General features: G+C 32.2%; 34 protein-coding genes and 1 tRNA gene (2 of these 35 cut by a window edge). 16 read left to right on the top strand and 19 right to left on the bottom strand.

Features of this window, described 5'->3' with window-relative positions:
• The 4 genes from Q4Q47_RS09315 to Q4Q47_RS09300 all read right to left on the bottom strand — a co-directional run.
• A protein-coding gene (locus Q4Q47_RS09315; RefSeq protein WP_303306382.1) for a glycoside hydrolase family 130 protein crosses the window boundary here: on the bottom strand, positions 1–281 show its start. It extends 769 nt beyond the left edge of the window; only the first 281 of its 1,050 coding nucleotides appear in the window; the start codon lies at positions 279–281; the stop codon falls past the left edge of the window.
• A 274-nt stretch (positions 282–555) separates the two neighbouring features.
• Entirely contained in the window at positions 556–2,043 is a 1,488-nt protein-coding gene (locus tag Q4Q47_RS09310; protein WP_303306381.1) for a RagB/SusD family nutrient uptake outer membrane protein, read from the bottom strand.
• A gap of 17 nt (positions 2,044–2,060) precedes the next feature.
• The gene (locus Q4Q47_RS09305) at positions 2,061–5,105 is read right to left on the bottom strand and encodes a SusC/RagA family TonB-linked outer membrane protein (RefSeq protein ID WP_303306380.1); all 3,045 of its coding nucleotides are present in this window, start codon (positions 5,103–5,105) and stop codon (positions 2,061–2,063) included.
• 195 nt (positions 5,106–5,300) lie between these two features.
• Entirely contained in the window at positions 5,301–9,533 is a 4,233-nt protein-coding gene (locus Q4Q47_RS09300) for a hybrid sensor histidine kinase/response regulator transcription factor (RefSeq protein WP_303306379.1), read from the bottom strand.
• Positions 9,534–9,969: 436 nt separating this feature from the next.
• Between Q4Q47_RS09300 and Q4Q47_RS09295 the strand changes: the two genes are divergently transcribed.
• Positions 9,970–12,885 (top strand): glycoside hydrolase family 3 N-terminal domain-containing protein, encoded by a 2,916-nt coding sequence (locus Q4Q47_RS09295; protein ID WP_303306378.1) that lies wholly within the window; start codon positions 9,970–9,972, stop codon positions 12,883–12,885.
• Positions 12,886–13,109: 224 nt separating this feature from the next.
• Here the strand turns inward: Q4Q47_RS09295 and Q4Q47_RS09290 are convergent, their stop codons facing one another.
• Both Q4Q47_RS09290 and Q4Q47_RS09285 read right to left on the bottom strand, forming a co-directional pair.
• Positions 13,110–13,283: a hypothetical protein gene (locus Q4Q47_RS09290; protein ID WP_303306377.1), complete on the bottom strand. Its 174-nt coding sequence runs from the start codon at positions 13,281–13,283 to the stop codon at positions 13,110–13,112.
• A 226-nt stretch (positions 13,284–13,509) separates the two neighbouring features.
• Positions 13,510–14,097, bottom strand: coding sequence for an RNA polymerase sigma factor (locus tag Q4Q47_RS09285; RefSeq protein WP_303306376.1), 588 nt, complete (start codon positions 14,095–14,097; stop codon positions 13,510–13,512).
• A gap of 106 nt (positions 14,098–14,203) precedes the next feature.
• Here Q4Q47_RS09285 and Q4Q47_RS09280 point away from each other — a divergent pair, with 106 nt between their 5' ends.
• The 9 genes from Q4Q47_RS09280 to Q4Q47_RS09240 all read left to right on the top strand — a co-directional run bounded on the left by Q4Q47_RS09280 (position 14,204) and on the right by Q4Q47_RS09240 (position 28,796).
• Positions 14,204–15,355 (top strand): FecR family protein, encoded by a 1,152-nt coding sequence (locus Q4Q47_RS09280; protein ID WP_303306375.1) that lies wholly within the window; start codon positions 14,204–14,206, stop codon positions 15,353–15,355.
• Between the two features lie 155 nt (positions 15,356–15,510).
• Positions 15,511–19,041, top strand: a complete 3,531-nt coding sequence (locus tag Q4Q47_RS09275) for a SusC/RagA family TonB-linked outer membrane protein (RefSeq protein WP_303306374.1) — start codon at positions 15,511–15,513, stop codon at positions 19,039–19,041.
• A gap of 11 nt (positions 19,042–19,052) precedes the next feature.
• Complete coding sequence (locus tag Q4Q47_RS09270) at positions 19,053–20,450, top strand: SusD/RagB family nutrient-binding outer membrane lipoprotein (protein WP_303306373.1); 1,398 nt, start codon at positions 19,053–19,055, stop codon at positions 20,448–20,450.
• Between the two features lie 148 nt (positions 20,451–20,598).
• A complete protein-coding gene (locus tag Q4Q47_RS09265) occupies positions 20,599–21,744 on the top strand; it encodes a M14 family metallopeptidase (RefSeq protein ID WP_303306372.1) in 1,146 nt (381 codons plus the stop codon).
• A gap of 22 nt (positions 21,745–21,766) precedes the next feature.
• Positions 21,767–22,996 (top strand): M14 family metallopeptidase, encoded by a 1,230-nt coding sequence (locus Q4Q47_RS09260; RefSeq protein ID WP_303306371.1) that lies wholly within the window; start codon positions 21,767–21,769, stop codon positions 22,994–22,996.
• 4 nt (positions 22,997–23,000) lie between these two features.
• Complete coding sequence (locus Q4Q47_RS09255; RefSeq protein WP_303306370.1) at positions 23,001–24,575, top strand: N-acyl-D-amino-acid deacylase family protein; 1,575 nt, start codon at positions 23,001–23,003, stop codon at positions 24,573–24,575.
• 7 nt (positions 24,576–24,582) lie between these two features.
• Positions 24,583–26,112, top strand: coding sequence for a glutamate racemase (locus Q4Q47_RS09250; protein WP_303306369.1), 1,530 nt, complete (start codon positions 24,583–24,585; stop codon positions 26,110–26,112).
• A gap of 11 nt (positions 26,113–26,123) precedes the next feature.
• Positions 26,124–27,461 (top strand): fibronectin type III domain-containing protein, encoded by a 1,338-nt coding sequence (locus Q4Q47_RS09245; protein WP_303306368.1) that lies wholly within the window; start codon positions 26,124–26,126, stop codon positions 27,459–27,461.
• Positions 27,462–27,494: 33 nt separating this feature from the next.
• Positions 27,495–28,796, top strand: a complete 1,302-nt coding sequence (locus Q4Q47_RS09240; protein ID WP_303306367.1) for a dicarboxylate/amino acid:cation symporter — start codon at positions 27,495–27,497, stop codon at positions 28,794–28,796.
• Positions 28,797–29,070: 274 nt separating this feature from the next.
• On the opposite strand, the gene Q4Q47_RS09235 is transcribed toward Q4Q47_RS09240, so the two are convergent.
• The 7 genes from Q4Q47_RS09235 to Q4Q47_RS09205 form a co-directional block, all read right to left on the bottom strand.
• A complete protein-coding gene (locus tag Q4Q47_RS09235) occupies positions 29,071–31,674 on the bottom strand; it encodes a GH116 family glycosyl-hydrolase (protein ID WP_303306366.1) in 2,604 nt (867 codons plus the stop codon).
• Between the two features lie 105 nt (positions 31,675–31,779).
• Entirely contained in the window at positions 31,780–34,389 is a 2,610-nt protein-coding gene (locus tag Q4Q47_RS09230; protein WP_303306365.1) for a GH116 family glycosyl hydrolase, read from the bottom strand.
• Between the two features lie 320 nt (positions 34,390–34,709).
• The gene (locus Q4Q47_RS09225; RefSeq protein WP_303306364.1) at positions 34,710–36,425 is read right to left on the bottom strand and encodes a RagB/SusD family nutrient uptake outer membrane protein; all 1,716 of its coding nucleotides are present in this window, start codon (positions 36,423–36,425) and stop codon (positions 34,710–34,712) included.
• A gap of 11 nt (positions 36,426–36,436) precedes the next feature.
• Positions 36,437–39,829, bottom strand: coding sequence for a SusC/RagA family TonB-linked outer membrane protein (locus Q4Q47_RS09220; protein WP_303306363.1), 3,393 nt, complete (start codon positions 39,827–39,829; stop codon positions 36,437–36,439).
• A gap of 154 nt (positions 39,830–39,983) precedes the next feature.
• Complete coding sequence (locus Q4Q47_RS09215) at positions 39,984–41,147, bottom strand: FecR family protein (protein ID WP_303306362.1); 1,164 nt, start codon at positions 41,145–41,147, stop codon at positions 39,984–39,986.
• A 117-nt stretch (positions 41,148–41,264) separates the two neighbouring features.
• Positions 41,265–41,852, bottom strand: coding sequence for an RNA polymerase sigma factor (locus Q4Q47_RS09210; protein ID WP_303306361.1), 588 nt, complete (start codon positions 41,850–41,852; stop codon positions 41,265–41,267).
• 291 nt (positions 41,853–42,143) lie between these two features.
• Positions 42,144–42,220, bottom strand: a tRNA-Ala gene (locus Q4Q47_RS09205).
• Between the two features lie 352 nt (positions 42,221–42,572).
• Here Q4Q47_RS09205 and Q4Q47_RS09200 point away from each other — a divergent pair.
• From Q4Q47_RS09200 to Q4Q47_RS09180, 6 genes are all read left to right on the top strand, one after another.
• Positions 42,573–42,917 carry a PadR family transcriptional regulator gene (locus Q4Q47_RS09200; RefSeq protein WP_303306360.1) on the top strand — a complete coding sequence of 115 codons (345 nt, stop codon included), beginning with the start codon at positions 42,573–42,575 and terminating at the stop codon, positions 42,915–42,917.
• Positions 42,890–43,591: a hypothetical protein gene (locus tag Q4Q47_RS09195; protein ID WP_303306359.1), complete on the top strand. Its 702-nt coding sequence runs from the start codon at positions 42,890–42,892 to the stop codon at positions 43,589–43,591. The genes Q4Q47_RS09200 and Q4Q47_RS09195 overlap by 28 nt, the downstream gene beginning before the upstream one ends.
• 361 nt (positions 43,592–43,952) lie before the next feature.
• Positions 43,953–45,449: a TlpA family protein disulfide reductase gene (locus tag Q4Q47_RS09190; protein WP_303306358.1), complete on the top strand. Its 1,497-nt coding sequence runs from the start codon at positions 43,953–43,955 to the stop codon at positions 45,447–45,449.
• Between the two features lie 83 nt (positions 45,450–45,532).
• Positions 45,533–46,852 carry a peroxiredoxin family protein gene (locus Q4Q47_RS09185; protein ID WP_303306357.1) on the top strand — a complete coding sequence of 440 codons (1,320 nt, stop codon included), beginning with the start codon at positions 45,533–45,535 and terminating at the stop codon, positions 46,850–46,852.
• Positions 46,853–46,967: 115 nt separating this feature from the next.
• On the top strand, positions 46,968–47,207 hold the full coding sequence (locus Q4Q47_RS23825) for a LytTR family transcriptional regulator DNA-binding domain-containing protein (protein WP_408612131.1): 240 nt from the start codon (positions 46,968–46,970) through the stop codon (positions 47,205–47,207).
• A complete protein-coding gene (locus Q4Q47_RS09180; RefSeq protein WP_303306356.1) occupies positions 47,204–48,691 on the top strand; it encodes a TlpA family protein disulfide reductase in 1,488 nt (495 codons plus the stop codon). The genes Q4Q47_RS23825 and Q4Q47_RS09180 overlap by 4 nt, the downstream gene beginning before the upstream one ends.
• 361 nt (positions 48,692–49,052) lie before the next feature.
• On the opposite strand, the gene Q4Q47_RS09175 is transcribed toward Q4Q47_RS09180, so the two are convergent.
• The 6 genes from Q4Q47_RS09175 to Q4Q47_RS09150 all read right to left on the bottom strand — a co-directional run.
• Positions 49,053–51,245, bottom strand: coding sequence for a PepSY domain-containing protein (locus tag Q4Q47_RS09175; RefSeq protein ID WP_303306355.1), 2,193 nt, complete (start codon positions 51,243–51,245; stop codon positions 49,053–49,055).
• Between the two features lie 12 nt (positions 51,246–51,257).
• On the bottom strand, positions 51,258–51,761 hold the full coding sequence (locus Q4Q47_RS09170; protein ID WP_303306354.1) for a DUF2271 domain-containing protein: 504 nt from the start codon (positions 51,759–51,761) through the stop codon (positions 51,258–51,260).
• A 110-nt stretch (positions 51,762–51,871) separates the two neighbouring features.
• On the bottom strand, positions 51,872–53,353 hold the full coding sequence (locus Q4Q47_RS09165) for an ankyrin repeat domain-containing protein (protein ID WP_303306353.1): 1,482 nt from the start codon (positions 53,351–53,353) through the stop codon (positions 51,872–51,874).
• A gap of 5 nt (positions 53,354–53,358) precedes the next feature.
• A complete protein-coding gene (locus Q4Q47_RS09160) occupies positions 53,359–55,782 on the bottom strand; it encodes a TonB-dependent receptor (RefSeq protein ID WP_303306352.1) in 2,424 nt (807 codons plus the stop codon).
• 32 nt (positions 55,783–55,814) lie between these two features.
• Positions 55,815–56,720 carry a DUF6607 family protein gene (locus tag Q4Q47_RS09155; protein WP_303306351.1) on the bottom strand — a complete coding sequence of 302 codons (906 nt, stop codon included), beginning with the start codon at positions 56,718–56,720 and terminating at the stop codon, positions 55,815–55,817.
• A 552-nt stretch (positions 56,721–57,272) separates the two neighbouring features.
• On the bottom strand, positions 57,273–57,671 hold the 3' portion of the coding sequence (locus tag Q4Q47_RS09150; protein WP_303306350.1) for a universal stress protein. The gene runs 396 nt beyond the window's last position; the window shows 399 of its 795 coding nt (coding positions 397–795); its start codon lies beyond the right edge, outside the window — the gene reads right to left on this strand; it ends in the stop codon at positions 57,273–57,275.

The raw sequence follows: 57,671 nt of genomic DNA, 5'->3' as shown, positions 1-57,671 counted from the left end.
TCATAATTAATGACTCTAGAATCTGAAGCATCCAATTTCGAATCCTTTGGGTCAAAATTTAGAATTTTCACTTTTCCATCTTCATTGTATATGGGTACAGACAGTACATCTTCTTTTTGAAGGGTACGCTCTGCTACACGTACAAGTAGCCATGTCTTTCCTTTAAATTTAAACACACCCGGATTGAGTAAACACTCAATAATCATGCTTTCATCACTAGCATTTAAATCTTTGGGGGATAGTAAAGGGTTTTCTTTATATCTGGTTGCAATATCTCTCATTTCTTAATTGATTTTTTGTAGCATAAATGATTTTAATAAAAAGAGAAGCAGGCATTGATAAATTTCTACTTCTCTTGAAAAACCAACTCAAAAAAAACTGTTTTCACTTTTAAATGTTTACATTAAGTTATACTAATTTGAGTGCAAAATGTCGCATGTCGACTCGTTCATTAATTCCGTAACGATGCTATGCTATCTAATCGTAGCGTTGTTAGATTTTAAAGCAACATCGGCTTTAATACGACGTTATTTTACACTCAAAATGGGTATTAGGTTAATAACCCGGATTTTGTATAATGGTTCCTCCTGACTTATCAATATCTCTCTGGGGAATCGGAAATAAGGCATTATGGTCTTGAAAATTTCTTCCAAGTGCTGTTAAAACAGATTTAGCTGTCCCCCATCTTTTTAAGTCATTAAATCTTTGAGACTCAAAACCCAATTCAACGCGTCTTTCTGCCATCAACCAATCTTTTATTTGCGAAGCATCTGTTGAACTTGGTCTATCTATTAATGTTCCAACAGGAATGGAAGATCCATCTGCAGTAGTACTGGTTCTTGCTCTTGCTCTTATTTGATTGATTATACTAACAGCTCCAGCATAGTCGCCAGTTTCGTTGAGCGCTTCAGCTTTCCAAAGTAATACATCAGCATAACGTATAAAGACTTTGTTTCCGGGAGAATTATCATTACCTAAATAATCCGTCGTTGACCCTAAAATTTTGGATGATCTTTTATTGGGCACGTCGATAGTATATAATAATCTAGGATCATTAGCTTCAAAAGCACTTAAAAAATCATTTGTGGGAGCGAAGAAACCCCATCCAGAAACGGCAGCGAATCCATTTCCATTACCTGGATTTTCATCAGGTCGATGATCGTAGGTGAATATAACCTCGTTTTCTATAAATTCTTTACTTGCATCAAAACTATCAAAATATTCTGGGTTTAGGCTATAATTTCCTAATCCGTCTAGTTCTGTAATTAGAGTGAGTACCGTTGACCAATCTTCATCAAACAAAGCCACTTTCGCTTGTAAAGCAATAATCGCTCCTTTTGAAGCTCTCCATGGTTCTGCCAGATCTGGATATTTAGCATTTGATGCTAATGATTTTGCAGTTACTAAATCTGAATTTATCTGTTCAATGACTTCGCTTTTTGGTGCTCTTACTGCAACCTCTAAAGCTTCCTGAAATGTTGGGGGTGTTTCACTCAACAATGGAACATCTCCAAAATTATTAACCAGATCAAAATAATAAAAAGCTCTTAAAAAATAAACTTCAGATAATAATTGATTTTTACGAGCATCTGTCATTCCTGTGTTTTGAACAGTTTCTGTATCAGTTAAAAAGCTCAAGGCGAGATTTAACCTATTTATCCCTATATAATCATAGACCCATATTCCATTAAAAGCCTGGTTTTCTGATGTAAAAGTGAAATCTGATACTTTATCCATCCAAGGTTGGTCGCCATCTGGATTCCATTTTTTATTCATATCATTAGATGCGATATCTTGTAATACAATATCATTTCTAAATACGGTTCCTAAATCCCATCTCCAACCATCTACAACACCATTTAAGGTACTTTTAAGGGGTTGATATGAAGAACTCACTGAAGCCTCTAATGTCACCAATGCTATTTCTGTATCAAGCATATCTTCGGTTAGTAAACCAATAGGGTTGTTCTCTAAGCTATCTGTACAACCAACAAAAGCCATAAAGAAGCATAGTATAACAAAACTGTTAAATATATTTTTCATAATTAATTTTTTTAAGATTAAAACTTAACATTTACTCCAAATAAAAAGGCTGTTGATAATGGGTAGGTTCCTTTATCTACCAATCCCGACACTTCAGGGTCTAAACCCGTATAATTTGTTGATGTAAAAAGATTTTTACCAGAGATGTACAAGCGCATATCTTGAAATCCTTTCATTCCTTTTAAGGTATATCCAATCTCTATATTTCTGAGGCGGAAATAAGAAGCGTCTTCAACAAAAAGGCTAGAAACGTTACTACTACCGTTATCCTCAAATGCTACTCTTGGTATACTATTCGTGCTGCCTTCTCCATCCCAAGATCCTAAAATTGCTGTAGTATAATTGAATGGTCGTGTATCAAAATCTACAATTTTCTTTCCGTCATTGTACTTATCAACCCCTTCTACTCCTTGAAAAAGCATAGAAAAATCAAAGCCTTTATAGTCTGCAGAAAAAGATATACCATAAGTAAGATCTGGTATTGAAGACCCTATAAATTCTCTGTCATTATCAGCACTTATAATCCCATCGCCGTTTATATCTTTAAATTTAATATCACCTGGTTTTGTTGATGGGTTCACCGTACCACTTAAATGACTATCAATTTCAGCTTGGTTTTGGTAAATACCAATCATTTTATAGCCATAATAGGAATCTAGAGCCTGTCCCACAACGGTTCTATATTTATCCGCTGTAATGTTGGGTAAATTTGGATGCAATTTCTCAACATTGTTTGTTAGTGTAGACAGGTTTGCATTAATATTATATTTAAACGCGTTGTCTGAGTTTCTGTAATCTACAGAAAACTCAAAGCCTTTATTACTAACTTCTCCGGCATTTATAATAGTGGGTTCTAAATCTCCTAGAAAGCCCGGTAAGCCTACAGGCAAAAGAATATCCGTTGTGTTTTTTTGAAAATATTCGGCGCTAATGGCTACTTTATTGTTTAGAAGTCCCACATCAAAACCTATGTTTGTTTGTGTGGTTGTTTCCCATTTTAAATCAGCGTTACCGTAACGTACTAGTTCAACTATATCACCTTGTCTAAGTAATTCTAAATAGGCGTAATTATCAATATTTTGATTTCCTACTTGTCCCCAACTAGCACGTAACTTTAAATTAGATAACCAATCAACATCATTTAAAAAATCTTCATCGGATAACTTCCAACCCGCTGAAACGGATGGGAAATACCCCCAACGATTTGATTCAGAAAAACGGGAAGATGCGTCTGCTCTTAAATTAGCAGTAATCATATATTTATTATCAAAAACATAAGACGCAGATCCAAAATAAGAGAATAAATTCCATTCTGATGCCGAACCGCTATTCCAAACATCCAGGTCTGTACCTCCCTGATCTAAATATCTAAATTCATCTGTTGTATATGGAAAACGTGCCCTACTGGCACCGATACTAGATTCATAGTTTGTAACATACTCTGTACCAAACATTGCGCTAACAGCATGTTTCTCATTAAATGTTTTAACATAATTTAAAGTATTACTAAAGGTAAAGGTAAAAGCTTCCCCTCTTGATTCGCTCAAACTGTTTGGTCTATTTTGTCTTCCTAACCCTTGGTCAATTGAACTTCCGCCCCCATCATCATCACCAAAATTCTCATTAAACCTTTTGTCATGAAAAAATGATAAATCTATACCAATATTGGTTCTAAACGTCAGTGCTTTGTCTTTTAGAAACGCGTATTGACCAAATACATTCCCAAATGTTTTATACACTCTAGATTGATTGTCTGAAAAATGCGCCATGGCAATTGGGTTTCCAACCATTTCGTACATGGTTCTATTTAAACCTTGATCGTATCCTGTAGGTGTAAAAAATGGCATATCTGTAAAAGGATCTCTTTGTGAATATGTGGGATCATTTACATCCTTGTAAACTGGTATGACTGGAGCTCTTAATAAAGCAAACCTGATTAAACTTTCGCCAGTAGAAGGCACCTTATCTTGAGTTGAATATGACAATTGAAGATTGGTTCCTACCTTTAAACGGTCACTTATATTTGCATTAATATTTGTTCTAAAGTTTATTCTTTGAAATTTATCATTATCAAAGACCACGATGCCATCTTCATCATAATAACCTAAAGACATTAGGTATTGTAATTTATCACTTCCGCCACTAGCCGATAATTGCAAGTTTTGAGAATGTCCAGGGACAAAAAGTTCATCGAGCCAATCGGTATCTCCAAAATCTGCTCTACCTCTGTCTGCTGTGTAAGGGTTTGAACCTGTAAAAGTATTGTTCCAAGCTTTCTCTGCAGTATTGATATACTGTTCTGCATTTAGCATGTTTGGAAGATTTGTAGCATTCTGAATTCCGTAATAATAGTTCAAATCAAGGGTCATTTTTCCTTTCGATCCACTTTTGGTAGTAATTAGAACGACGCCAGCAGAACCTCTTGCCCCGTAAATGGCAGCTGCCGCAGCATCTTTTAAGACGGTCATTGTCTTAATATCTGCTTGGTTTAAAAAAGAAATATCTCTTGATGGCACGCCATCTACAACATATAAAGGATTATTATTACCAATAGTACCTACGCCTCTAATTCGGACTTGAATAGCACCGCCAGGAGCTCCACTGCTTGACGCTATTTGTACACCCGCAACCTGCCCCTGTAAAGCTTGTGCTACGTTTTGTGTTCTGGCTTTATTTAATCCTTCTACATTAACAACAGAAACCGCTCCAGTTAAAGTAGATTTTTTTCTTAGAGAATACCCAACAAGAACGATCTCATCCAATGCTTGCAAATCTTCAGACAATAAAACATTAATCTGGCTTTGTCCATTAACAGAAATTTCTTGAGTCGTATAGCCCATCATACTAAAAACTAAAATAGCATTAGAGTTTGTTATCTCTATATTATAGTTTCCATCAAAATCGGTTGTTGTTCCTATAAGTGTTCCTTTAATAATAATATTTACACCTGGTATAGCGCCATTATTATCAGAAACAGTTCCTGTAATGGTTTGTGCATTTAAAGCACTTCCTAATAATAAGGTACTTATTAAAAAACAGTAATAAATAATGTGCTTTCTCATAATAAAAAAGAATTAAATTGGTTAATAATTTGAGTAATTTTTTTCATGATAATAATTAGTTTAGCTGTTAATGTTTTAATAAAAAATGATCGAAGAATCAGTTAATAAAAGTAAACTGACAACAGGCTAATTAGTGTGCACTATTTAATCAAAAATGTACACTTAAATGCAATACACTGATTATTAATGTTTTAATTAAAGATTATTAAGAGGCTTATTTTGAAGTTGGTAATCTTTGGGCGTACTATTGTACATTTTTTTAAATTCTCGATAAAAGTAAGATCGATTATTAAATCCTGATTGGTAGCAAACTTCAGATACAGTAAGCGTACTTTTTCTAAGAAGTTCAGCAGCATGTTTTAATCGAATCGTCCGGATTAAATCTCCAGGAGAAAACCCGGATGTTTGCTTAATTTTTCGGTATAATTGAGAACTACTCATGCCTAAATGCTCTTCAATATATGAGTTTTGCAAATTTTCATTTTCAATATTATTCCTTATTAACCCAATAACTTTTAGTAAAAAATCTTTTTCGTTATCGTTTACAGGAAGATCAGTAATGTTTTCTGCAAAGTTATCTTGCGAAAAGTGTTCTAATATCTGTTCTTTAGCTTCAATAAGCTTTTTTATTCTTATTAATAAGTGACCTGGGTGAAATGGTTTAGGTATATATGAATTAGCCCCGCTTTCTATGCCTTCAATACGATGTAAAACATTGTTTTTTGCTGTAAGCATAATAAAAGGAATATGGCAGGTTTTAATATCATTCTTTATTTTTGAACAAAGCTCTATGCCATCCATTTTTGGCATCATAACATCACTTATAATAATGTCTGGATCTTCTTTTTCTAGAATTTTTAGAGCTTCTAATCCATTATAGGCCGTAAGAATTTTATATTCTTCTTTTAGCAACTCGTTTAAAAAACCATGAATCTCTTTTTCATCTTCTACAATTAAAACAACCTTTTTCTTATTTAAAAAACTTTCAATTGAGGAAATCTTATTGGGAACTTCTATTGAATCGGTAGATGTTTGCTCAAGTATATTCTGAAGATAATCCGAAATTAAAACTTGACTTTCTTCTTCATCTAATTTTATATCATTAAAATTTTCTTTATGGCAAGGAAGTAATACTGTAAACTTAGTAGACTTATTTTCTTCACTTGAAACTAAGATTTCGCCCTTTAATAGAGTCACTAATCTTTTTATATATGCTAAACCAATACCTGTTCTAAACATATTATTACCATGTTCTTTCCAGTTATCCGACAAGTAAAACCTATCAAAGATAGAATTTAACTTTTCTTTGGGGATGCCTTCGCCAGTATTTATAACCCTTATATGTAGTGTTTTTGGATTTTCTTCTTGAATGAAAAATTTTAAATTAATTTTTCCATTTTTTGGGGTGTATTTAAAAGCATTTGATAAAAGATTGAATATTATTTTTTCAACTTTATCTTTATCAAACCATCCCGTTAATTTTGAAGGTATTTCAAGTTTATATTCAATGTTTTTCTGTAATGCCCATTCATCAAATAACTCAGCAATTTGTTCAATTAAGCTAACAATATCAAATTGTTTTATCGTCACATCTAAATGGCCATACTCTGCTTTTCTAAATTCAAGAAGCTGTTGTGTTAAAAAGAGTAATCTTGAAGAGTTTCTTTGAATCATCTTTATAAACTTCTGATTTTTTTCAACTAAGTTTGAAGATTCTGAAAGCTTTTGAACAGGCCCTAGTATTAAGGTTAAAGGTGTTTGAAATTCATGGGCAATGTTAGTAAAGAAATTAAGCCTATTTTGATGAATCTCTTTTTCTCTTTTTTGAAAAACAATATTTTGCTTTAACGATTGACGTTTTTTATAATAGCTCTGTATAAATAGCACAAATAGAGAAAGTAATCCTAAATAAATAACGAAAGCTATATTCGATTGCCAGTAAACAGGTTTAATTTTAATATCTATGGCTCGAACTGGTTTTCCCCAAACACCATCACTATTTGACCATTTTATCCATAAGGAGTAGGTCCCTTTTGGAACATTAGTGAAAGAAATATTTCTACGATTATTTATCATATTCCAATCCTTATCAAAACTATCCAACTTATAGGCATATTGGCATTTGTCCGTATTTATATAAGTCAAAGCAGACAATTCAATATCAAAAAAGTTTTGATTGTGATTTAAAACAATAGAAGGGAATGTATAAGAATCTGGAGAGACCACCAATCCTTGATAGTACGGTACTTCTTCATTTTGACCGCTTATTTTATCAATAAGAATATTAGGAACAAGCATCGATTCTTCGATTTTTGAAGGTAAAAAATAATTAAACCCTTTTATTCCCCCCATAAAAATATAATCCGAATTAATACTTTGATAAAAAGCACCATCTGCAAATTCGTTGTTTTGTAGTCCTTCGTTTTTTGTGTAATTAATAAATTTAGATTCATTAATTATAAAATTGGACAGACCAAAATTTGTACTTATTGAAAGATTAGAATCTTTATCTGAAACAATGCCATGAATCGTGTTGTTTGGTAGTCCATCCTTAACTGTAAAACTTTTAAACTCGGGCGTTTCTTCGTATGCTATATTTTCCAATAAATTCAACCCAAAACTTGTACCTATCCATAACCTTTTATTCACATCTGTATGAAGGCAAAGTATATCATTGTTCGATAGACTTAATGGGTTGTTTTTTTCGTTTTTAAAAGATTCAAACAGCTCTGTTTCCTTATTAAAGAGGTTTAAACCACCCAATCTCGTTCCAATCCAAAGTTCATGGTCATTCTTTGGGACAATCGAAAAAATAATATTACTGCTTAATGCTTGTTCTTCTTCACTTCCCGCCAAGTACATTTTAAAATGACTTACTTTTAATTTATCTTTTATTCGTTCTATTTTAAAACGTATCATTCCGTAGCCATTTGTTCCGAGCCAAATAAACCCATCTTGATCCTGATAAATAGTATATGTTGATTGAAAGGCACTGCATAACTCATGGCCTAAAATTTCTGACCAACTTATAATTTTTGATGCTTTTAAATCAAAAACACTAATCCCATCGCCATCTGTACCAATAAAAACAAGATCGTCTTGTCCTTTACACAGCGCATAAACAGAATTATTAATGGAGCTATTATTTTCATAAAAATTCTCGTATTCAAATGGTTTATTAGGGTTTTCATAAAACTTTGAGGGAAAACGAAACAACCCACTCCCTTTTGTTCCTATAAAAAAAGCATTTTCTTCAACTTCTAAAAAAGCTCTAACAATACTTTTATCCAATTTTGGAACCTGTGTTTTAGAAACCGTATTAAATGATTTTTTAAGTGGGTGCATTTTTAAAAGGCCATCACCATCTGTTCCTATCCAAATAATATGCTCTTTTCCTTTAATTAAAGTTCTAATTTCCTGGTTTTCCAAATTAGTTAACCACTCAGGTTGCATTATTTTGCCCGAACTATTTACAATAAAGGATTCATTATTATTTGACATAACTAACCCCTCTGGTACGTATCCAATAATTTTATGTGCCTTCTTTTCATTGAGTATAACGTCTTTCTTTTGATCTTCTAGCGAGTGTAACACCATATTCCCTAAAAGTGAAATGAGTGCCACCTTTTTACCTTTTAATATTCCGAATGAACGAATATTACCAGATATTTTTTCTGTTTTTATCAGCTGTTTTTTGCCAGTGACTTCCATACCAAATTTCAAAGAAAAGAGGTCATTATTATTTAGCAAAACAAGGAGCTCTCCAGATGGAGCAAATTCCATTTTTTTAACAGCGTTTATTGGTAAATCTTTTATCTCAATTTTTTGAAACTCTGATCCGTTAAAAAAACCTATTCCCCAATCTTTTACAGCACAAAAAACCTTTTTAGAATGGTCTAATGCTATATTATATTCTGTTTCAGAAAAGGTAAATTTACTTTTGTTAGGAAAATGATAACTTTTAAATATATTATTCTTTTTATCATAACTATTTATTCCGTTCATGGTTAGCACCCATATTTTTCCGGTTTCATCTTCATCAATTTTAAGGATTACCTGATTGCTTAAACTTTTTTCAGCATTAAGTTCTGGTCTAAAAATTTTAAAATTGCTACCGTCATATCTATTTAACCCATCCCATGTACCAATCCATAATAAATTCTCAGAATCTTGAAAAATTGAATTCACAGAACTATTTGAAAGCCCATTGGTATTATCTAATTGTTTAACAGCGTATTTTATGTTTGAGTCTTCCCTTACCTGTTTTTGATTTATGGTATCATGAAAATTGCTGTCGTTTCCATTAATTAAGGTCGCTTCTTTTAAAAGGTGTTTTTTATTATTACAGCCAATGAATACAATTAAAATAATGCCTATATGTAAAACACTAAATTTCAAAATATAATTAAAGATTATTTTTAGTATCAACGGTTATTTTTTTGAATGATTAAAGTAGCTTTTTTTATCCAAAAACCTATTAATTACCTCATTTTTTAGTTTGTGCTATTTGTTTCTCTATTTTTTATGTTTAGGACTCTACAGTAGATTGTTGGAAAGTCGTTATATTCACAAACTTAAAAGAAAGATTGAACACGGTCATCATTCAATGAATTTGGCAAAATATGGTCTAATTTTTCTGCTCTAAAAATTTAAACAGGACATCTGTTTTAAATAAATTAATATGTTTTTCACGATATTGGTCTAAAGTTTCTGAACTTAGATCAAGTTCAGTTATAATGTCAACACTCTGCTTCCAGAGACAAATGGAACAGGAGTGAAATTAAATAAAAACCCTTTATTAAAATTAAGTCACATAAAGAAAAGATTATATGGAGGGCTACATAAGATCAATAAATACAGACAGATGAAAAAGCTAATTATTGCTAGTATTTTTTTAGCGTACATTACAAACTATGCACAACAAGAAGACCCCCTGCTGACCCATGATATAGAAAATCAAAAAGAATGGGTAAATAGCATCATGAAAAACCTAACCCTTGATCAAAAGATTGGTCAGCTTTTTATGATTCAAGCTTACTCAAATAAAGATAAAAAGCATACGAATTTCATTAAAAAGATGATAAAAAAACATCATATTGGCGGTTTAATTTTTATGCAGGGAACGCCTGAAAAACAAGTACAATTAACAAACATATATCAATTAAAGTCTAAAACCCCCTTACTTATTGGGTTCGATGGAGAGTGGGGCTTAGATATGAGATTAAAAAATGCGTTTCGCTATCCTTGGAATATGACTTTAGGTGCTGTTCAAAAGGGTGTATTGATTGAACAATTTGGGAAACAACTTGGAGAACACTGTAAACGTATTGGGATTCATATCAATTTTGCTCCGGTTGTTGATATTAATACCAATCCTAAAAACCCAATTATAGGAAATAGATCTTTTGGAGAAAATAAATACAATGTCGCTAAAAAAGCCATTGCTTTTACTAAAGGCATGCAAAGTATGGGCGTTTTAGCCAATGCCAAACATTTTCCCGGACATGGAGATACTTCAACAGATTCTCATAAAACACTTCCTTTTCTAGATTTTAATTTAAAACGGTTAGATTCCATTGAATTATACCCTTATAGACAATTATTTGATTCAGATTTAGCAAGTGTTATGATTGCTCATTTAAATGTGCCATCCTTAGAACCTAAAAAAGGCGTTCCAACATCAATTTCATATAAAGTAGTCACCGAACTTTTAAAAGAGAAAATGAATTTTAACGGTTTAATTTTTACAGATGCTTTAAACATGAAAGGGGCCGCTAATTATGCTAAACCAGGCGATATCGATTTAGCTGCTTTTCTTGCTGGAAATGACATGTTGCTTATTCCTGAGGATGTAAAGGAAGCTGTTAAAAAAATAAAAAATGCCCTTAAAAATAACTTGATTAGTGAAGCACGTTTAAATCAATCTGTACAAAAAATATTAAAAGCAAAGTATTTGGTGGGATTAAATAATTTTAAACCTATAAAAGAGACAGAGATTCGATCTGATATAATAACTTCCAAAGACAAGTTATTATATAGATCCTTAATGAAAGAAGCCATAACACTTGTGAAAAATGATAATGTAACACTTCCTATTCGTGATTTAGCCAAAGCCAAAATAGCCTATGTTAAATTAGGGGATTCCGACCATTTAAGCTTCATGAATACACTGAAAAAATACGCACAAGTTGATATTATTTCTGATAAAAACTTAACTGGTTTACTTCAAAAATTAAAACCTTATAATACTGTAATAATAGGTTATCATAAATCAAACAAGACGCCTTGGAAACGTTTTAAAATGTCTGAGGAAGAGTTAGTTTGGTTACAAGAAATCTCTAAGGGTCATAAAGTCATATTAGATGTTTTTGCAAGCCCCTATACACTTTTAGACATTAATGATTTTAGTACAATTGATGCAGTTTTAGTATCCTATCAAAATAGTAAAGTATCACAGGAAATTTCAGCACAAATGATTTTTGGAGCATTGGAAACCAAGGGAAAACTCCCTGTTTCAATTAAAAATATATTTCCGGAAGGCACAGGTATAACGACGTCCAATTTATTGAGACTTTCTTATTCCATTCCAGAAGCTGTTGATATGGATAGTAAATTGCTTACTAAAATAGATGCTGTTACAAAAATGGTTGTAGATTCAACGATGGCCCCTGGAGGTCAGGTTTTAGTGGCCCGTTACGGAAAAGTAATCTATCATAAAAGTTTTGGCTACCACACCTACAATAAAAAGCAAAAAGTAAAAGTAACAGATCTTTACGATTTAGCTTCTGTCACCAAAATATTAGGAGGCCTTCCATTAATCATGAAAAGTGAAGAAATGGGGCTCTTTAATTTAAATACCAGGCTTGGTGATCTATTACCCTATTTAAAAGGAACAAACAAAGATACTATTACTATCAAACAAGCACTGTCACACACTGGTAAAATAAAACCCTGGATTCCTTATTATCTGGAAACTATTGATACTATTACCAAAACCCCTTTTAATAAGTATTATAGCAAAGTTAAAAGCAAGGATTCTTCAATAAAAGTTGCTGAAGATTTATATTTAATTAATTCGTACACAGATTCTATCTATAAAAAAATAGCTGAAGCACCTCAGCGATCTGAAGCCGGCTATAAATACAGCGGTTTAATTTTTTACTTATTTAAGAAGTATATAAAAGATACTTACCATAAGGAAATGGATTATCTAAATAACGAGAACTTCTATAAACCTTTAGGAGCAACATCTCTAACTTACAATCCGCTAAAAAAGTTTAGTAAATCTGAAATTGTGCCTTCAGAAATAGATGATTATTATAGAAATCAAACACTTCAAGGTCATGTTCATGATATGGGAGCCGCTATGATGAATGGTGTAAGTGGTAATGCAGGACTTTTTGCCAATTCAAATGATATCGCTAAAATGATGCAAATGTATTTGCAAGCCGGTTATTATGGTGGAAAAAGATATTTTGAACCAAAAACCATACATAAATTTAACTACAGATATTACGAAAAAGATAGTATAAGAAGAGGGCTTGGTTTCGACAAACCTCAACTAAATCCAGAAGACAAAGCCAGTAGCAAATACGCTACTGCAAATAGTTTTGGTCATTCTGGTTTTACCGGCACTTATACATGGGCTGATCCAGATACTGGTCTATTATATGTTTTTTTATCAAATAGGGTCTATCCAACAATGGCCAACAATAAGCTTGGAGAGCAAGACATAAGAACAAATATTCTGGATTTAATTTATGAAGCCATTATAGAATAAACATAAAGCTTAGTGAGTATGAAGAAAAACAACAACAATTTAAAGAGGTCTAAAAAGTAGTATCGTATAATTGATTTCATTATTATCATTTTTTAATTTAATTTCAATAGAGTATCTATGTGGTTATTGTTTAGTATTATAGTGCTATTCCATTTCAAATACCGTAATAACTGCCGCATGGTCTGAAGGAAACGTAATAGGGTGGCAATCGATTTCTTTTGATTCTATAGGTTTAAGCCTCCTTTGTAAAAAATATGATTTACTCGGTCTCTCAGTCCATATTTAGTTGAAGAAGTAGCTGTTCTTGGGGTCCAGGTTAATCCGGGGTTTAATAATGGGCCTATGTGTATTAATTTTTCTAAACCATCTAGCTGTTCAAGAATTAAAAAAATGTCCATTTATATTGTATTTAAGTTTATAAAATGAACAAAAATGCTTTTGTTTTCCCTCATGGGATTATGAAAATAAAAGTATAAAAAGAGGCTACTGAAAGAAGAAAAAACTTTGACAAAGTTATTCGCAAACAATTAACACCCAATTATGTGAATCAAAATGATTGAAATGGAAAATTTTTAATGAAACCACGGTTAAGATGTCTTATACCAAATTGGTATTACTCAGTAACTAAGGTTTTTTTATATCAAACAACAAAAATATAAATGACACTATTTTTTCTTTCATTTTCTTTCTAAGAATTGAAAAGGCTTTAACCATTTGTTTTTCAACCGTATTAACAGACACATTTTGATATTCTGCAATTTCAACATAAGTAAGACCTTCTTGTTTACTCATTAAAAATGTCTCTTTACATTTAGGCGGTAATCGTTCTATTTCATTTTGTACGAGAGTCATTAGCCGATTTGTCTCAGTTACATCTTGTATTTCAATAACTATATCTAAACCTTCGATGTACTTTTTTTCTAGCTTAGTGACAGCTATTTCTTTTCTGTATTGATCAATAAATTCATTATAAACCGATTTATAAAGGTAGTTCTTAATAGAAACATTAGAGCTTAACTTTTCGCGCTGTTGCCACATTCTAATAATAACATTTTGAACAATATCTTCCGATTTAAAATTATCTCTGGCAAGATTACTCGCATAATCACATAATTTTTTATAATAAAGATCTACTATATACGAATATGCTCTAGCATCCCCTTTTTTAAGGAGTTTAATAAGTTTTTTTTGACTAAAAAAGATCTTGTGCAATTATATAAATGTCTTTAAATCATTACAAATTTAATTTTTTTTTAATAAAACGTGGTGGTATAGTAATTTTAGCTTCGTTATTAAATTATAGATGTTATAAAAAGTAATGGATAAAAAAACCGAAATATTAATCACAAAGTTTCTTACTAATGAAGCAAATATTGATGAGCTTAGGCAGTTAGAATTGTGGATAAGCAACCCTAAAAATGAAATATTGTTTTTTGAATATATCAAGACTAATGCTTTCGCCAATATGATTGTAAGCAAGTATGATATTAAAAAGGCTAAGAAAGATATTTTGAGGCGCATAGGGAAAGAAAAACGCAAAACTAATAGTGTATTAAAATACGTTGCCGCAGCTGTATTTATTGGAATATTGGTTTCGGTTTACTTCTTTAGAGATAATGTATTTAATAGTCCAGTTGAAAATATCCCAGTAATTGTGAATAGTATTGAAGCTGGTACGGATAAAGCAACACTAACACTAAGTGATGGTTCTGTAGTAGCATTAGAAAAAGGAGAATCTTTTAAAACTAAAAATGCTGATAGCAATGGAGAGCAAATAGTTTATAGCACCGCTAAAAAAAGTAAATCTTCCAAAATCGCATATAATTATCTTACGATTCCTCGAGGTGGTCAATTTTTTGTCAAGCTTTCCGATGGAACACAAGTATGGTTAAATTCTGAATCTCAACTAAAATATCCAGAAAATTTTATTGATGGTGAACTAAGACAAGTAGAACTCATATATGGCGAAGCATATTTTGATGTATCTCCAAGTGCAAAACATAAAGGTTCAAAATTTAAGATACTTACCGATGTTCAAGAAATTGAAGTATATGGAACCGAATTTAATGTAAAAGCTTATCAAGATGAAAATAGTATTTATACAACATTAGTTGAAGGAAAGGTTTCGGTTAAAAACAATAGTAAAACAGAATTTTTAAAACCTAATCAACAGTCTATTATTGATGCCAGTAGTAATACAATAGATATCAAAGAGGTTGATGTTAATAATGAAATTAGCTGGGTTCGTGGAGAATTTATATTTTACAAAAAGCCATTAAAGGAAATTATGAAAGTACTTTCCAGATGGTATGATGTTACCGTAATTTTTCAAAATAAATCTTTTGAAAGCACAGAATTTAATGGAGAGCTAAGTCGAGAACAAAAAATAGAAGACATATTAGATTTAATTAAACAAACAAAAATCATTAATGCTTATGAAATAAATAATAATACCATCATATTAAAATAAAAGAGGGTCGGAAGTATTAACATCTCACCGCAAACATTTCCTCCCCCTTTACGTAATTAATCAATTAAGTGTAACCAATTAACACATGCAAATTTATGAAAATTAAACCAACTAAAGCTTTGTTCTTTTTTAGAACAAAACTGCTAAAAATTGTTATGAAAACTTTAATATTCTTTTTCTGCTCCGTAGTTTTCAGCTTAACACCGAACACTATTTTATCTCAAAATGTTAAAGTTGTCATAGACCAAGATAAGACTGTAAGTATTGATGAGGTTTTTAAATTAATTAGCAATCAAACAGATTATAAATTTATTTATCAAACAGATTTATTTAAAGACTTGCCTAAGGTTCATATAACCAAAGGAAGCATCAAGCTTAATAGATTATTGAAGAAATGTTTTTCAGTTAGCAATTACAATTTTAAAGTTTTAGAAAACAACTCAATTGCTATTAGTGAAAAACCAGATATAACAATTAAAAAAAATAATCAAAAACAGGTGACTGGTACAATAACTGATAACAATGGCGTTCCATTGCCAGGTGTTAATGTTATAGTTAAAGGAACGTCCACAGGCACATCCACAGATTTTGACGGAAACTTTAGTTTAGATATAGAAGAAGGAGCTATTCTTGTTATAAGTTATTTAGGTTTTAAAACAGTCGAAATTGCTGTTGGAAATCAAACTACAATTAATGTCACCTTGGAAGAAGATGCTGCAAGTTTAGGTGAAGTCGTAATTAATGCCTTGGGTTTTGCTGTAAAAACTGATAAATTGGGGAGTGCAGTATCTAGTGTTAAAGCAGAAGCAATGACACGTTCTGGTGAGACCTCGGTTGCCAATGCTATTCAAGGAAAAATGTCCGGTGTTAATATTACGCGTAGTACTGGAGACCCAGGGTCGGGATCTAATATTAGAATTAGAGGAGCTAATACCATTTCTGGTAATACGCAGCCTTTAATAATTGTAGATGGTATTCCCATTAGTAATAGTAATTCTAATGGAGGAGGAAGTAGTTCAACTGCTAACGGAACATCACAACAATCGCGTTTAAATGATATTAATCCAAATGATATTGAAACCTTACAAGTATTAAAAGGAGCTTCTGCTGCAGCTCTTTGGGGGTCGAGAGCCTCAAATGGAGTGGTTATAATTACTACTAAATCGGGTAAAAAAGGATTTAGAGTGTCTTTAAAAACATCTATGGCTTTTGATGAAGTAACTGAAACCCAACTTTTACAGTCAACGTATGGCCCAGGTTCTTCTGGTATTTACAGACAAGATTTTTTACGTGCTTGGGGTGATGAAATATCAGACAGAGCTGGAGGCGAAGATGTAGTAGATACCAGTGGCGCACATTTTATTGGTGATCAAACTGGGAGAACATATTATGCTATTGCCCGAGGAAGCGCGAGTGATCCCCACGGAGGAAAGAGATCAAGAGAAACATTTCTAGATAAAAACTTTGATCAAGTATTTCAAACAGGGGTTTTAATGGAGCAATCGTTAAGTATTAGTGGTGGAAATGATAAAGGAAATATCTTTTTTAGTTTAGGTAATACGGACCATGAAGGTGTTGTTAGAAATAACGATTATAAAAGACACACTGTAAATTTGAGTGCTACTAGAAAGTTTAATGATTATGTTAGCTTAAAACTGAAAGGAAAGTATTCTAGAATAGGGGCTAATAGGATTCAGCAAAATTCTAATTTAGCAGGTTTATTATTAGGTTTTTATAGAACTCCTCCAGATTTTGATATTTCAGATTATACAGGGACTTATGTAAGTGCTTCAGGAGCTGAAATAGCAGGGCGTCATAGGTCTTACAGAAACCCTATTGGCGCAAGTAATAGACCTCGGTATAATAATCCATTATGGACTACCAATAAACAAAAAGCGCCAAATACTGTAAACAGACATATTTACTCAGCCGAACTTGATCTTTTTCCTATTGAAGGTCTTAACGTTAAGTTAAGAGGAGGAATTGATACCTATAATGATGCTAGGACTTATTTTTTTCCAAAAGGATCTGCAAGAACAACAACACCTCCACTATTTAGAATAGATGGTAGTTTGTTACAGGAAAATCTATCAGGAACAGAATTAAATTTTGATGCCATTGCCAAATATGATAGAGATCTTACAGAAGATATTACATCATCTTATGTTTTAGGTTGGAATATAAACGACAGAAAATTTAATAGAACAACTGCAATAGGTAATGATTTTATAGCCGATCAAGAAATCTATAATTTAACGAACTCTAGAGAAACAACCTCAGAAAACTTTATAAGTCATCGTAGGTCTAATAGAGGATTTGTTACAGCAAATTTCGGATTGTATAATCAGTTGTTTATAGATCTTTCAGGTACTGTAGAAGCGGCTTCTACAATAAGTGAGCCATTTTTCTATCCAGCCGCAAGTGCTGCATGGCAACTTTCTGATGCCAGTTTCTTCCCAGAAGAAAGCTTTATAAGTTTTGCTAAAGTGAGGTTAAGTTGGGGGAAAGTAGGTATCCAACCTAATATGTATAGAAGCTCAACAAGTTACGAAGGCGATTTTGCGTATAATGGTGGTCTTATAGGAACTTTGGGTTCAATCTCTCACGGAGGTGGTTTTAGGTTAGATAATAGAAGGGGGAATCCTAATTTAAGACCAGAAATAAAAACAGAAATTGAAACTGGCTTAGAATTACGTTTTTTCGATAATGCTTTATCTACAAGTTTTACTTATTATTCCAATGATATAGAAGATATTTTATTAACATTAGATCAGTCAGCAAGTAGTGGTTTTACTTCATTTTATACCAATGGAGCTGCAATAAAGAATAATGGATTTGAATTTGAGTTTGATGCTAAATTATTAAGAGATAATGACCATTGGTCCTTCTCTCCCTATGGGAATTTTGCAACCAATAAAAATGAAGTTACGGATTTATCAGGAGCAGATGTTCAACCTCTAACAGGGTTTGGAACAGGTGATTCTGTAGCCGCTGTTGGGTATCAAATGGGCGCATTATTTGGAGGAAAATTACCAAGGAATGCTGATGGTAGTATAGAAGTTGATGCTAATGGTTTTCCTGTTGGTTCACCTGAGTATGATATTATAGGTGATCCAAACCCAGATTGGACAGGTGGTATAGGATTCAATTTAGGTTTTAAAAACTTATCTATGAATGTATTATTTGAACATTCACAGGGTGGTGATTTTTATGATATTACTAGGCAAATAAACTCACAACGAGGACATAGTTTAGAAACTGGTAATAAAGTAACAATACCTGAAGGAGGCGTAGTAGATGTAAGAGGTAATGCATATGCTGCTGGAGATATAGTAAGAGGTAATTTGCACGATTTTGGGGCTGGACAAGTACTTTTAGAAGAGAGTTGGTATAGAGGAAATGGAGCAGGAAATAGAGGGTTTAGCGAACTGTGGTTGCAAGATGCTACTTGGACACGTTTAAGGGAATTAACACTAACGTATTCATTAGGTCAAAACATACTAGATAAATTAAAGTTATCAGCTGTTAATTTTAGTGTAACTGGAAGAAATTTAGTGTTGTGGACTGACGTCATTGGTAATGATCCAGATAAGAACTTTGCAGGCGTTGGCAATTCTAGAGGTTTAGATTATTATACCAATCCTTCTACAAAGTCATATATGTTTAATTTAAATATAACATTCTAAAAAAATTGATTATGAGATTATTTAAAATAAGTTTAGTTATAACATTTTTTTTCAGCGTTATTGCATGTCAAAGTATAGTTGATGATATAAATGATATAGACCCAAATAAGGTTGCCTCTGTAAGTGGAGAAGCATTGTTTACAGGAATACAACTGGCAGATATTACAAGTCAAGCTGGAATTTTAAGTCAAGCTGGAGGTGTTGTTGCTGGCTATTATGTTGGTGCCGATAGACTTGGGTTTATCCAAAATTATGAATACATAAATTCGGATTCTAATAGACCTTGGAGTAATATTTACCAAGGCGTTGTAAAACAAGCTAGAGAATTACGAAGTGGTATTGAAGTGCCTAATAAAGATTTTTTCTATGGGGCATCAAAAGTATTAGAGGCTCATGCTGTTGGAACCGCTGCGAATATATTTGGAGATGTTCCTTTTACCGAGGCTGCTAATGATGATATTTCAACGCCTAAATATGATGGTCAAGCAAATGTATATGCGAGTTTGCAAAGTTTGTTAGACGAAGCCATTTCAGACTTGCAAACCGCTGGAACTAGTGGGAGCATAAGTGAAGATATTTTCTTTGGAGGAGATTCTGGTGATTGGGTTAAGGTGGCTTACACGCTAAAGGCTCGTTTGTATTTAGACGTCAGAGATTATGCGAATGCATTATCTGCTGCACAAAATGGTATTTCATCTGCATCAGAGACCATGAAATATTCACCACCAAATGAACTAGGAGCAGACACCAATTTATTATATGAAGTCATTACAGGCTCTACTACTGGCGGTGCTTTAGCCGCTAACGGCTCATTTTTAATTGATTTATTAGGTACTGGTGCTGAAAGTAGAAATAACACAAAAACAGATGAGGTTGATAGAGCAGCATATTATTATGACGGAACTGATATTAATGATTCAGGTATTGCCGCTGTTGATGAACCAATGAATCAAATTTCTTTACAGGAGAATTTATTAATTTGGGCTGAAACGTCTTTGCGCTCTAGTGCTAGTAATTTTGATATGGCATTAACAAAATTAAATGAACATCGAGCAAACTTAAGAAACGGAGTTTATTTCTCTGTTAGTACTGGCGTTTATGATGATTATGTAAGTGCAGATTTTGAAGTTACTGGTATAGAAAATGTAGATGGATCACTCTCTAAAGAAGACGCCTTATTAAGAGAAATTATTGAAGAGCGCTACGCAACATTCTTTACTACTATTTTAGGATTCAATGATTTAAGAAGAATGAAAAAAGACCCAGTTGCTATACAAGTACCTGTGCCTTTCAATGTGGGCTCACAACACCCAGAGCGTTTCTTATATCCATTTGATGAAGAAAACACCAACGGTGCTAATGTACCGGACATAGCAGATATTTTTGTGAAAACACAAATAAATCAATAGACAAAAAGTTTAATTTTTGAGTTAATTTATTAGAGGTTATCTTTCAAATACTTCTTTTTAAAGATGACCTCTAATTTCAGGTAATGGCGGAGAGTACTCATATTCGCCGTTAGTTAAGATGCTATTCCTAATAGTAAAGCAAATCGGTATGAAGCTTTTTCAATTTATTTTTTATTTAGTCATATTAAATAGTGCGCTTAGCTGTAATAAAAATGTATCTGATGATGTTATTTTTTATACAGATTTTCATAGCTCAAAACTAACGAAAGTAGAAAAAACAGGAGACAACCAGTATACTACATATTTTTCTCCTGCTTTTGAACCAGTAAACAAAAGTCCTTGGTTTGCTTTTGGTATTAGTTCTAAAATAGATAAAGAGATAGTAGTGCAGCTTAATTACGGCAAGTATAAACATCGCTATGTTCCTAAACTAAGTTCAGATAAGAAAACATGGAAAATTATTGATGCACAAAGAATTAAAGTTGACTCTAGCACTGGAATAGCCACATTAAACTTGAGTGTTTCTTCCCAAAAATTATACGTTGCTGCACAAGAAGTAGAATCCTCGGAAGACACCTACTCTTGGATCAATGAGTTATTAATAAAACATCCAGAAATTAAAAAGACAATTGCTGGAAAAACAGTGTTAGATAAAAACAATTATGCTTTAGAAATTGAAGATAACAGTAACCTAAATTCGATAGTACTAATTGCTAGACAACACCCGCCAGAAATTCCTGGAGGGACTATTAGTTTTAAAGCTTTTTATGAAGAATTATTAAGTAATTCTCAAATGGCAAGTGATTTTAGAAGCAAATTTAATATTTATACGTTTCCCTTATTAAACCCTGATGGTGCAGACATGGGTAACTGGAGGCATAATGCCAACGGTGTAGATTTAAATAGAGATTGGGTGGGTTTTACACAACCAGAAACACAAATGGTTGACAAATATCTAACTCGTAAAACGAAAGAAGGAAAGAAAATCCAATTTGCACTAGATTTCCATACATCATATTCAGGACCTTACATGTTAATTTTAGATTCTTTAAATGAAATTAAAACGAATAAAATCATTCCGGATTGGATAGATCGTATTGAAAACAACTCACAATTTAAGGTTGAAGCTAGAAGACGTAGTCAACAATTGCCATACTGCTATAATTATTTTTATAACAAGTTTAATTGTGAAGCAGTGACGTATGAAGAGGGCGATGAAGTAGATAGGCACATCATAAAAAAAAGAGCTCAAGCCTATGCTCGAGAGTTAATGATAACATTTAATAATAAATAGATATAACAACTAAAATATACTTATGATACTTTCTTACCGTAATTCCTTATTGTTGTTTTGTTTAATAATTATAATAAGTTGTAAAAGCGCAGATCCTGTTTCTTTTAAAACTTATGTAGATACGACAACGAAACCTGTTCTGATTCAAAAGAAACAAACCTATGCTTTAGATGATTTAGGTGTTTATGCCAGCAATAACTTTGATGGAGCAAGACTGAATGGATTAAAAAAAGCAAATGATAGTACGGCTATTCTTCTAATAAATCCAGAAAATGAGCCTATTAACAATAGTGCCTATTATTCGTTTAAAGTTTGGTCGAATACAAGTAAGTCGTTTTATTTTACTTTTCAATACCCAAAAGGATATAAGCATAGATATATTCCTAAGCTTAAAAAAGACAAAAATTGGGACATCATAGATTCAACCAATGTCTTCAAAAAAGATAGTATAGTAACCATCAAGCTCGAATTGAGAAAATCTCCAATAACGGTTGCTGCTCAACAAATAAATTCATCCTCAGATGTTAAAACATGGTATACAAACTTAATTAAAGGCAAAGAAGATTATGTACACTTTAGCAATTTTGGAAAATCAAGATTAGGGCGCAATTTACCTGTTTTAGATATTTATAAAGGCGATAAAAAAAACAAAGATGTTATTGTTCTATTAACACGCCAACATCCACCTGAAGTTACAGGTTATTTTGCTTTTCAAGAATTTTTAAAAGCCATTTTAAGTAACTCAAATCTTTCAAATGACTTTTTAAACGAATATCGCGTGTTGGCTTTCCCAATAATAAATCCAGACGGTGTAGATCTTGGGCATTGGCGTCATAATGCAGGGGGTGTTGACACAAACAGAGATTGGTCCGTATACAATCAACCAGAAGTAAAACAAACAGTAGAATATATTACTAAGACTTTAAGAAAAAACAATTCTAAATTAATATTAGGGTTAGATTTTCACTCCACATACGAAGATGTTTTCTATACCAATAAGATTAGAGAAGGAACTACGCTACCCAATTTTATAGATAATTGGTTTAAAGCGTTAGAACAAAACATCCCTAATTATAAAGTAAATGAAGCCGCCGGGAATAGTACCAAACCTGTGTCTAAAGGGTGGTTTTTATATGGCCATAATGCTACTGGTATAACTTATGAAATTGGAGATTCTACCCCTAAAGACAGAATCCAACTAATAGGCAAAGTTACTGCCGAACAGATGATGAGTGTTTTATTAAATAAATAATTTAATGACTAAACCTATACAACAGCCATTGAAAAAACTAGAACTTCTTTTTTTTCTAATTTTAATTAGTTGCTTGATTTCATGTAAAAAAGAAATTAAAGCGGATATTTTAATTCAAAATGGAACAGTTTATAATGGCGTAGATCATATTCCAAATAATTTATCAATCGCTATAAAAGAGGATAAAATTATCTTTATAGGTGACGAGAGTTCCGTTTCAATTAAAGCATCAAAAACTATTGATGCTTCTAAATTAATTGTGTCTCCTGGTTTTATAGATCCACATACACATGCCGACAGAGAATTAAAAGACCCTAAAACGTCCCACAACTTACCTTTTTTAATGCAAGGTATAACAACAACCATAGTTGGTAATGATGGTGACAGTTTTTATCCTACTGAAAAGTATCAAAAATTATATAATGAACAAGGTATTGGTACTAATGCTGTGCAGCTTATAGGTCATCATGAAATTTTAAAAGCAGTTGTTGGGAAAAGTGATGTGGAACCAACGCGCGATGACATTGCTAAAATGCAAGCGTTAATGCAAAAGGAAATGGATGCAGGAGCCTTTGGTATGTCAACAGGATTATATTATGCTCCTGGAAGTTATACTAATACAGATGAGGTTATAGCTCTGGCAAAAATTGTTGCAAAAAACGGAGGCATTTATGATACGCATTTACGCGATGAAAGTTCTAACACTATAGGTTTAGTAGCGTCAGTTCAAGAAGCTATACAGATTGGTCGTCAGGCAAAATTGCCAATACACATTTCACATATAAAATGTTTAGGTGTTGATGTTTGGCATCAAAGTGATTCCATTATTAAAATTGTTGAAGTTGCTCAAAAAGAAGGTATTGAGATTACTGCAAATCAATATCCATACGATGCTTCTGGAACCAGTTTAAATGCTGCTGTTTCGCCTCGTTGGGCAGAAAGTGGTGGAAAGGACTCTTTATTGTATCGTGCAGCGCTTCCTAAATTTAAAGAACAGATTTTTAAAGAAACTAAAGTAAATATTACACGACGAGGTGGACCAACAAAACTGCTCGTTGTAAAATGTAACGACACAACATTTCTTGGTAAGACCCTTCATCAAATATCCAAAATATTAAATATGCCTTCAGAAGAAGCAGTGTATCAAATCCTAGAAACTGGTTATGTGCGCGTCGCTTCTTTCAATATGAATTCTCATGATATTAATAATTTTATGAAACAGCCATGGGTTGTTACAGGATCTGACGGTAATACAGGGCACCCAAGAAAGTACGGTACATTTCCGCGTAAATACCATAAGTATGTCAAGCAAGATGGTATTATAGATTTGGCAACTTTTATTAACGGAAGCACTTCAAAAACGGCAGACATATTTAGAATTCCAAATAGAGGGAAACTTAAAGAAGGATACTTCGCAGACATCATAATATTTAATCCAGAAACTTTTAAAGATATCGCAAATTATAAAGACTCTTTTCAGTATGCAGAAGGATTAGAATATAGTATCATCAATGGAAAACTATCTGTTGAAAATGGAGAATTTACAAAAAAATTAAACGGTAAAGTTTTAAAAAAATAAATGATTTATGAGAAATTTAAACGTATTACTATTAGTTTCATTATTCATATTTAGCTGTAAGCAAAAAGCAAAAGAGACCGAACATGTAGAAGTTAAAAAGCGTACTATTGTTTCAACAATTATAGAAGATAAAGACAACTTTTATCATATAGATTTTAATAATTATCCCTTAAAAGAAAAAAGTTTACCAATTGGAGTTTTTGATTCAGGAACTGGAGGTTTAACGGTTTTAAAAGCCATAGTTAATTATGATGAAAACAACAATGAAAACTATACAAAAGGTCGTGATGGTGAAATAGATTTTAATAAAGAAGCATTCATCTACCTAGGCGATCAAGCCAATATGCCATATGGTAATTATTCAAAAGAAAATAAAGTAGATTTATTAAATGAGCATATTATTAAAGATGCTCAATTTTTAATGAGTAATAAATATTATTCCGATGCTTCAGATACTACCGTTAATACCGATAAACAACCTGTAAAAGCTATAGTCATTGCTTGTAATACGGCTACGGCCTACGGGAAAGAATACATCGAAGAATTCTTAAAAAAAGCCAATTCAAACTTAAAAGTTATTGGCGTTATTGATGCTGGAGTAAGAGGTACTTTGGCTACCATAAAAAAAGATGAAAACGCCATAGTAGGTGTGTTAGCAACTGCTGGTACGGTAGCTTCTAAAGGGTATAGCAAAACGCTATTAAAGTTTAAAGACGAATTTGGCTATACAGGGCATATAGAAGTGTTTTCTCAAGGAGGCGTTGGCATTGCCGAAGCCGTTGACGAAGATCCTAATTATTACGATAAAAACTTAAAGAAACCTCGTAATGACTATAAAGGACCTAGTTTAGATGGCGATGTAAAAATTGATAAAACCCTATTTGATATTTATAATTTCGATTTCGATAATAGCAAAATGCTTTGTGACACCGAAAAATCTGATGACTGCTCAATACTTCAAATTAACGATGCCAAAAATTATGTGCGCTATCATTTAGTAACCCTAATGGAGCAAATACGTCAATCTAAAACCAATAACAAACTAAAATCCATCATTTTGGGATGTACGCATTATCCGTATATGACTGAAGAAATAGATGCTATTTTAAAAGAGCTGTATCGTTACAAAGGAAAAGAAGGCAAGTATTTATATCGTGACTTTATGGTAGAAAATATTCAACTTATAGATCCAGCGGTAGATACTGCTAAAGAGTTACACGACTATTTAAAAAACGAAGCATTATTTAACCCAAATGGAAATATTAAAGACAGTGAGTTTTATATAAGTGTAACAAATAAAGACAACGTTAATAATAAAATAGATGCAGATGGTCGTTTTCCTTACGATTATAAATATGGGCGACATGCTCACGAAATTCAAGAATATGTAAAAGTAGTTCCCTTTAGTAGGGATAATATTTCCTACGATATTTTAACACGCTTCCAAGAACAAATTCCGTATGTATATCAATTGATGCAGAATTTCAATCAAAAAAATGAAAAGACTAAAAGGTTAACAACAGATAGTAAAATATAAATAAATTATTCATGAATTTTAAAACGCTTTTACACAAAAATTTAGTTAAAGTTATAAACTGTATATTCTTTTTTCTATTAGTATTTAATTGTTCTTCTGGAGGTGGAGACGATTCTACTCCACCAATAAATAACAACGATACAACACCGCCAACTGTTCCAACAAATCTAGTCTCTGTAAACACTACTGAAACAACTACTGATTTAAGTTGGACAGCTTCAACAGATAACATAGCGGTGCAAACTTATTTGATTTTTAAAGATGGTTCTAATTTACTATCTAACACGTCTACCTCAAAAACGATTACAGGTCTAGACCCAAACACAACATACACTTTTAAAGTTCAAGCTAAAGATACTGCAGGAAACACTTCTGGTTTTAGCAATGAAGTTTCTATAACAACGCCAGCTGTAACTGCTGAATTACAAGTAGCGTCTGGAGACATAGAAACTTATATGGACAATATAATAGATAATGTTCCTGGAGATTCTGGGGATAATTATACGGTTCCGTCTACAAATCAATTAAATATTTGGAGCTTAGTAATTGATGCCATTCTAGCTGAAAATATTTCTGAAGCAGTATCAAAATCATCCGAAGTCAATTACCAGATAACCGAGTTTACAGATACATCATTATCGCCAAACCAAGTGTTTTATATATTAGAAGAGAAAAGCTCCCAATCTAATTATTGGGGAACCTATGTATTTAGCAAAACACCAACTAGAGACAACCTAATACTTATGGCTCCTCATATAAAAAATGACACTAATACGGGGAAACAAGCTGTATATTGCTTTAAAAACAATGTTGCCAAGGCTGTTTTTATAAGCGGGACACACCGTTGTAATAACTCTGAATCTTCATCTTGCTCTGGTACCACAAGTACTTGCGGTTCTAGTGAGGCTTATCGTGTTTCTGATATGGCTCATAATACGCAATCTGCATTTCAAAAAACTACCGAAAATGTACTAAATACTGTTTCAAATTCAGTCTTCATTCAATTACATGGATTTGGTAAGCAACCATCAGACCCATATGTAATACTAAGCAATGGTACACGTGAAACTCCAACAACCGATTATGCTTCTTTAATTAAAGATGCCCTTTTAATTGAAGACAACTCTTTAACATTTCAATTAGCTCATATTAACACAAACTGGACACGCCTTATTGGATTTACCAATACACAAGGACGTTTAATAAATGCTTCCGCAGATCATTGCAGCACATCGGCAACAACAACATCAGGAAGATTCATTCATATAGAACAAGAAAAATCTAAATTAAGAAACGATGCCGCTGGATGGATAAAAATGAGCAATGCTCTCGGTAGTGTTTTTAATTAATTTCTCATTTAATAGTTACTAAAATTTAATCACATGAAAAAACTCGCATTACATTGGAAAATACTACTCGGCATGTTTTTAGGCGTAGTCGTTGGTTTATTAATGACTAATTTTGAGGGAGGGAAAGAACTCATTCAGGACTGGATTAAACCTTTTGGTAAAATATTTATTAATTCTTTAAAACTCATTGCAATACCATTAATATTGGCAGCTCTTATTAAAGGGGTATCCGATTTAAAAGATATCTCAAAACTTTCAAAAATGGGAGGTAGGACTATTGGTATTTATATTAGCACAACAATTATAGCAGTTTCTATTGGTCTACTTTTAGTAAATATCGTAGATCCTGGGTATTCAATTTCCGAAGGTACCAGAACTGAAATGGTAAGTAATTATAGTGATAATACTACGAAGTACAAAGAAACTGCCAAAACACAAAAAGATGCTGGACCATTAAAACCATTAGAAGATTTGGTACCTGAGAATATATTTTCTTCTGCCACTAGTAATCGTAACATGCTCCAAGTCATATTTTTTTCAGTATTTTTTGGTATTGGTCTTATTTTAATTCCTGAAGAAAAGGGAAGAACAGTCAAAAATTTCTTCGACGGGTTTAACGAAGTTATTTTAAAAATGGTTGATTTAATCATGCTTGCTGCACCTTATGGTGTATTTGCATTATTAGCCGCTTTAGTTGCTGAATCGCCTAGTATAGATTTGTTTAAAGCATTAGGATGGTATGCCTTAACCGTTGCTATTGGGTTATTATTAATGGTAACTATTTACACTGCAATGGTTTTAATCTTCACTAAAAAGAAACCAAAATTTTTCATCAACGGGATATCTCCAGCACAACTTTTAGCCTTTTCTACAAGTTCAAGTGCCGCCACATTACCAGTTACAATGGAGCGTGTAACAGAACATTTAGGTGTTGAAGAAGAAGTAGCAAGTTTCGTTTTACCAATAGGAGCCACTATTAATATGGATGGCACCAGCTTATACCAAGCTGTGGCAGCAGTGTTTATTGCTCAAGCCTTTGGTATGGATCTCGACTTTTCTACACAATTAGGTATCATAGCTACTGCAACTTTGGCTTCTATTGGTAGTGCGGCTGTACCAGGTGCTGGTATGGTCATGTTGGTTGGTGTGCTTGGTTACGCTGGAATCCCTGAAGCAGGTTTGGCATTGATTTTTGCTGTAGATAGACCATTAGATATGTGCAGAACGGCTGTTAACGTTACCGGAGATGCAGCTGTTTCTATGCTTGTTGCAAAATCTATAGGGAAATTAGGAGAACCAAAAGTAAAAGAGTGGGATGATAATTATATGAAATAAATAATTAGGGGAAAGGGCATTGATTACATTTAAATTAATTTCGATTAGGTTACTATCTTAATTGAAAATAAATGAATACAAATTTAATTAAACCCTTATCTACATGCAGATCAAAAAAGCTTTAAAAGATGAAATCTTCTAAAGCCTATTACTACTGTGGAGAAGACCGGATTTGAACCAACGACCTATTCACTGCCTGAATTGAGATTGACGCACCGTACACTATCAAACAGAAGCACACAACACTTATTGTCAGAATTTTACTAGAAAGTTCTTATTTTATTATTACTTCAAAAAGATCTGTTTCCTTTAATTCTATGAAGTCAAACTTTATTTTTAGTTGATTATTCTTAATAGAATAGGTTGTTTTAACTTTTTTCTTATTTAATAAAACCTCTACCGTTGAAGGCGTTTCCTTGTTAACAACAACCAAATTAAGTTGACTTAATTTTAAATTCCCATAATTAAGCTGTAGCTCACACATTTGTTTTTCTTGATCTTGTTTTTGTGAAAAACTGCCCCATCCTTCTGCAACAATAAATGCCGATTTAAAGTTGTTTGGATTAATTTTAGGGTCAAATCCAATGATTCCGTTCGGCCCATGGTAGGTAAAGCCCGAAGCTGAAACAAATGGAGCATAACCACTCATAGCACGCGTATAATGATTCCCATACTCAATTTCATTATACGGATTTCTTTTGGACGGTGCATAACGATCATGAACGGCTCTTTCCACTTTCAGAGCCTCTTCTACAAATCCCTCAGAAATAAGTGTTGCTGCCAATTGATGTTCCTGCCCTGTCCATACCTCACTAAAATAACCTATAACCAGTTTCTCCCATTCATTTTTTATAACTCCAGGAGCCTTGTCTGTTCCGCCTTTTGGAAAGGTACACATGATAATGCCTTGCTCATCTTTATCTGCATAAAAACGCTTTACAGGAATATCTGCATTTTTCAAATAGTCCCCATAGTTTTCCGTGAAATTGTATTTCATAATAGATTGCAATGACTTTTTCACCATTTCTTTTGGTAAAATATCACCCAACCCTGTTTGAGTAGTCCAATATTGCCCCAATAATTGATCTGTGTGACAGCCTATGTTTGTATTAGGAGCTTCTGGATGTTCTGGATCTGTTTTTTGAATAAAATATTCGCCATTAAACAATTCTTTAGAAATATTTTTGTACGATTTCTTTGCTATTTTCGCACATACTCTAGAAAACTTTAGGTCACCCATTTCTTTTGCCATTTCAGCACCTGCTTTTAGCGAAGCTGCATACAAACCACTAATCCAAGTAATTTTTCCGTACCACGTTCTATCTAAGGTATTGTATTGTTTCCCTTCCAAAATACCATCAGCGTAGCCCGTTTTTTCCTTGTCTTGATTAATCATAACTTGGATGGTTTTCTTGATTTTATTCCAATTTTTTTTCAAAAATACTTTATCTCTGGACATCAAATGTTCACGGTAAATACGCATGACAGTTCCAGCATGACCATCAATAGCAAACCCTCGACCATCATGACGACCTAAACCACTAAACTCTCCCCTATATTTAATAATTCCATTATTTGTAAAAGACAAGCCTAGATCTGTTTGCTCGCGTAGTTGACGAGATAAATTAGGAAACACTCTTCCCATCGCTTGCTCGTAATGAAATACATGTGTGCAAGTTCCTTCTCCTAAGTAAACTCCTTCATAGGTATAAAAACGTCCTTCACTTTCTGGAGCGTCTGTTAAATCATTAAACCTTACCGAAGCTGTTGTTGCTAAAGTGCTCACATTGACAAAAGTTCTGTCCAAAAACCATTTTGGTAATGAAGAATTATACCAAGTTCTATTCCATGTTTTGGTGGCTTCCAATAGGTTATTATTCTTTAATAAATAATCAGACACTTCATTAGAATTATTAAAATACGTCGTATAATAATGTCTTAGATTTTCTTTGTTTTTCCAATGGTGCCCTCCGTTCCATAAATTGATATTTGGGAAATACCAACTTAAATGAAATGTAAAAGTTTTGCTTTCTCCTGGCTTTAAAACTGTAGAACCAGATACGCTACCTACTAATTTATTTCCAAGATTTGTAGAAGCTTTCTTCTTGTTTCCATCTGCACTAAAGATGCGTAATCCTTTTGAATCCTTTGACTCCGCCAAAGCCTTTCCTTTACCAACCAAAGTCAAACTCATAGAGCCCCAATCTGGTAATTTATCTTTAAATTTATCATCACTCTCGCATACCAAACGTGTATATTCTTCTGTTGAAACCACCTTATTTGTATGCTTGCCTTCATGACCTTCTGCACTTAAGAAACTCGACATATTTTGTAACCACCCAGATAATTCTATACTTACATCTTCATCGTCTTTATTGGTAACGGTATATTCTAATATGGTGACCGGTAGTCCGGAATTCTTAGCATCTGTTGGAATGAATGGCGTATAAGCTTTTAAGTTTGCACTTATTGGTAATCTATCATCATTATAAGAAACTTTGCCAATAGGGTATTCTCCTTCAAATTGTACATCTGAAAAGCCAGTACTGTTTAAAGGCCTAACTAGAACACGATCGCCTTGACGTATGGTTAGTCCAAAACCATTTTCAAACTTTTTTTCTTGGGTTAATGGGTTTTCATAATATCTATGTCCACCTTCACTACCTGGATTTAGCATAGATACGTTAAATATATCCCAATACCACAATTGACCATCTCCTCCAAGATATACCTGTCCTGCACAGATACCACCAACAGGCATTCCTATATATTTTAATTCATTAGTGTCATTATTTTGCAATTCATTTTCACTTTTTTGTTGAGCAGTGATCTTCATTACAAACAATCCTAAAAAAATAAAGATGCTTAATTTTTTCATATTCCTATTTATTAATAATATTACGTTTTTTCATAACTTAAAAAACAGTTTCAATTTAGTTTATCGAGATCGTGATCTTTAATATTCTATTTGGGTTCTGAAGCACTAATACTCGATCTTAGTTTCAAGAATATCAGCGGAATAAAAGGGCGTTCTTTTAAAATTTATTTGTACCGTTTTCTCCTTCTGCTTAAAATTAATTGCTATTTTCTTGTTATTCTTTAATAGAAAAACAGATTTGACATGCTTATTAGATGGGATTTCAAAATTCAATTGAGATAATTCCAATTTACCATTTACAAGGTTCAAATTGTTATGCTGAACATTATTTTTTCTGGTTTGAGAAATGTTTCCCCACCCTTTTGCTGTTGTAAAATAACTTTCAAAGTTGCTTTTTTGAATTTTTGGAGCAAAACCCAAAATGCCTTTTGGTCCATCATAAAAATAATCCTCTAAAGCAATTAATATACCCCATGAAGCAAGTGCTCTTGCATAATGATCACCACATTCAATTTCGTTCCAAGGATTATGTTTTTCTGGTCTATACCTTTCATGAACTCCTTTCACTATAGACAAACCTTCCTCAATCATGTCATCGTAAATCATGTTTGTTGCTACCTGATATTCAATTCCTGTCCATACTTCATTTCTGTATCGAACGGCATTTTCATTTAAATGTTCACTAATTGGCCAAGTACAATTTAATAGTCCTGGTTCTCCTGCGTTGGCATAATTTCGTTCTGGTTTAAATTTTGATACATGAGGACCAATGTCTTGAGTCCAATTGTACTTCCAGATGGATTGTAAAGCCTTATCGACATATTCTTTGGGATAGATATACCCTAAATTTAATTGGTGTGCCCATGTTTGTCCAAATAGTTGATCGCTTAAACACCCATTTGCATATTGAAATTTTGGATGCTTTTCTAAATCAACATCTTGGAAAAAATATTCGCCATTCCATATTTTTTTTACGGATAATTCTTTTCCGCTTTTAAAAATATCATGGCATTTTGTAGCAAAATCGGTATCATCCATAATCAGAGCCATTTCTTCTGCTGCTCTTAAAGATGCTAAATACAGCCCTCCAACATAACTATTCGCGCCTTCAAAGCTAATATCGTATGTATTGGATTGCTTTCCTTCTATTAATCCATTCAAATTTCCATCATGTTTAAACGCAAATTCCATTGCTTTTTTTATTTTACTCCAGTTCCTAGATAGAAATAATTGATCTTTTGAAATTAGGTATTCTCTATATGATTTTAGAATAGCGCCTATATGCCCATCTAATAATACACTGCCCCAACCATTACGTGCTTGTATACCTCCATCATCTCCAAAAGAAGTTTCTAAATCTGTTTTTTCTCTAATATTTCGTTCCAATTCTGGAAATAATCTGGCTATTGCTTGTTCATAATTATAAACATGTGTACACGTACCTACACAAGATCCTACACCTTCCCATGCCCAAAATTTGTCATTGGCCCACCACTGACATGTTTCGGTTGCTAAGGTGGATACTGGCATCATAATTCGTTGTCTTAACCAATATGGCAAGGTCGATTTATTATACCAGGAATCATGAAATTTATATGTGTTTTGAGACAGGCGTTGTATATCATTTTTTAAGTATGTTGCCACATCTATAGATGAATTAAACCAATTGGCATACATATTTCCTATTGACTCACCTTTTGTAGGTATGGCTTTATTCCAGTTGCCGCCATTTCCATATTGTTTTGGTCGATTTGGAAAATACCATGTCAATAAAAAAGTAATTTCTTTTTCTTCTCCTTTATTAAGACTAATATTACTTTGAACACTCCCGATTAATTCTTCTTGTATAGCTTTAAGACTGATCTCTTTTTCTTTTTTGATTTTATCTGTAAAAACTATTCCTGTGCTTTGAATTAATGAAAGTGACATGTTTCCAAAGTAAGGGTGAAAACTTTCTGCTTGGTTTTCAGGAATATAATCCATGTATAAGGTTTGCATTTCTTCAGTTTGCTTAACCTGATTTCTAATAGTACCTTTAATGTCGTTTTTTAAATCTGCCATCACCATATTCTGAAGGTACCCAGATAAACTAACCTTTAGTTCTTTTGATGATCTGTTTTTTATTTTAAATTTTAAAATGGTTCCAGGAGTTGCCGATTCTTTTGCATTCAAAGGAATAAATGGTGAAAACACCTCCATAGTTATATCAACAGGTAATGCTTTCTTTTTATCTTCATACAATACCTTGGCAATGGGATATTCCCCAATAAAACCAATATTGTTAAACCCTGTTTTATCAAGTTTTCGAGTATACAATTTGTTCCCTGATTGTATTTCTATCTCGAAACCTTGTTCAAAGTAACTAAATGGTTCGAATGTTTGATAACAAACTTTCCAAGGGCCTTGAGCTGTTTCAAAATTTAATAAATGGTCAATACCATAACCTGTATTGTAGGCATTATTAGCAATCCACCAATTAGCCAGTGTTCCATCACCCCGAACATATAATTGACCTGAAGCAATTCCTCCACAGGGCATTCCAATAGTATTTAATTCTTCGTCTCTATATATTTTTTGCTCTCCCTTTTTATATAAAGATGCCTTCCATTCTTTAGACAAGTTCTTATTTTCTTTTATTATATGTCCAAATTCATTTTGAGATATCCCAATTTTAGACATCAAACAGATTAAAACTAATACTCCAATTTTTTTCATAATTCTATTTTTTCGAATATCTTTTATTCACACAATTAGTAATGCTATTGTCTTTCAAAACTATATGTTATCTAGAAGGAAGTCTACCAAAAAACCGCTCAATTATAATACTCTTTTGGCTTTAGAATACATCGAAAAACGACTAAAGCATCAAAAAGTTTAATATCCCTTATAAATAATTAAATCAATGTGCTAGCTGTAGTGATTGTATAAGGCCATGAGGCTTAGTAAAAAAAGCTGCAATAATAAAATATCATTGCAACTTTTAGTACTAAACTCAAAAACTAATTATTAAATTTTTATTTTTTTTAACTTATCAATCAATTCCATCCAGGATTTTGCTCCATCTCGGTTAGCTCCACTTGATTTGTAGGTAACGGTTGTAAATAATGTTTATTAGCATCAAAAGAACGTGCAGAAACATCATCAACAATCATAAACCCATCAGCATCTAATGTTACAGATAAAGTGTTCCAAGGCGCATCGGTTTCAAATTGAGTTCCAGCATATTTAATCCCTGTAATGGCTTTTGGTAATTCTATTTCGGCTGTTTTCCAACGCCTTAAATCATCATACCTAAGGCCTTCCATGGCTAATTCTATAGTCCGTTCTCTACGAATTTCGGTTAGCATGTCTAGACCATTATTAGTCACTAGAGCATTAGTTAAATTTGCTATACCTGCTCTATCTCTTAAAACATTAATCGATTTATTTAAATCGGCATCAGATATAGATCCGTCTTTTTCAAAAGTAGCCTCAGCAAAGATTAATAGAACTTCGGCATAGCGCAATACGGGGTAATCAACTCCGTTAGGGCCAATAATTTCAGGGTGCAACTTATGCAATGTATAACCAGTGGTTGTTCTGCCAGGTATTTCAATGGTATTAGTGAAACCATTAGCCATAGGATCCGACCAATCCCTTTGCCATACCGTTTGTCTATACGACCATTGTTGCTCAAAAGGTACCATCATGATACCAGCCATACGTGAATCTCTGTTAATATATTCGTCTCCTACTAAATCATAGCCTTGAAATAACGGGGATTTATCTATAGGTAAACCATCCGTACATAAATACATATTAGCTAACTTACTGGTTGGAGAGAAGCCTCTTGGATCTGCTATACCACCGCCAACTTCTCTTCCTCTATCAAACCTACGCTCAATAATAAATTCTTTATTATCATTTTTTGTTAAATTCGCTGCATTCGTTTTATTAGCTTGTTCTAAAATAAAAAAGTACTTGTAATTATCTATAGCACTACCTCCAAAATCTGCTGTGTGATTAAAGATTTCATATTCATTGCTCGAGATAACTGCATTTGAAGCTGCAATAGCTTGATCTAGTAAATTTCCAACTGAACCGCCATGATATTTTCTCCAAGTCCCTTCAAAAAGAGCAACTTTTGCTTTAAAGGACAAAGCAGCTCCTTTAGTAATTCTGCCATCTGAATTACCACCTTCATAACTACTCTGTTCTGGTAAATCTGAAATAGCCGCATCTAAGTCTGTTAAAACTTGTGTTATAACCTCTTCTCTAGAGTTACGTGCTTTAAATAAGATTTCTGTATCAGTCGTATTTAATATTTGAGTAATTAATGGTACGCCTCCATAATTTTTCACTAAATTAAAATAAGCATAGGCTCTAAAAAAACGTGCTTCGGCTGCATATATGACAGCCTCCGTTTTTAAACTAGCATCTTCTAAAGCATCATATTTTTGTAATAAAAAGGTGGTTTGTCTTATTCTATCATAAGACCCATTCCAAAAGCCAGATTCTTCACTCGTTACATAGGATCCATTACTTATATTATTGGTACCTAATCCAAACATTATGTCAGATTGACGATCAAGTCCAGGTGTACCAAAACCAGATAATGAACCATAATATTGATTGGCGAATTCTTCAAAATCACTAGCTTTTTTAAAAAAAGTAGTTTCAGAAACTTCAGTTACGGGAGCTAAATCTAAGTCTCTCTCGCAAGAAAAACATAAGCTAGCTATTATAATTATATTTAATATTATTTTTTTCATAGTAAACTTATTTAAAATGTTAAATCTATACCAAATGAATACGATCTTACAAATGGCGTAAAAGCAGAACCAAAAGGTCTTTCTGGATCTGATCCATCTGGTAAATTCTTATTGGTTAATTCCCATAAGTCAACACCACTAAAGTATACGCGAAACTTACTAATTCCCAAATTATCCATCACCGCACTTGGAATAGTATAGCCCAATTGAATATTTTTTAATCTCACATAAGCGTTATTTATCTTTCTGTGTGGAGCGTTAGAGTGCATTTGATAGTTATTAAAGTCAATGCCTCCATTGGCACTTAATCTTGGGCGTAAAGCATTAGGTCTATCTGGAGACCATGTTGTATTATATGTATAAGCAAAGGGCTGGTTCCACCAATCGCTTCCTACAGGAGAGTCGTTGGTATAAATATTCCATTTTCCAACACCTTGAAAAAAGGCAGAAAAATCAAAACCTTTATAATCAAAACTTAAATCTAGAGAAAATATATTGTGTCTTCTCCCATCTCCTAAATTTACCATATCTCCAGACTCTGGATCTCCTTCTTTATAAGGGGTAAACTCAAGTTCTCCATCACCATCTAAGTCTTTGTAACTAGCATCCCCAGGCTGAAAAGGGAATCCGGCAAAGTTAGATGCAGTGTTTGCTTTATAGTCATCAGCTTCTGCTTGGGTTTGAAAGAATCCATCAAACACAAAACCATAATAAGTATCTGTGCTATGGCCTTCAAGAAAATTATTCTGACCCTCTGAAATATTCCTACTATCATCTAATCGAGTAACTTCGTTAGTATCATTATTCAGAGTAGCTTTTATAGAATAATTAAAATCTTTTATATTGTCTTTCCAACCTAAAGAAAGTTCGTATCCTTTTGATTTTAATTCCCCGCCATTAACAGTAACCGTATTAATTCCTAATGTTTCTGGAAACACCAATGAAAGTAACATGTCTCTAGTGTGCTTTTTAAAATAATCGAAACTACCCGATAATCTAGAATTTAAAAAAGAAAAGTCAACACCAATATTTCGTACCTCAACAGTTTCCCAGGTTCTATTTGGGTCTGCTAACGTACCTATTGAAGCACTATTTCCTTGTATGGGTGATCCATTAGGACCAAATAAAGGAGCGCCACCCTTGCTTATTCTGGAAATATGATCGAAACGACCAACATTATTTTGGTTTCCTAATTCTCCCCAAGATAGTCTTAATTTTAAATAATTAATACTGTTATTGAGGTTCTCCATAAATCCTTCTTTAGTAACTATCCATCCCACAGATGCACCAGGGAAATAACCGTCTCTAAACCCTGAAGCAAATCGAGATGATTGATCTTTTCTTATCGTAGCATTAAATATATACTTTCCTTGATAGTCGTAACTTAATCTTGAAAATAAAGACTTGATAGCATAATGACTACCAGACTCACTATTAAACTGCTCTTCTGGATCTCCAAAATCTAAAATTGGGAAATTTTCGTCACTAAGGTCATTTCTCCATGCTCTAAATCCGTTGTCAAAATCTTCCTCATGGGCAGTACCAACCATTAAACTGAAATTATGCTCTTTTATATTTTTTTTGTATGTCGCATATAAATTTGCTGTATTATGCGTTGTTGATCCATACTCATTACTGATACTATTCCGTTGAGATCCCCAAGCAGAAGGGGTGTCGTCCCATAGGTAAAATCTATAGATTCTTCCCAAATCCTTTCTTTCATCAAGTTCTTTAAAAGTTGCAAACTGTGCATTAATGGTTAAATCTTTAATAGGTTTGAATTCTGCATTAAATTGCAAGTTTATATTCCTTCTAATTAGTTTATTCTCACCACCTAAAGCAGCATGACCGTTTGGGGAAGCAAACCCTCCAAAATGATAAAAATTACCTTCGGGTGTTGTAACTGGTTGACTTGTCCATGCGCTTTGCATAGCACCTAGCATTCTACCATACCTGTTAGGTGTCATAGTTGTTTGTTGATCCATAGAAATATTTGCGCCTATGGTTAATTTGTCTTCTATGACTTCATAATCATATCTAGTTCTAAAAGCTAGTTTTTCATTTGAATTTGCCCCGTATTGTAATTGACTTTGTTGATCTAAATATTGAAATGAGGTATAGTAATTACTTCTATCGCCTCTACCAGAAATAGATAAGTTATGGTTTTGCCAAACCGATGTTCCCCACATAGTCTCCATCCACTCATTATGTCCTGTCCATAAGGTAGGTGTATCAGAGAATGGTCCTGGTATTATTTGAGGGTTGGATAAATCTGCCGCAAATACTTGATCTTGTATGCCTGCAAAAAAATGATTTGGAACGCCATCATTTACCCAAGCTTCATTGAACATTTCAAAATGCTGTTTTACATTGGTTCTTGCTAAAAAGTTTCCAACAGTATTTATAGATAGGTTAGAAGTATATCTTACAGTCGGTTTAGAAGATTTCCCCTTTTTTGTGGTAATTAAGATAACGCCTCCGGCTGCTCTTGATCCATAAATAGCAGCTTGAGCATCTTTTAACACTGTAAATGTTTCTATATCTTCTGGGTTAATGGATTCTATAGCTCCTGTTCCTAAAGATCTTTGCGGAATCCCATCAATAATAGTTAGAACACCCGTACTACTTCTTGAAGTTTCACCTCGTATTTCAAAAGCATTGCCTTCATTTCCTAATTGACCACTATTTCTTACTACAAGCAACCCAGGAATTCGACCTTGGATTGAATTCACAATGTTTGCAGCTGGTTTTGCTTCAAAATTTTTAGCTCCTACGGTTGTAACGGCACCTGTTAGAGTAGCCTTGGTTTTTGTACCATAACCTACTACTATAACTTCATCAAGCACAGCTGTGTCTTCTTGCAATGTAATATCAAAAGTTGTACGTCCATTAACAGCAATTTCCTGAGTTACATACCCAATATAAGAAAAGACTAATATGGCATTTGCATTGGTTACTGTTAAATTAAAGGCACCATCAAAATCACTTTGAGTACCATTTTTAGTTCCTTTTTCAATAATTGTTGCTCCAGCCAATGGAACACTATCACTAGTAGTTATAACTCCAGTAATTTGTTGTTGATTGAGAGCTGCATTTATTCTTTTTTCATTAATAACAATAACATTGTCTTGAGTTAGTTCAAAATTAAGTTTGTTTTGAGTTATACTTAATTTTAGCAACTCACCTAATGTTATCTCTCCTTTTTTCAATTCGACCTTTGGCGCATCTTTAAAGAGCCCTTTAGGATAAATAAAAGCATATTTTGTTTGCTTTTGGATGATCCTAAATACGTGATCTACAGAAATTAATTGGTCTTTGTTGATGATAACTTTCTCTTGAGAGTAGGTGTTTTCTGTGGTTAAACTGAAAACTGTCGTACAAAATAAAAGAATAAACGTTTTCATGATCGAGAGTAATAGTCGTTTTCGAATGAGGGAACGACCGCTGAGTAATTTAATTTTCATAAATTTGTTAGGTGTTAGTTAAACATTTAATTAATACATGGTTTAGGGGTGAAGTATTATGATGTGTCCAAATATCTTTACTTCACTCCCTTTTTTATTCTATAATTACTTTTTTATCATTGATTCTATAATTTTTAATAGTTCCAAATTTTTTAATGTTTGACAGGATATCTTCTATCTTTTGATCCTTTCTTAACAAACCATTGAATTCTTCTTTTTCAATAGCCTTATTAATAAAAATAACATCCATATCATACCAGCGAGATAAAACTTTCATAATATTTTTAAGCGGCTTTTCTTCAAAAATGAAGAGACCTTCTTTCCACGAAATTTCGTTATACACATCCACAACAGTAATATTTATACTGTTAGTTTCAATATTTAAGTCTGACTGCTGATTAGGTGCTAAGGTTTGATTTTCTTTATTAGCACTTATGGCTACTTTACCTTCTACTAAAGTTGTGTAAATATGTGTTTCGTCTTTATAAGCTTTTACATTAAACTCCGTTCCTAATACATCTATTTCCTGAGCAGAATTATAGACTTTAAAGTTTGCTCCCTTATGTTTTGAACTTGGGGATACGTCAAAATAAGCTTCTCCATAAACCAACTCTACTCTACGGGTTTCGCCTTCTACAAAATGTATTGGGTATTTTAATTGTGATTCTGAGTTCAACCAAACTCCTGTTCCATCAGATAACTTTAAATAATATTGTCCTCCTCTTGGTATGGTTAAATAGTGATAAGCTATTTTTACTTTTGGTTTTTTCAACGGAGCAGCATTATATATAATTTTTTCACCGTCACTTGTAGCATTTTTATCTGAGTAATTTTGGTTTTTCTCTAATACTATTTCTGTCCCATCACCAAGTGTAAGCGTCGCTTTATCTGTTCCTGTTTTTATGTTATGATCAACAATTTCTTGTGTTTCATTTATCGATTCATTGGAAAAAGAACCTTGCTTATAAAAATACCCTAACCCTATTAATATTACTATGATGGCAGCATATTTTAGTATTCTTGAAAATTGTAAATATTTTGTCTTTACATCGTTCTTATTTGAACTTGATATTCCTTTCTCAACTTTTGAAAGGACGCCTTTTAAAACAAGATCCTTATTAGGAATTTCTGCTGGCCAATCATTTGTTTTTTGACAATATTTATAAAAATTAACCAAAAGCCGAATTTCATCATCAGAGGCCTTACCTTCCTGAAACTTATCTATTAATTTTATCAGATATTCTTTATCTATATGCATCTATATTATAAACCTTTTAGGTTAGGTTTCAATAATAGAGAGTCTGAAATAGGCAATACCCCTGAGTCGAAATTAAATTTTTTTTAGAAAAATTTTAAAAAAGAAGATTATTATGCTCTAAATAGTCATGATATGATACAAAAAGGCAACTATTTCAATGGAGTAAGTATGTCCTAGTGAAGACCTTATCGCTTTTAAAGCTTTCGTGATATGAGTTTCTATAGTTTTGGTTGAAATGTTTAATTTTTCAGCTATTTCTTTATGACTTAACTGTTCATTTCTACTCATTTCAAAAACTAAACGACATTTTTCAGGTAATGATTCAATAATAGAATTAATTTGAGCAATTATTTCTCTTTGGATTAATTTAGTTTCTGGATTACTTTGTTGAACATGTGTGTTAAATCCTTCCAAAAGCTCCACATTCATTTTATCACTATTCTTTCTATAATAGCCATAAACTCCATACATTACACTAGCATAAAGATAACTTTTGAGTGAGGTCTTAATATTTAAATGTCCTCTTTTGTTCCAAATATTTATAAATACCTCTTGAAGTATGTCTTCACAAATTTCTTTGTTCTTCAACATATTATAAGCAGAAATAAAAAGCTCCTCAGAATATTTTTCGTGCAGAATGGAGATAGATTTCTCATCTCCTTTTTTTAAAATTTGTAATATCTCATCATCAGAAATAAAATTCAAATCTGGCTTATTTTCATTTTGTGGTTTAACAAAAATAGATATATTATAAAATAATCCGTATAAATAGGCATATTATCTTTGAAATCATTTTTTTATCAAACTCTTTTACAACACTTTCTATCATGGATTCATGAGTTAATTAAAACAGGAAACCAAATTCAATGAATATTACTTACAAGTCAATGTTTATTTAAGCGTTCTGGAGATAGAAATTAGATTTTAAAACTAGGTATATTTGGGTATTCATAAAAAAGCTTTAAAAGATGAAATCTCTCAAAGCCTTTCTATTACTGGTGGAGAAGATCGGATTCGAACCGACGACCTCTTGACTGCCAGTCAAGCGCTCTAGCCAACTGAGCTACATCCCCTTTGCCTTTATCTACAACACCTCACAGTGTTTACAAGCGTTTTGCAAGATTAAAGTAATGTTGCATTTACCTGTATTTGGATGCAAATATATACATTTAGGTGCAAAAACCCACCACCAAAACCCACTACCATTTTAATTTATTATTTCAAATAATTATGTTTATTTACCTGTAGGAAGTCTCTTTAAAAAGTATTAGAGATATGCACCAATTGGCGTATCTATAGTAAAAATAAACACATTAGTCTGTTTGTTCAATTGTTGTAACAAATACTGACCTATCCAAAAATAACACCAAATTATTTTTTACACATCGAACTTCAATGTATATTTGTTTTCTAAATTATTATATAATGGAAAAATTATCAAAAGAATTGATTGGAGCATCTTCAACACCAATCATATTGTCAATTCTCACAAAAAATGAATCTTATGGTTATGAAATAATCCAAAATATTAAAGAAATATCTGGTGGAAAAATTGAATTCGGAGAAGGAACTCTTTATCCAGTTTTACATAAATTAGAAAAAAAAGGGCTAATTCAGTCATCTTGGAAGGTTGCAGAATCTGGAAGAAAAAGAAAATACTACAAAATTAGTAGTGCAGGAAAAAAAGAGCTTAAAATAGAAAAAGAAAATTGGAATACTATTAATCAAATAATAACAAAAATATGGAAAATAGAACCGAATTTAATTTAGAAAATAATATTCAACAATGGAAATCTAGTCTTACTAAGAAAAACAATTTGACTAAATCAAATATCATTGAACTTGAAAATCACTTATCCGATTTAATTGATGATTTGGAATCCAAAGGACTGAACAAAGAAGAATCATTTATCATTGCAAGGAAAAGAATTGGAAAAACTGATGACATTTGTTTAGAATTTGATAAAGTCAATAATGACTTTTCTTTTATTAATAAGAGTCTTCCTTATTTAAAAGGCGCCTTGATTTGTATTGCATTTATAATTTTGAGCAAATTGTTTTTAATTATTACTCTACTCTTATCTCAAAAATTGAGTATTGACGAAACAACATTTAGTATTATTTCTATATTAATATTAGTTTTTACTCCAATTTTATTCTTCAATAAAATATTTTTTAATTTTAAACATGGGAAACCATTTTTGAGTAAATTAACCAATGTCAATGTACTAGTTGCATTAATTCTTATATCCTCTGTAATTACATTTAGATTAAGTGCTCAGGTAGTTCTTCCCGGTATAAACACTTCAGAAGTAGCAGATTTTTATACAATGGAAATCAATTTTACTATTTATAAAATGTTAAGTGGGTTTATATTATTGACAACATCACTAATTTTCTTTTGGAGGAACAAAAAATATAATAAATTAAAATACACTGAGTAAAGTGCAAAAAACGGACTATAGTGAGTCCTCAAAATCTGGAGAAAGTGAGTTACTTAAAAAATTCATTCTGGTCAAACCCTAAAAGGACCTACAATAATTATTGCTATGCTCAATTTAATCTACTAGAAGAGGCTCACATTGACCGTCCTACCCATCAATAAGAACTGAATTCAAAATCATTTAAGTGCAAAAACACCACCTTTTTAATTTTATTTTGGAATAATACTATGGCATAGGAATCAATATTAATTTTTCTTAAGATAGAATTAACCTCCCAGTTAATTCTTTATATTTGGTGACAGCTATATATCTATACCAAATAATTGACAACAATGTTGTTATCATGTAAAAAACAAAGTTTATGAGAAAGATATTTTGGATTGTACTGCTTTTTCCTTTTTTGACTAATGCTCAAAATGAGGTCAATATTCAATTTAATATCAAAAACGCTAAGTCTAAAAGTATTACAATAATTAATGGCGATTATACAAACGCTGACGTCCTATTTGGTGAAAGAGTAATTGAAGTTACATTAATTGAAGGAAAAGCCAATTGGAATCACCAAATATCTAAACCTATTTTTGTAACTACTCGATATCAAGACAGCATAACAAAAGAATATTTCAGCTATGCTTTTTACTTGTCTCCAAAAGATCATTTGGGTTTTTCGTTTGATTCTAATAGCCCTAAAACTACAGTTGTAATAAAGGGAAAAGGGCACAGAAATAATCAACCATTAATTCAAAAACTAATTAATAATAGACAATCTCTTGAAAGCTATGAAAAAGACTCATTACCTGATAATGTACTTAAAGCAATAACAGTTAGAAATATTGCTAATCAAAAAACGCTAAAAGACTACATTTCGGAAAATCGCCCTACTAAAGAATTTATAAAAATCCATTCCTTGTATGTTAAATACTTTCCACTATGGACTTATATTAGGTTTAAGGGGAATCAAAAATTTAACATTCGTGAACCTTTTATGAGAAATGAGAATAAATGGCAAGTTATTGAAGATTCTCTTACCAATATTAGTCCAGTAAACAATAAGGAAGTGTTAGCCATTCCCGATTATGTATATTTCCTACCCAGCTATATTGGAAGGATTAAAGAACGTCTTTGGCAACATCATGAATTATTAAAAGAGTATTATAATACAGACACACAGCAGGAAGCGGTTGAAATATTTAAAGAAGACCCCGAAAATCTATTAAAAGAGAAAATCATTAACAAACACTTTAATGGTAAAACGGCTGAGTTTTTATATGGTATCCTTTTTAAATATGCTATCGATAAAAAAGAAGATAATCTGCCTGAGATATTTTCAAGATTCATTAAAAAGTTTCCTCTAAGTAAATACATCCCTCATATCGAACCAGCCATTAAAACAATTACAGAAAAAAGAGAACGCAAGCTTACGGATAAGATGGTGCTAGTTGAAAATCCTGATTCATATAAAACCTTCGATGATGTTCTAAAATTGATAAAAGGTAAAACAGTTTTATTAGATATGTGGGGAACATGGTGTGGTCCATGTCGTTCTGAAATATCATTACATTCTGAATTTATCAAGAATCACTTCAGAAATAAACCATTGGATTATTTATACGTTGCTAATCATGATAATCGTAACGAAACCAAATGGCAGGAATTGATTCCATATTATAATTTAACAGGAAAACATCTTTTAGCATCACCAGAGCTCACTAAAGATATTATGACCAGAGTAAAAGGACAAGGGTTTCCAACCTATGTTATTATAAAAAAGGATGGAACCTTTGAATTATCAAAGGCAGGGTATCCAATGAAAAGAAACGTTCTGATTAGTCAATTGGAAAATGCATTGAATAATTAAATAAGTTTAGCAATAGGAATCATAAACATTTTGCCCACAAGTTATAATGAAACCAGCATCATTATTAATCATAAACGAATCACATGAAATTTAGAGCTATTTTACTATTCAGTACAACTCTTGTTTTAATAACAAGTTGTTTACATGAAAAAATTCTAAAATTGCCGATAACACTCCAAAAGGGATATGGACCTTTTGATTCAAGCTTTGGTGGAATTTCTCCTTATTCAAATGATGAAAACGACCCTTGGAAAAAAACACATCTAAAAGTATCTGGAGTTCCTAAAAACTGGACCGATATTAAAATTGGGGATATTAATACCGATATTTATCAATCCGTATATCAAAATTACTATTTAGGTAATATTACAAAAGAAAAATATAAGGAGTTACAAAATTCATGGAATTGGGTGCCAGACTCCATGAATTTATCAAAAAACCCTATAAAGTGTAAAATAGCTTTTGCTTTTGGTAAAGATTCTATTGGCGAACTAAAAATGGTTGTTGATGCAAATAATAACCATGACTTTAGTGATGACAATATGTTTAATCCAACTGAAATAAGTCCACAAGATAAAAATATTAATAAAGATTCTTTAGCAGAAAGTAACGCAATCGTAGTTAATTTTGAGCGTTATTCAAATAACAAAATAATAGATATTAGCGTTCCGCTTTTAATAATTCATATGAGTCAATATAATATATTCATGTGCAATTTTGTGCAATTTGCAACAACAAATTTAAACGGAGAAGAAATAGCTATTCGCTCTAATAATTTTCTAGATTTGTCATATAATAACCTAGGTGTTATCAAAGTTGACAATGGTCTTGACAAAGGGGAAAAAGTGAATTATCAAAAAGTAGTAGCAAAAAATGAATATCTTGAAATCGGAAATAATATATATAAAAATTTAGGTATAAGAAAGAATGAAAATGTATTGGTTTTAGAAAAGACGAATTTACCTAAAAACAAATTACATTCTACTCAAATTGGCTTTAATGCATTCGATTTTTCTGGGAACCATTTCAAAACAAAGACTCCAATTTCATTAGATAGTTTAAAAGGAAAATATGTATTATTAGACTTTTGGGCAACATGGTGCAGTCCTTGTATCAAAGAAATCCCTAACCTTAAAGATATATACGGAAAAATTGATAAATCGAAATTTGAAATCATTGGCATTGTTGGTGATAGTTCTAAAGAGTCATTAAAAAAAATAATTGAAAAGGATTCTATATCATGGCCACAAATACTCTCGACAGAATCCAATAAGATTAAAGAATCTTATGGAGTTCAGGGATATCCATCAACATTTCTATTAAACCCCCAAGGAGTGATTATTGCAAAAAATTTAAGAGGTAAAGAGCTAGAGGAGAAAGTTAGAAATATAATGAGCGAATAAAACCTTTAGAGAATAAAGAATTGAATTAAAGCAAAGAAGACCTCTCTCATACATTAATAACAAAAATGAAACTTCAAAAAATAATTATAACTGTTTTAATCATAGGACTCATAGGTTGTTCAAAAAAGAATATGACTCTATTTTATTTATAAAAGGGTCAGGTAATTATCTAGATGTAACAACTAAAGAAAAAGTGTATTCATCAAGAATGACTTTTACGGAGATTATAGAAAAATTACCTTCGGTTCAGTTTATAAGAACTCATCAATATTATATTGTCAATATTACAAACATTGATAAAGCAGAAAATAATCAGGTGAGTATTGAATTAATAAAATCAATCAAAATAATATGAAAATTTTTAAAACTTTTTTTTTCGGAATTATACTACTCCTATTTATTGGTTGTAAAGGAGAAGAATCCAAAGAAGTGACCATAACAGGAAAAATCAAAGGTGAACTTCCTGAAAAAGTGGAATACACCTTACCTTCCGAAGGTGCCTTTATTTATGAATTTAAAAAATCCGTGAAACCAGATTCTTTAGGGCAGTTTTCAATTAAAATGGAATTGCAAGAAACTGCCTTTGTCAAATTAATGATTCGAGAAAAATTGAACATAACTATTGTTGCTGAACCTCATAAAAATTATGAAGTTAATTTTGACTTGACAAAAGAAGATTCGCCGCCAAAATATGAGATACACTGCGAAACTAAAAGCGCACAACATTTATATAATAAATTGCCCAATCCATCTCATATACAAGTAGCGGCTCGACCTTTTTTTAAAGATTCTGTGGCATCACTAATAAAATCTAAAATAGATGATTTAAAAACAAAAGACCTTTCCAAATTTAACGATTTATTAGCAAAAGACAGCATTTCTCAAAGTATGTACGACTTTATCAAACTGGATAGGGACTATTACTACAGTGGCATACAAGGGACGGTAGCTTTTATTAAATTTCTACAGAATGAAAGACAAGAAGGGCTTTTTACCGAAGATATAAAGCAGATGTGGGAAGAAACTTTTAAAAATAATTTGTTAACACGTCCAGATTTTCAAAAAACCCTTTGGGGAAATGCTCTAGCAGAAAATTACTTATTCTACAAAGGATATGAAGAAGTTTCTTTTGATATTGATGAATTTAAAAAATTAAATACTAATACATTCTATACCAAAAAAGTATTTCAAGATGCCGAAAAATATCTTGAAAATCATATTCTGGAAAGTTTCAAAGCTGTTTATCTGTATACAGAATTATTCCAAAAAAACTACCAGAAGGAATTTGTTTCCATTTACGAAAACTTCAAAACCTATTATCCTAAAAGTGTGTATATTCAATATTTAGAACCAATGATTGCTCCTGTAATTACATTTAACGACAAAGCAAAGCAACCGTTTTCTAAGGATGTAAATTTTGTGTCCAATCATGAAAACATGAATAATTTTGATGATGTACTTTCTCATTTTAGGGGTAAAAAACTATATGTAGATGTATGGGCAACTTGGTGTGGTCCATGTAAAAAAGAATTTAAACACAAGGACAACTTGCATAAAGTTCTGAAAGAAAAAGATGTTGAACTTTTATATATTTCAATAGATAGAGAAGAAAAAAAGCAACAGTGGAAGGATATGATTAAGTTTTATAATCTTGAGGGCAATCATATTATCACTAACAAAAAACTATCTGAAAATCTACGTGAAATATATGGCAAAAGTGGAAGTCTATCCATTCCTTGGTATATACTTGTGGATGAAAATGGAGCTATCGTCAAAAAGCACGCAGTTAGACCTTCTAAATTAGAAAAATTAAAAGAAGAATTGACATTATTGAACTAGTAAATAGAATTAAAAAAATCCACCACCATACTCCACCACCATGGTTTTTAAAATGCACTGAATACTTGCAAAGCCTTATTATTATTGGGATAATGGAGTATTGAAGTATTCTCCGTTTTTTGCTGCCAGTCAAGCGCTCTAGCCAACTGAGCTACATCCCCTTTTACCTAAAAATACCGTGACTACAAAGGTTTTACAACTTTTTAGCAACTATATATTTCTTTGCAAAGCTGCGCAAATATATACATTTTAATACAAAAACCTCAGACAAAAAATATGGTTAAATCCATTGATATTGGCAACATAATGGACAGCACATCACTTTTCACTTTTGATATTGTTTTATGCTATTACACATCGTTTAGTAACAATCTGTTTTTATTTGATTCATATTTAACGGTATATCTAGCCTAGATATTGAAATGTTTTCTAGTGTTTCCAAAACACCATTTTGCATAGCGATAGAGCCACAAATCATGATGATACCACCGTTTTTCAGAACACGAGATATGAGTTTTTCTTTTTCTACTAAAGTATTTTGAACATACTTTCTTTCACTTTCTTCTTTCGAAAAACTTAAAAAAAGCCCCGATAACGTTTTGTTATAAAATGCTTTATCAATTTGTTCGGAGTACATTTGATATGAATCTTTTGTACGACCTCCCCAAAATAAATAGTTTTTGGTTTGATTATGGTTTTTGTCATTAATCATTCCCAGAAAAGGGGCGATGCCTGTTCCGTTAGCAACCATAATCACTTCTTTTGCAGAAGCAGGAAGGTGAAACCCTTTATTTTGTTTTATATCAGCTAATATAATATCGTTTTCTTTAAGTTCACTAAAGTAATTTGAGCATATACCAAACTCATGCTTTTTAATACTTAGCAGCATATTATTATTTATTTTTCCAATGGAATACAAACGCTCTATAGCGTCATTTTCAGGATAAACACTTAGTAAATCTCCAGAGGTAAATTTCTCCTTTTGCATGGGTTCTAATTCAATTAAAAAAGAATGATCTAAATTAATTTCAGATCTATAAACCACTTTAAATCGTTTTGCTTTTTTTGAATGCCCCATTTTTACTGGCTTTTCAATTTTCAGGCTCAAACCTTTACTTTTACTCCATAATTCTGTCCAATTTTTAAAGGCGTTAAAAGATTGATTATTTATTTTATGAAGCAACAGGTTTGGGATAAATTTTTGATGGGCTTGTAATAAAGAATCAACCACAATAGCATATTTACAAAAGCCTTTATAAGCTAAAGAGCCAAAACCTACAACTGAATATTGAAGTGTGTTTTGCTGAGAAACATGACTCATTAATTTTTGAAAATACTTTGCATTTGTAGGCGCTTCACCATCTCCATAAGTAGATGTAAACACTACCAAATGTGCTGCTTTTCTATAGCTCGAATAATTATTTAATTCTGAAACAAAAACCGACTTGCCTTGAGCAATCAAGGCTTTATATAAAGCCTTAGCAAACCCGAAAGTGCTTCCTGTTTCTGAGCCAACCAGAATAACATATTCGGCAGTATCTTTACTAAACTTATTTTTAATTTTGATACTCTTGTTTCTTCGCTTTAATGTCATAGCAAACCCTGAATACGTAAAAAACAAGATGGCAATACAAGTAAACAATAAAACAATAGACCATAATGTGGAACCTTGCCCTGTGTGCAACGCCATACTCCAACTAGAAACCAAGGCAACCAAGCTATCCTTTTTTTCGCTTACTATTTTTCCATTGTATTGATTTACATACCACTCTTTGTCTTTCAATTTTAAAACAAAGTAATCCTCAACATCATCAGAAAAAGGAAATTCAACACGCTCTATATCATTTAAAGTGATTGATTTTAAAAGGTCGAAGTCTGCAATAGTTAATTTTGAAGTTTTGGCTAAAGCTTCTTCATATAAAATATGTACATTTTTATCTGAAGGTAATAATGAAAACTTTTCTAAGGATAGATATACTCCCGAAAGGGTAACAATAATTAGAGGGATTAAAGTATATCTCCCAATAATGATATGATAATATTGTTCGAAATCTTCTTTAATTATTTTTGAAAAGTAACGTTTTATACCGCCTTGTCGCTTAATAATTAAAAGGAGGCCTGTAACCGCCATTAAAAACAGTAAAAAAGATACAAAACCTACAATAGCCCGCCCTGTGGATTTTAAAAACAGCGAACGATGTATATTGGTCGCAAATTTAAAAATAGGCTCTTTTTCAATAATATCTCCTATTTTTTCAGCAGTAAAAGGGTTTATATAAAAGGTTTCATTTTTTCCTTCTTTTGTGAAAACGGAAGCTATTACAAAATCATTTTTATCAATTTCTACATGTATGACTTCATCATATTCGCCTTTTAAGTTTTCAATGGTTTTAGAAAGCGAAAGTGTATTAGCATTTTTAATAGCATAAGGTTTTTGCTGATCTAAAATCGGCTCAAAGGCTAAAATGATACCTGTTAATGCTGCTAATAAGATAAAAACAGAAGAAGATATAGCCAATGTTAAATGACTATATCTCCATATAGAAATGGTCATTTTGATTATATATTATTGAGGCATTATACGCACATAACGTATAAAACCGTTGCCTTCAAATTTACTTTTTACAGATTCAGAAGTTAATTCAAACTCCACATCATTCTTATAATACGCTTGGTCTTCAACGGCCGATTCAAAACGGATTTTGTAACCTTTGTCAATCTTATCATCATCTATTTGAATAACACTTATGGTACGTCCGCCTCCACTAATAGTCGCTCCGGTAATGGCATCTATATTTGAGCGCACTTTTCCATGAAATTTCCACCATTCAGTAATATCAGAATACCATTCATCATCATCACCTTGAACGTGGAGTGTTTTCTCATATGCTCCTTCTGGGTTTAGCAATGAAATTACTACGTAAGCACCTTCCCCGGTATAATTGGTCATTTGTATCATGCATTTATAAGATGATGCATTTGTGAGCCTACTTTTATTAAATCCAAAAAAAACAAATAGGACTATCGCAAGTACAGGAAGCGCTTTAAAAGTTAATGTATGTTTTTTCATTTGTTAATTTTTATTCTTTTTAGAGGTCAAACCTGCCGGCAGGCAGGTGTTATTCGCCAATAATCATTTTGGTTGTTATCAACTTAAGTGCTATGGCGCATTTCATCATATTATTTTAGAAAATCGATATGGTGTGTATTTAACAATTCATTTTCTTTGGCTAAATCATAAACAGATTCTTCAAAATCAGTTTTGATGTTTTTATTAGCTCCTATGGATAGTAAATATTTCAAGATTTTTAAGTTTTTTGCTTTCATAACTGACATGTGTAAAGCCGTTAACCCATCTTTATTTTTAATGTTTATATCAACTCCTAAAGCATTCACATATTTTAATAAATCTATGTTGTCAGCATCAACTGCTAAATGAAATAAAGTGTTTCCGTTTTTTTGAATCGTAGTCACATCAAATCCATTGTTAGATAACACTTTCAGTTTCTGATTAAATGTCTCTTGTTTTTTAGCTTGAAATGATTTAATCAAATAATAAGAAAGATTATTTCCTCTAGTATCAATAACATGGACATCTGCTCCTTTTTTAATCAAAAAGCTAATGGTTTGGGGCGCGTTACCAATAGATTTTGTTAAAGCAGATTGTCCATTGTTATTGACATGATTAATGTTTTTTGTGTTTTCAGCTAATTTGGTAATAATACCTAATGAGTTTCTTCCAGAAGCGTTAATAAGTGCTGTATTTCCATCTTTATCTATTTGGTTTACATCCACGCCTTTACTTATAAAATAGTTGAATGTTTCGAGGTCCTTATTTCCATATGCCAAATTATGAAGTGGCGTTATGCCATCATTATTAACAATATTGGCTTCGATGCCTAAGCCTTCTAAATATTTAAAAAAGTCCAACGCATTGTATCCGCTTCTTGAACCTCGGGTTGCTAATAGCATTGCATTTCCTCCTTTATTATTTAATTTATGTGAAATCCCTCTTTCGATTAATTTTTCAAGCATTATTTTATTGCCGGCTTTGGCCGTATAATTAAACACCCCATTACCATCACTATCTTTACTCTTCAAACTCAGTCCTTTTTTCATGAAATAGTTGGCTACTTCAAAGTCTTTAAGATGAGGCATCAATAATAATAAAGCATTTGCACCGTGTTCATCCACATCATTTTTTATATCGATGCCATGTTCTATACATAAATCATAAATATCAAGATTAGTGATGCCCGCTACCGCAGCAAATGTTAAAACCGAAAAATGGTGGGCATCTTTTAAATCCATTTTAGCATTCTTAGAAATAAGATACTTCATTAACTCCATGTTACTTTTGTATGCCGCCCAAAAAATGTACGTTCGCTTATCATGTGTTAGCTTGTTAACATCATTCTCTTCTTTTGATAGTAAATACTTAATAGATTTATTGGGAGCTTTTTCTAAAATAGCATAAACTACAGCATCAAACCCAAAAGGGTTTAATGCTGTAGCGCTATGACCTTCTTTAACTTTTTCTTCTATGGTTTCGATGGTTGGATTCGTTTTCCAAAAATCTCTTTCCCAAAATATATTTTCCGATTGCGCTTGTAAAATATTTACAAAGACCAGACATACTATAAGACATTTAATAGTTTTCATATGGTTTAAAATTTATATCGTAATGTTGTTCCAAAAGTTGCTGGAGAAATTCTGTTTAAATAAACTGTTCTATAGGCATTATACCCTACTTCGTTAAACACATTATTGGCAAAAACGTCTAAACTTAATTTTGAATTAAATTGATAAGAGGATTGGATATTTACTGTTGTATAAGCTTTTAGATCGAAAGGTTTAACTCCTGGGACAACACCCGTATGCGTATAGTCTCTAGACCATACATTGTGAGGTCGTTTTCCTAAATAATAAACACCCGCTCCCAACGAGAGACCTTTTAACGATTCTTTAAAACGATATCTTGTCCAGAAGTTAGCTGTGTTTTTTGGTGTGTTTAATGGGCTGGAATTGTAATAATAAGAGACATGGTCTTTGTATTTAGCATCTAAATAAGAGTATCCGGCAATAATTTCTAAATTAGGTAAAACACGACCTATTAATTCAATTTCTATACCATTTCTAGTATCTTCTCCGCCCTTTAAATAGTAGCCTAATGAAGTCCCATTACCATCTAAAGCTTCAAGGTTTAAGTTTTTACTTGAGGTTGAAAAGTAAGTCACATTAAATCGTAATGCATTATTTAACCAAGTAGATTTAATACCTGTTTCGAACTGGTCCCAACGCTCAGTGCCTAATTCATTACCATTAATATCTCTGTAAAAAGACGTCATGGGATTAGAGCTGCTTGCATACGAGCCAAATACGATAATATTTTTTATAGGTTTGATATTGAACCCCAATAATGGGTTAAAGGCATCGTCTCGTTTGGAACCTGCTAAGCTTCTCCCTAGAAAATTACCTTTGGTTCTTTCTAAGGATGTATAACGCAATCCTAAAAACACATCTGCCCATGCTGTTAATGTTATTTTATCCTGAATGGTAAATCCATAAGATTTTGTTTTAGAACCTGTGGCTCTGTCTGGATTTACAGCGACACTAATACCACCGGGTAATACATTGTTGATAGGTTGTAAAACATCGATAATATCTACATAAGGATTATCAGTAGGATACGTTGTTGTATATGCAGTATTATCAAACTCTGTATTTCTATAATCCACACCTATCTGGAAAGTATGTTTAAATGTCCCCGTTTTGATATTTTTTCCCAATAAATCAATTTGTAATACACTGTTTTTATCTAATCTACCTCCGGCATAATACTCTCTGTATCTTTGCCCTCCGGTAAGCACATCTAAACCAGTTCTACCTCCGCCTTGATATACATAAGAGGTTTCTGCATATGTTTCTAAATTAGATGAAAACAGACCTGCTTTTAAGCTTAAATTATCATTTATTTCTCTTTCAAACCTAACGGCATACGTTGTATTTATTGAATTATTTCTATCAGAATCAAAACCTAAAAAATTGTTATTTGGAAGTCTATAGATATCATTAGTAGCGTAATCACCTAAGTTTATAGTCCCTTGATCTGGAGTTACACTAGCATCCGTATAATCCATTTCTAAAATAATATTTGTTTTCTCATTAGGTTTCCAGGCCAAAGAAGGGTTGATATAAAAACGTTCTGAATTAACTTTACTTCTATAACTATCTGCGCTATCATAAGCACCAGCAACTCTAAAAGCAACTGTTTGTTTTTTGTCTAAAGGGCCATAAAAATCAAACGTAGGACGTACTTGCCCGAAGCTTCCTGTTCTAAAACTTACTTCACCTCCATCATAAAACTTAGGTGTTTTGGTTACTATATTTATAACACCTCCGGCAGAACCAAGATCGCCGCCCAATCCCTGACTAATAGCAGAGACCCCTTTTAATACTTGAATGTTATCAACGCCAGCCATATCTGTAATAACACCAACACCTCTAAAATCGGAATTGATTCTAACCCCATTTTTTAAAATAGGTATCCCTCTATAACCTCTTAAAGACATACTTTCTCTTATGTTTCCGTAGGTTGCAAACGTATAAACACCTGCAACATTTTTAGTAACATCCCTTAGGCTTAAAGCATTTTGCTTATCTATTAAGGTATGAGACAAAATAGAAATACTTTGTAATTGCTCATTAGGTGCCAGAGGCAACCTGGTTAAGGTTTCTAGCTTTTCCGCGCTTCTATTTCTCGAACCAAAAAGTTCGACCTCTTCTAATTGTGTATTATTTTCTAATGTAAAAACAATAGTATTCTCATGTCCATTTACCACAATACTTTGTGAATTTTGGTAGTAACCTACAGCACTTGCGATCATGTTATATGTGGCAAAAGGAACATTTTCTATAACAAAGGTTCCATCTTCTTTGGTAGATGTTCCAAATGCCGTGCCATCTAAATATACATTTGCAAACGGAATAACTTCATTAGATTGATTTTTTACAATGCCTTTTAATGTGGCTTGACTATAAGTTGTATACGCACAACCTATTACTAGTAGTAATGCTAGTATGTTCTTCATTCTTTAAAATTTGATTGATTTTTGTTTGGGATCTATTTAATTACGAAAGATTCTATAACCTTGTTAATGGCATCAGCCTTAGTATAATCTTCAGAAAACAAGTATTTGTAAAGTAATTTATTTTCAACTTTAGATTCTAAAGCTAAGTTTTTATTTCTGCCGTAAACATCAGACCATTTAGAACGAACTAAAGCCCATTTTTCATGGTTTTTAACCCACCAATCTGCTGCTGCTTTACATCTGCTATCATCAACTTTTACATACGTATTATAACCTTTTTCTTTTGCTAAAAGCTCATCTTTTTTTCCTTTTTCACGAATCACTTTAGCATTATCCTGATCATGTACCCAGCCATTCTTAGTGATTTCGTGGCGGTTGCCTCTAACTGTTATATTATAATCGCTACGTTTGGTATATTCCCTCCTTGGAAGCGGAGCATCTGTCATATTTTCCCAATAACTCTTACCGTCTACATGTACCCATGTTGAAGAACCCTCGTATCTAGGACTATCATCAACTTGATATACCTTTTGAGTCCATTGCCCTTTAACTTCAGCTTTTGGTTTAGACACATAGTTCCAGGTGTTATCTCCATTAAACATGTAAAAATTAGTATTCTCGAAAAGCCAATCTTGTCTCCAATGTTTTACTATGTGTGGTTTAGACGGGGATCCAACTTGAAGTAAATGTTGAATTGAAATTTTGTTTTTATCATTCTCAACTAATTGCGCCCATTCTAATCCTTTATCTGTTTTTGTTTTTGATGGTTTGTAAAGCGAATCCTTACTGTAATTAAAAGTTTCTGCAAAATTGAAGGTAACCTCGTAGCATCCACACATCTTTTTAATGGCTTCTGTATCTTGTTTTTTCTTGCTTTGAGCATTTCCATGTATTGAAAATGTTAAAATTAATAGTGGCAAAATGGCTAATCGTTTCATTTTTAATAATTTATTTTTATTTAGACTGAATTAAAATAACATATATATTTGCGACAAATGTAATTAAGAATCATTCTAAATAAAAAATATTTAAGCATTTATTTTTCAATTTTTTTGCAAACCTGATATTCTCTCAAAAAGAGAAGCAAGATTCTGTAAAAATTAATCGTTTAGAAGAGGTTATTATAATAAGGTAGTATCATTTGCAATCAAAAAAAATATGTTCACCATGTTATTATTATTAAAAGTGAACAAATTGAAAATCAGGTAGACAATAATTTAGGAGACTTATTAATACCTGTTATAATTTGAATTTGCTGTAAAAGAAAATAGTGTATGCTTTCTTTATATGAATTAGAAAATAACAGCTTTCTTATTAATCTAAAAGGAGTAAAAAATATGTGAGGTTTGATGGAGCTCTATTAGTATGAATAATAACGATACTGTTAGTATTTCTCGTTCTAAGAAAGAAAGTTTTATTAAAAGTAGTGTCGACTCTAAGAGATTAAAAACACGAATATTCTAATCAACGAACAGTGGCATTCCCACTAATTATTTTAATCCTCTTAAAACTAAAACAGGTATTAAACTTGAGAAATCTTTTTTCAAAATGACATTCTTCTCCCATTTTTTAGTAAAAAACCCTCTTTTACGTCTAACAACACAAAGCATATCTGGATTATAAGATTGTAAATGCTGTAATACGCCATGAAACGTAGTCGCATTTTCTGTCTTGGTTGTATTATCTACAGTATCTAATAGTTTTTGTTCAACAACAAAATCGCCTTCTTTATAATATGGTGTTTTTACCAATAACATATTTACCGAAGCTTGAAAATTGTTTTTAATATTTAACAAAGGATCTAAGGCATCATTCTTTTTTATTATTGCAGACTTAATAGCTAATAATATATTGCTAAATGGTTTAAACTTGTATCCTTCAGGCACAAT

The organism is Flavivirga spongiicola (assembly GCF_030540825.1).
Lineage (GTDB): Bacteria > Bacteroidota > Bacteroidia > Flavobacteriales > Flavobacteriaceae > Flavivirga > Flavivirga spongiicola.
The sequence above is the reverse complement of the archived record's forward strand: the minus strand, read 5'-3'. Positions and strand labels throughout refer to the sequence as shown.

Bases quoted from the DNA above. Each gene is read 5' to 3' on its own strand.
- Q4Q47_RS09310 (WP_303306381.1), bottom strand. From the start codon at position 2,043: ATGAAAAATATATTTAACAGTTTTGTTATACTATGCTTCTTTATGGCT.
- Q4Q47_RS09305 (WP_303306380.1), bottom strand. From the start codon at position 5,105: ATGAGAAAGCACATTATTTATTACTGTTTTTTAATAAGTACCTTATTA.
- Q4Q47_RS09295 (WP_303306378.1), top strand. From the start codon at position 9,970: ATGAAAAAGCTAATTATTGCTAGTATTTTTTTAGCGTACATTACAAAC.
- Q4Q47_RS09290 (WP_303306377.1), bottom strand. From the start codon at position 13,283: ATGGACATTTTTTTAATTCTTGAACAGCTAGATGGTTTAGAAAAATTA.
- Q4Q47_RS09280 (WP_303306375.1), top strand. From the start codon at position 14,204: ATGGATAAAAAAACCGAAATATTAATCACAAAGTTTCTTACTAATGAA.
- Q4Q47_RS09275 (WP_303306374.1), top strand. From the start codon at position 15,511: ATGAAAACTTTAATATTCTTTTTCTGCTCCGTAGTTTTCAGCTTAACA.
- Q4Q47_RS09270 (WP_303306373.1), top strand. From the start codon at position 19,053: ATGAGATTATTTAAAATAAGTTTAGTTATAACATTTTTTTTCAGCGTT.
- Q4Q47_RS09265 (WP_303306372.1), top strand. From the start codon at position 20,599: ATGAAGCTTTTTCAATTTATTTTTTATTTAGTCATATTAAATAGTGCG.
- Q4Q47_RS09260 (WP_303306371.1), top strand. From the start codon at position 21,767: ATGATACTTTCTTACCGTAATTCCTTATTGTTGTTTTGTTTAATAATT.
- Q4Q47_RS09255 (WP_303306370.1), top strand. From the start codon at position 23,001: ATGACTAAACCTATACAACAGCCATTGAAAAAACTAGAACTTCTTTTT.
- Q4Q47_RS09250 (WP_303306369.1), top strand. From the start codon at position 24,583: ATGAGAAATTTAAACGTATTACTATTAGTTTCATTATTCATATTTAGC.
- Q4Q47_RS09245 (WP_303306368.1), top strand. From the start codon at position 26,124: ATGAATTTTAAAACGCTTTTACACAAAAATTTAGTTAAAGTTATAAAC.
- Q4Q47_RS09240 (WP_303306367.1), top strand. From the start codon at position 27,495: ATGAAAAAACTCGCATTACATTGGAAAATACTACTCGGCATGTTTTTA.
- Q4Q47_RS09235 (WP_303306366.1), bottom strand. From the start codon at position 31,674: ATGAAAAAATTAAGCATCTTTATTTTTTTAGGATTGTTTGTAATGAAG.
- Q4Q47_RS09230 (WP_303306365.1), bottom strand. From the start codon at position 34,389: ATGAAAAAAATTGGAGTATTAGTTTTAATCTGTTTGATGTCTAAAATT.
- Q4Q47_RS09225 (WP_303306364.1), bottom strand. From the start codon at position 36,425: ATGAAAAAAATAATATTAAATATAATTATAATAGCTAGCTTATGTTTT.
- Q4Q47_RS09220 (WP_303306363.1), bottom strand. From the start codon at position 39,829: ATGAAAACGTTTATTCTTTTATTTTGTACGACAGTTTTCAGTTTAACC.
- Q4Q47_RS09215 (WP_303306362.1), bottom strand. From the start codon at position 41,147: ATGCATATAGATAAAGAATATCTGATAAAATTAATAGATAAGTTTCAG.
- Q4Q47_RS09200 (WP_303306360.1), top strand. From the start codon at position 42,573: ATGGAAAAATTATCAAAAGAATTGATTGGAGCATCTTCAACACCAATC.
- Q4Q47_RS09195 (WP_303306359.1), top strand. From the start codon at position 42,890: ATGGAAAATAGAACCGAATTTAATTTAGAAAATAATATTCAACAATGG.
- Q4Q47_RS09190 (WP_303306358.1), top strand. From the start codon at position 43,953: ATGAGAAAGATATTTTGGATTGTACTGCTTTTTCCTTTTTTGACTAAT.
- Q4Q47_RS09185 (WP_303306357.1), top strand. From the start codon at position 45,533: ATGAAATTTAGAGCTATTTTACTATTCAGTACAACTCTTGTTTTAATA.
- Q4Q47_RS09180 (WP_303306356.1), top strand. From the start codon at position 47,204: ATGAAAATTTTTAAAACTTTTTTTTTCGGAATTATACTACTCCTATTT.
- Q4Q47_RS09175 (WP_303306355.1), bottom strand. From the start codon at position 51,245: ATGACCATTTCTATATGGAGATATAGTCATTTAACATTGGCTATATCT.
- Q4Q47_RS09170 (WP_303306354.1), bottom strand. From the start codon at position 51,761: ATGAAAAAACATACATTAACTTTTAAAGCGCTTCCTGTACTTGCGATA.
- Q4Q47_RS09165 (WP_303306353.1), bottom strand. From the start codon at position 53,353: ATGAAAACTATTAAATGTCTTATAGTATGTCTGGTCTTTGTAAATATT.
- Q4Q47_RS09160 (WP_303306352.1), bottom strand. From the start codon at position 55,782: ATGAAGAACATACTAGCATTACTACTAGTAATAGGTTGTGCGTATACA.
- Q4Q47_RS09155 (WP_303306351.1), bottom strand. From the start codon at position 56,720: ATGAAACGATTAGCCATTTTGCCACTATTAATTTTAACATTTTCAATA.